At 57.4% G+C, this 56275-nt stretch carries 52 protein-coding genes and 11 pseudogenes (2 of these 63 running past the window's edge); 35 read left to right on the plus strand and 28 right to left on the minus strand.

Going from position 1 to position 56275, the window contains the following annotated elements:
• From LDL32_RS08660 to LDL32_RS08675, 4 genes and pseudogenes are all read left to right on the plus strand, one after another.
• Positions 1-511, plus strand: a pseudogene (locus LDL32_RS08660) (IS630 family transposase); it begins 589 nt to the left of the window's first position.
• Between the two features lie 53 nt (positions 512-564).
• Positions 565-1715: pseudogene (locus tag LDL32_RS08665) on the plus strand (IS1182 family transposase); the annotation flags it as partial.
• A 71-nt stretch (positions 1716-1786) separates the two neighbouring features.
• Positions 1787-2874 (plus strand): IS3 family transposase gene (locus LDL32_RS08670; RefSeq protein ID WP_233066054.1). Its coding sequence is split into 2 segments (ribosomal slippage): positions 1787-2048 and positions 2048-2874, totalling 1089 coding nucleotides; the frame shifts between segments, so codons are not numbered across the junction.
• A gap of 678 nt (positions 2875-3552) precedes the next feature.
• Positions 3553-3849 (plus strand): hypothetical protein, encoded by a 297-nt coding sequence (locus tag LDL32_RS08675; protein ID WP_233066056.1) that lies wholly within the window; start codon positions 3553-3555, stop codon positions 3847-3849.
• A 168-nt stretch (positions 3850-4017) separates the two neighbouring features.
• Here LDL32_RS08675 and LDL32_RS08680 read toward each other — a convergent pair.
• The 3 genes from LDL32_RS08680 to LDL32_RS08690 all read right to left on the minus strand — a co-directional run bounded on the left by LDL32_RS08680 (position 4018) and on the right by LDL32_RS08690 (position 5826).
• A protein-coding gene (locus tag LDL32_RS08680; RefSeq protein WP_198133929.1) for an IS630 family transposase occupies positions 4018-5075 on the minus strand; the annotation gives its coding sequence in 2 pieces (ribosomal slippage) (positions 4018-4583 and positions 4583-5075; 1059 coding nt in all).
• Between the two features lie 122 nt (positions 5076-5197).
• On the minus strand, positions 5198-5584 hold the full coding sequence (locus tag LDL32_RS08685) for a type II toxin-antitoxin system VapC family toxin (protein WP_019092504.1): 387 nt from the start codon (positions 5582-5584) through the stop codon (positions 5198-5200).
• The gene (locus tag LDL32_RS08690; RefSeq protein WP_019092505.1) at positions 5581-5826 is read right to left on the minus strand and encodes a type II toxin-antitoxin system Phd/YefM family antitoxin; all 246 of its coding nucleotides are present in this window, start codon (positions 5824-5826) and stop codon (positions 5581-5583) included. The genes LDL32_RS08685 and LDL32_RS08690 overlap by 4 nt, the downstream gene beginning before the upstream one ends.
• A gap of 288 nt (positions 5827-6114) precedes the next feature.
• Between LDL32_RS08690 and LDL32_RS08695 the strand changes: the two genes are divergently transcribed.
• Positions 6115-6270, plus strand: a complete 156-nt coding sequence (locus tag LDL32_RS08695) for a hypothetical protein (RefSeq protein ID WP_202898839.1) — start codon at positions 6115-6117, stop codon at positions 6268-6270.
• 294 nt (positions 6271-6564) lie between these two features.
• On the opposite strand, the gene LDL32_RS08700 is transcribed toward LDL32_RS08695, so the two are convergent.
• The 5 genes from LDL32_RS08700 to LDL32_RS08720 all read right to left on the minus strand — a co-directional run bounded on the left by LDL32_RS08700 (position 6565) and on the right by LDL32_RS08720 (position 9079).
• On the minus strand, positions 6565-6960 hold the full coding sequence (locus tag LDL32_RS08700; protein ID WP_019092507.1) for a type II toxin-antitoxin system death-on-curing family toxin: 396 nt from the start codon (positions 6958-6960) through the stop codon (positions 6565-6567).
• On the minus strand, positions 6957-7184 hold the full coding sequence (locus LDL32_RS08705) for an AbrB/MazE/SpoVT family DNA-binding domain-containing protein (RefSeq protein ID WP_026019902.1): 228 nt from the start codon (positions 7182-7184) through the stop codon (positions 6957-6959). The genes LDL32_RS08700 and LDL32_RS08705 overlap by 4 nt, the downstream gene beginning before the upstream one ends.
• A 101-nt stretch (positions 7185-7285) precedes the next feature.
• On the minus strand, positions 7286-7693 hold the full coding sequence (locus LDL32_RS08710) for a DUF2442 domain-containing protein (protein WP_026019903.1): 408 nt from the start codon (positions 7691-7693) through the stop codon (positions 7286-7288).
• On the minus strand, positions 7683-7883 hold the full coding sequence (locus LDL32_RS08715) for a DUF4160 domain-containing protein (protein WP_039792506.1): 201 nt from the start codon (positions 7881-7883) through the stop codon (positions 7683-7685). The genes LDL32_RS08710 and LDL32_RS08715 overlap by 11 nt, the downstream gene beginning before the upstream one ends.
• Positions 7884-8746: 863 nt before the next feature.
• Positions 8747-9079, minus strand: coding sequence for a replication initiator protein A (locus LDL32_RS08720; protein WP_200906135.1), 333 nt, complete (start codon positions 9077-9079; stop codon positions 8747-8749).
• 59 nt (positions 9080-9138) lie between these two features.
• Here LDL32_RS08720 and LDL32_RS08725 point away from each other — a divergent pair.
• Positions 9139-9935, plus strand: a protein-coding gene (locus tag LDL32_RS08725; RefSeq protein ID WP_082779839.1) for an IS5 family transposase whose coding sequence is annotated in 2 segments (ribosomal slippage) — positions 9139-9478 and positions 9478-9935 — 798 coding nt in all. Because the reading frame shifts where the segments join, the coding sequence is not laid out codon by codon here.
• Positions 9936-9997: 62 nt separating this feature from the next.
• Here the strand turns inward: LDL32_RS08725 and LDL32_RS08730 are convergent.
• Positions 9998-11341 carry an IS1182 family transposase gene (locus LDL32_RS08730; protein ID WP_233063728.1) on the minus strand — a complete coding sequence of 448 codons (1344 nt, stop codon included), beginning with the start codon at positions 11339-11341 and terminating at the stop codon, positions 9998-10000.
• A 95-nt stretch (positions 11342-11436) separates the two neighbouring features.
• On the opposite strand from LDL32_RS08730, the gene LDL32_RS08735 reads away from it, so the two are divergent.
• Positions 11437-12232, plus strand: a protein-coding gene (locus tag LDL32_RS08735) for an IS5 family transposase (protein WP_200906134.1) whose coding sequence is annotated in 2 segments (ribosomal slippage) — positions 11437-11777 and positions 11776-12232 — 798 coding nt in all. Because the reading frame shifts where the segments join, the coding sequence is not laid out codon by codon here.
• Between the two features lie 79 nt (positions 12233-12311).
• A complete protein-coding gene (locus LDL32_RS08740; protein ID WP_233066058.1) occupies positions 12312-13751 on the plus strand; it encodes a DUF6880 family protein in 1440 nt (479 codons plus the stop codon).
• A 225-nt stretch (positions 13752-13976) separates the two neighbouring features.
• On the opposite strand, the pseudogene LDL32_RS08745 reads toward LDL32_RS08740, so the two are convergent.
• Together LDL32_RS08745 and LDL32_RS08750 are read right to left on the minus strand one after the other, a co-directional pair.
• Positions 13977-14105 (minus strand): annotated as a pseudogene (locus LDL32_RS08745) (resolvase); the annotation flags it as partial.
• Positions 14106-14345 carry a hypothetical protein gene (locus tag LDL32_RS08750; RefSeq protein WP_034933542.1) on the minus strand — a complete coding sequence of 80 codons (240 nt, stop codon included), beginning with the start codon at positions 14343-14345 and terminating at the stop codon, positions 14106-14108.
• A 424-nt stretch (positions 14346-14769) separates the two neighbouring features.
• On the opposite strand from LDL32_RS08750, the gene LDL32_RS08755 reads away from it, so the two are divergent.
• Both LDL32_RS08755 and LDL32_RS08760 read left to right on the plus strand, forming a co-directional pair.
• Positions 14770-15369 carry a helix-turn-helix domain-containing protein gene (locus LDL32_RS08755; protein ID WP_233066060.1) on the plus strand — a complete coding sequence of 200 codons (600 nt, stop codon included), beginning with the start codon at positions 14770-14772 and terminating at the stop codon, positions 15367-15369.
• Positions 15359-16603 (plus strand): type II toxin-antitoxin system HipA family toxin, encoded by a 1245-nt coding sequence (locus LDL32_RS08760; RefSeq protein ID WP_370636672.1) that lies wholly within the window; start codon positions 15359-15361, stop codon positions 16601-16603. Before LDL32_RS08755 ends, LDL32_RS08760 begins: the two co-directional genes overlap by 11 nt.
• Positions 16604-16756: 153 nt before the next feature.
• On the opposite strand, the pseudogene LDL32_RS08765 reads toward LDL32_RS08760, so the two are convergent.
• From LDL32_RS08765 to LDL32_RS08780, 4 genes and pseudogenes are all read right to left on the minus strand, one after another.
• A pseudogene (locus LDL32_RS08765) lies at positions 16757-18106 on the minus strand (OB-fold nucleic acid binding domain-containing protein); the annotation flags it as partial.
• A 335-nt stretch (positions 18107-18441) separates the two neighbouring features.
• Positions 18442-21375 (minus strand): IS110 family transposase, encoded by a 2934-nt coding sequence (locus tag LDL32_RS08770; protein WP_233066064.1) that lies wholly within the window; start codon positions 21373-21375, stop codon positions 18442-18444.
• Positions 21372-22910 (minus strand): DNA polymerase Y family protein, encoded by a 1539-nt coding sequence (locus LDL32_RS08775; protein WP_255673798.1) that lies wholly within the window; start codon positions 22908-22910, stop codon positions 21372-21374. Before LDL32_RS08775 ends, LDL32_RS08770 begins: the two co-directional genes overlap by 4 nt.
• Positions 22810-23586 carry an ImuA family protein gene (locus LDL32_RS08780; RefSeq protein ID WP_159264396.1) on the minus strand — a complete coding sequence of 259 codons (777 nt, stop codon included), beginning with the start codon at positions 23584-23586 and terminating at the stop codon, positions 22810-22812. The genes LDL32_RS08775 and LDL32_RS08780 overlap by 101 nt, the downstream gene beginning before the upstream one ends.
• Before the next feature lie 264 nt (positions 23587-23850).
• Between LDL32_RS08780 and LDL32_RS08785 the strand changes: the two genes are divergently transcribed.
• Positions 23851-24501 (plus strand): SOS response-associated peptidase, encoded by a 651-nt coding sequence (locus LDL32_RS08785; RefSeq protein WP_010517848.1) that lies wholly within the window; start codon positions 23851-23853, stop codon positions 24499-24501.
• Between the two features lie 102 nt (positions 24502-24603).
• On the opposite strand, the gene LDL32_RS08790 is transcribed toward LDL32_RS08785, so the two are convergent.
• On the minus strand, positions 24604-26448 hold the full coding sequence (locus LDL32_RS08790) for a hemagglutinin repeat-containing protein (RefSeq protein WP_370636673.1): 1845 nt from the start codon (positions 26446-26448) through the stop codon (positions 24604-24606).
• A 131-nt stretch (positions 26449-26579) separates the two neighbouring features.
• Here LDL32_RS08790 and LDL32_RS08800 point away from each other — a divergent pair, with 131 nt between their 5' ends.
• The 3 genes from LDL32_RS08800 (at position 26580) to LDL32_RS08810 (ending at position 28904) form a co-directional block, all read left to right on the plus strand.
• Entirely contained in the window at positions 26580-27104 is a 525-nt protein-coding gene (locus LDL32_RS08800; RefSeq protein WP_255673799.1) for a very short patch repair endonuclease, read from the plus strand.
• 30 nt (positions 27105-27134) lie between these two features.
• Positions 27135-27971, plus strand: coding sequence for an IS5 family transposase (locus tag LDL32_RS08805; RefSeq protein ID WP_233064459.1), 837 nt, complete (start codon positions 27135-27137; stop codon positions 27969-27971).
• Between the two features lie 96 nt (positions 27972-28067).
• Positions 28068-28904, plus strand: coding sequence for an IS5 family transposase (locus LDL32_RS08810; protein ID WP_233065100.1), 837 nt, complete (start codon positions 28068-28070; stop codon positions 28902-28904).
• 32 nt (positions 28905-28936) lie between these two features.
• Here LDL32_RS08810 and LDL32_RS08815 read toward each other — a convergent pair.
• Positions 28937-29077 (minus strand): annotated as a pseudogene (locus LDL32_RS08815) (IS5/IS1182 family transposase); the annotation flags it as partial.
• Between the two features lie 55 nt (positions 29078-29132).
• Between LDL32_RS08815 and tnpA the strand changes: the two are divergent.
• From tnpA to tnpC, 9 genes and pseudogenes are all read left to right on the plus strand, one after another.
• Positions 29133-29621, plus strand: coding sequence for an IS66-like element accessory protein TnpA (gene tnpA, locus LDL32_RS08820; RefSeq protein WP_233066068.1), 489 nt, complete (start codon positions 29133-29135; stop codon positions 29619-29621).
• A complete protein-coding gene (gene tnpB / locus LDL32_RS08825) occupies positions 29618-29809 on the plus strand; it encodes an IS66 family insertion sequence element accessory protein TnpB (RefSeq protein WP_083824534.1) in 192 nt (63 codons plus the stop codon). Before tnpA ends, tnpB (LDL32_RS08825) begins: the two co-directional genes overlap by 4 nt.
• Positions 29810-29830: 21 nt before the next feature.
• On the plus strand, positions 29831-30997 hold the full coding sequence (locus tag LDL32_RS08830) for an IS110 family transposase (protein ID WP_051672012.1): 1167 nt from the start codon (positions 29831-29833) through the stop codon (positions 30995-30997).
• Positions 30998-31323: 326 nt separating this feature from the next.
• Positions 31324-31512 (plus strand): IS66 family insertion sequence element accessory protein TnpB, encoded by a 189-nt coding sequence (gene tnpB, locus LDL32_RS18040; protein ID WP_202795790.1) that lies wholly within the window; start codon positions 31324-31326, stop codon positions 31510-31512.
• 65 nt (positions 31513-31577) lie between these two features.
• Entirely contained in the window at positions 31578-32093 is a 516-nt protein-coding gene (locus LDL32_RS08835) for an IS66 family transposase zinc-finger binding domain-containing protein (protein ID WP_233066016.1), read from the plus strand.
• A 22-nt stretch (positions 32094-32115) separates the two neighbouring features.
• Entirely contained in the window at positions 32116-32373 is a 258-nt protein-coding gene (locus LDL32_RS08840) for a hypothetical protein (RefSeq protein WP_233066070.1), read from the plus strand.
• A 45-nt stretch (positions 32374-32418) separates the two neighbouring features.
• Positions 32419-33485 (plus strand): IS630 family transposase gene (locus LDL32_RS08845; RefSeq protein ID WP_233064331.1). Its coding sequence is split into 2 segments (ribosomal slippage): positions 32419-32905 and positions 32905-33485, totalling 1068 coding nucleotides; the frame shifts between segments, so codons are not numbered across the junction.
• 26 nt (positions 33486-33511) lie between these two features.
• A complete protein-coding gene (locus LDL32_RS08850; protein WP_370636674.1) occupies positions 33512-34312 on the plus strand; it encodes an IS110 family transposase in 801 nt (266 codons plus the stop codon).
• A 330-nt stretch (positions 34313-34642) separates the two neighbouring features.
• Positions 34643-35782 (plus strand): annotated as a pseudogene (tnpC, locus tag LDL32_RS08855) (IS66 family transposase); the annotation flags it as partial.
• Positions 35783-35811: 29 nt separating this feature from the next.
• Here tnpC and LDL32_RS08860 read toward each other — a convergent pair.
• From LDL32_RS08860 to LDL32_RS08880, 5 genes and pseudogenes are all read right to left on the minus strand, one after another.
• Positions 35812-36171, minus strand: a pseudogene (locus LDL32_RS08860) (IS5-like element ISGdi3 family transposase); the annotation flags it as partial.
• A gap of 128 nt (positions 36172-36299) precedes the next feature.
• Positions 36300-36902, minus strand: a pseudogene (locus LDL32_RS08865) (DUF3363 domain-containing protein); the annotation flags it as partial.
• Positions 36903-36914: 12 nt separating this feature from the next.
• Positions 36915-37577, minus strand: a pseudogene (locus LDL32_RS18045) (lytic transglycosylase domain-containing protein); the annotation flags it as partial.
• Entirely contained in the window at positions 37574-37915 is a 342-nt protein-coding gene (locus tag LDL32_RS08875) for a DUF736 domain-containing protein (protein WP_010518252.1), read from the minus strand. The pseudogene LDL32_RS18045 and the gene LDL32_RS08875, both read right to left, overlap by 4 nt.
• An 82-nt stretch (positions 37916-37997) precedes the next feature.
• Positions 37998-38390, minus strand: a pseudogene (locus LDL32_RS08880) (DNA methyltransferase); the annotation flags it as partial.
• Positions 38391-38675: 285 nt separating this feature from the next.
• Here LDL32_RS08880 and LDL32_RS08885 point away from each other — a divergent pair.
• The 3 genes and pseudogenes from LDL32_RS08885 to LDL32_RS08895 form a co-directional block, all read left to right on the plus strand.
• A complete protein-coding gene (locus LDL32_RS08885) occupies positions 38676-38969 on the plus strand; it encodes a DUF2285 domain-containing protein (protein WP_233066072.1) in 294 nt (97 codons plus the stop codon).
• A 399-nt stretch (positions 38970-39368) separates the two neighbouring features.
• Positions 39369-40456, plus strand: a protein-coding gene (locus tag LDL32_RS08890; protein WP_233068792.1) for an IS3 family transposase whose coding sequence is annotated in 2 segments (ribosomal slippage) — positions 39369-39630 and positions 39630-40456 — 1089 coding nt in all. Because the reading frame shifts where the segments join, the coding sequence is not laid out codon by codon here.
• Between the two features lie 44 nt (positions 40457-40500).
• A pseudogene (locus LDL32_RS08895) lies at positions 40501-40884 on the plus strand (IS5 family transposase); the annotation flags it as partial.
• A 13-nt stretch (positions 40885-40897) separates the two neighbouring features.
• On the opposite strand, the gene LDL32_RS08900 reads toward LDL32_RS08895, so the two are convergent.
• Entirely contained in the window at positions 40898-41995 is a 1098-nt protein-coding gene (locus tag LDL32_RS08900; RefSeq protein WP_010518273.1) for an IS630 family transposase, read from the minus strand.
• Positions 41996-42292: 297 nt separating this feature from the next.
• On the opposite strand from LDL32_RS08900, the gene LDL32_RS08905 reads away from it, so the two are divergent.
• The 4 genes from LDL32_RS08905 to LDL32_RS08920 all read left to right on the plus strand — a co-directional run bounded on the left by LDL32_RS08905 (position 42293) and on the right by LDL32_RS08920 (position 48003).
• Positions 42293-43747, plus strand: a complete 1455-nt coding sequence (locus tag LDL32_RS08905) for a SulP family inorganic anion transporter (RefSeq protein ID WP_010516787.1) — start codon at positions 42293-42295, stop codon at positions 43745-43747.
• A gap of 687 nt (positions 43748-44434) precedes the next feature.
• Entirely contained in the window at positions 44435-45661 is a 1227-nt protein-coding gene (locus tag LDL32_RS08910; RefSeq protein ID WP_233066074.1) for a TonB-dependent receptor, read from the plus strand.
• A 7-nt stretch (positions 45662-45668) separates the two neighbouring features.
• Positions 45669-46703, plus strand: a complete 1035-nt coding sequence (locus LDL32_RS08915; RefSeq protein ID WP_233068793.1) for a TonB-dependent receptor — start codon at positions 45669-45671, stop codon at positions 46701-46703.
• 4 nt (positions 46704-46707) lie between these two features.
• The gene (locus LDL32_RS08920) at positions 46708-48003 is read left to right on the plus strand and encodes an MFS transporter (RefSeq protein WP_010516780.1); all 1296 of its coding nucleotides are present in this window, start codon (positions 46708-46710) and stop codon (positions 48001-48003) included.
• On the opposite strand, the gene LDL32_RS08925 is transcribed toward LDL32_RS08920, so the two are convergent.
• Complete coding sequence (locus tag LDL32_RS08925) at positions 47978-49066, minus strand: Gfo/Idh/MocA family protein (protein ID WP_010516778.1); 1089 nt, start codon at positions 49064-49066, stop codon at positions 47978-47980. The two genes, LDL32_RS08920 and LDL32_RS08925, sit on opposite strands and share 26 nt — an antisense overlap.
• A 108-nt stretch (positions 49067-49174) precedes the next feature.
• Between LDL32_RS08925 and LDL32_RS08930 the strand changes: the two genes are divergently transcribed.
• Positions 49175-50263, plus strand: a complete 1089-nt coding sequence (locus LDL32_RS08930) for an LLM class flavin-dependent oxidoreductase (RefSeq protein ID WP_010516776.1) — start codon at positions 49175-49177, stop codon at positions 50261-50263.
• A gap of 43 nt (positions 50264-50306) precedes the next feature.
• A complete protein-coding gene (gene mgrA, locus LDL32_RS08935; protein WP_130732869.1) occupies positions 50307-51329 on the plus strand; it encodes an L-glyceraldehyde 3-phosphate reductase in 1023 nt (340 codons plus the stop codon).
• 75 nt (positions 51330-51404) lie between these two features.
• On the opposite strand, the gene LDL32_RS08940 is transcribed toward mgrA, so the two are convergent.
• Positions 51405-51836: a LysR substrate-binding domain-containing protein gene (locus tag LDL32_RS08940; protein ID WP_010516772.1), complete on the minus strand. Its 432-nt coding sequence runs from the start codon at positions 51834-51836 to the stop codon at positions 51405-51407.
• 41 nt (positions 51837-51877) lie between these two features.
• Positions 51878-52965, minus strand: a protein-coding gene (locus LDL32_RS08945; protein ID WP_085948214.1) for an IS3 family transposase whose coding sequence is annotated in 2 segments (ribosomal slippage) — positions 51878-52704 and positions 52704-52965 — 1089 coding nt in all. Because the reading frame shifts where the segments join, the coding sequence is not laid out codon by codon here.
• 77 nt (positions 52966-53042) lie between these two features.
• Here LDL32_RS08945 and LDL32_RS08950 point away from each other — a divergent pair.
• The 3 genes from LDL32_RS08950 (at position 53043) to LDL32_RS08960 (ending at position 54895) form a co-directional block, all read left to right on the plus strand.
• Positions 53043-53447, plus strand: coding sequence for a type ISP restriction/modification enzyme (locus LDL32_RS08950; RefSeq protein ID WP_233066076.1), 405 nt, complete (start codon positions 53043-53045; stop codon positions 53445-53447).
• Positions 53448-53557: 110 nt separating this feature from the next.
• A complete protein-coding gene (locus tag LDL32_RS08955; protein WP_233066078.1) occupies positions 53558-54280 on the plus strand; it encodes a hypothetical protein in 723 nt (240 codons plus the stop codon).
• Positions 54281-54895 carry an RES family NAD+ phosphorylase gene (locus LDL32_RS08960; protein ID WP_233066080.1) on the plus strand — a complete coding sequence of 205 codons (615 nt, stop codon included), beginning with the start codon at positions 54281-54283 and terminating at the stop codon, positions 54893-54895.
• A gap of 288 nt (positions 54896-55183) precedes the next feature.
• On the opposite strand, the gene LDL32_RS08965 is transcribed toward LDL32_RS08960, so the two are convergent.
• Together LDL32_RS08965 and LDL32_RS08970 are read right to left on the minus strand one after the other, a co-directional pair.
• A complete protein-coding gene (locus LDL32_RS08965; RefSeq protein ID WP_233066082.1) occupies positions 55184-55957 on the minus strand; it encodes a ScpA family protein in 774 nt (257 codons plus the stop codon).
• Positions 55947-56275, minus strand: the end of a protein-coding gene (locus LDL32_RS08970) for a transposase (protein ID WP_233066084.1). The gene runs 1009 nt beyond the window's last position; 329 of the gene's 1338 nt are visible here — the last part of the coding sequence; its start codon lies beyond the right edge, outside the window; it ends in the stop codon at positions 55947-55949. The genes LDL32_RS08965 and LDL32_RS08970 overlap by 11 nt, the downstream gene beginning before the upstream one ends.

Raw genomic sequence — 56275 nt, forward strand, 5'->3', positions numbered from 1 at the left:
GGTCGAGCGGCGGACACATGACTATACCCGCCACGGTACGACCTCACTGTTCGCAGCTCTCGACATTGCCACCGGCACCATCATTGGAAAGTGTTATCCGAAGCACCGATCCACGGAATTCCGCAAATTCCTTGACCAGATCGAAACCAATGTGCCGACTGACCTCGATATCCATCTGGTGATGGATAACTATGCCACCCACAAGACGAAGCTGATCCGTGACTGGTTGGCCAGGCGCCCGCGCTGGCACGTTCATTTTACGCCGACCGGGGCCTCATGGATCAATCAGGTGGAGCGGTTTTTCGCTCTCGTCACTGAAAAGCAGATCAGGCGCGGCATTCACCGTTCGACCGAAGCCCTGGAGGCCGACATCAGGGCTTTCATCGCCGTCCATAACGAACAGCCCAAGCCCTTCAAATGGACCAGATCCGCCGACGACATCCTGCAGGCCGTCAAGCGATTCTGCCTCCGTACTACCAAAATCAGCGAAACTTCAGAATCAGGACACTAGCAGCCTGTCGGGTTGGGTTACCCTGTGAAGGGGTGAGGTTGTAAGGTGGTGAGATGAGCAGCTTCATCCCGTTTGACTGGTCTCAGCCGTATCTTCTGCCTCCTGATCTGAAGTCGTGGCTTCCTGCTGACGATATGGCGCATTTCATTGTCGCAGCCGTTGAGCGGGTTCCGATGAGTGCGTTCTGCGTGCCAGTGCGCACGGGTGGCAAGGCACAGTACCATCCGCGTCTGATGTTGGCCCTTCTGATCTTCAGCTATGCGAACGGGTTGTTTTCCTCACGCCGGATCGAGCGGGCGACATATCGCGACATCGGGGTACGCTTCGTGGCGGCGAACCTGCATCCGGATCATGATACGATTGCGACCTTCCGCCGGACGAACCGGACAGCCATTGAAGCTGCATTTGCGCAGGTCCTGCTTCTGGCGCGCGAGACGGGTCTGCTGCGTCTGGGTGTAGTATCGATCGACGGCACGAAAATTGATGCCGACGCTTCGAAATACCGTTCCCTGCGCTACGACCGGATCAGGGCGCTGCGCGAACAGCTGGCGGTGGATATCGCGAAACTGATGGACCAGGCGGAGCACGCAGATGCCACAGACAGCGATCCGCAGGCATTGCCGGAAGCGCTTGCCCGACGGGAAACACTGAAAGCGAAGCTGGACGAAGCCTGCGCCCGGCTGGAAGCAGAGCGGCGCGATCGGCATACGAGAAAAAGAAGGCGGTGTATGACGCAAAAACAGGGCGTCGCGGCCGGGCGCCCAAACCGCCCGATGATGAACCACCACCCGACCGGCAGATCAGTCTGACCGATCCCGACAGCCGCCTCATGCGGCGCTCGGACGCCCATGAATTCCGGCAGGCTTACAATGCCCAGGCCGTGGTCTGCGCCGAAGGCAGTCAGTTGATCGTGACAACCGACGTTGTCGCCACGTCAGCGGATGCGCCGTCCTTTGCCAGCACCGTGCTGTCGATGGAACACACGATCGGTCTCCCAAAGACAGTGCTCGCCGACACCGGTTACGCCAGCGGGCAGGCGGTCCGGGACCTGCGGAAAAAAGGCATTGATCCGCTGGTCGCCATCGGACGTCCCTGTGCCCGCAGGCCATATGATTTCCGGCCACCTCCTGAAAACACGGAGCCACGCCGGATAACCGAACCCTGGCGGCTTGCCATGAAGGACAGGCTGGAAACAACAGAAGCCGGGTAATCCCCCCATAAAAAGAGTGACTTTTGAATGAGAATTTTCTCAGCGTAAGAATTGAGGAGATTCTGATGAAGAGTGATCGCTTTACTGACGCACAGATCATGGGTGTGATCCGCCAGGCTGAGGGCGGTGTTTCGGTTCCTGACCTGTGCCGGGAGCATGGGATCAGCAACGCCACGTTTTACCGGTGGCGCGCGAAATATGGCGGCATGGATGCTTCGATGATCAGTCAGATGAAGGCTCTGGAAGAGGAGAACCGTCGGCTGAAGCGCATGTATGCGGATTTGAGCATGCAGACGGATATCCTGAAGGAAGCCCTTGGAAAAAAATGAAGCGGCCAGCCCAGCGCCGGGAACTGGCCGCACAGGCTGTGGCGCATCATGGGGTCAGCATTGCGCTGGCCTGTCGGATTTTTGGGATATCCGAGACCTGCTTTCGCTATCGTCCGCGACTGGCAGCGGAGAACGACAGGATTTCCGCTCTTCTGGTGGGACTGACCCAGGCTCACAGGAGATGGGGATTTGGTCTGTGTTTCCTGTATCTGCGCACTGTGCAGGGACAGCTCTGGAATCATAAGCGGGTTTATCGGATCTATCGGGAACTGGAGTTCAACCTGCGGATTAAACCCCGCAGGCGTCTGGTTCGCGAAAAGCCTGAAAAGCTGTCGGTTCCGGCCCTTCCCAACAGGGTCTGGTCCATGGATTTTATGGCGGACAGGCTGATGGATGGACGTGCTTTTCGGCTCCTGAACATTCTGGATGACTTCAATCGTGAAGGACTGGCGATCGAGGTTGATTTTTCCCTGCCAGCCTGTCGGGTTGTCCGCTGTCTGGAACAGGTTATGGAGTGGCGTGGCAGGCCAGAAGCCATCCGAATGGATAATGGCCCTGAATATGTCAGTCATACGTTGGTTTCATGGGCCGAAAAACAGGGGATTACCCTGATCTATACGCAACCGGGTAATCCGCAGCAGAACGCCTATATTGAACGCTACAACAGAACTGTCCGGCAGGAATGGCTGGAGCAGTATTTGTTTGAAAGCATTCAGGACGTGCAGGAGGTCGCAACACAATGGCTCTGGACATATAACCATGACAGACCCAACATGGGGAACAGCGGGCTAACCCCCGCCCAGAAACTAAAAACAGCTGCCTGAATTCTCATTCAATGCCCCACTAAAAATGGGGGGATTACCAATGAGCACATGTCACTGTTCCTCTTTGGGAGAACCATTCTGCGGCACATGCTGCTGTGCCAGATCTGAAATATCAAAAGCACCTATACCACTCTCTCAAACATCTCCCATCTGAGAAAAACCGAAACGGCCAGACCGTCCCAAAATACATCCACACAACCGTTTTCAAGATCACCGTTCACAGTTCTGTCCTGCGGGTGTTTCTGGGTCTTCACCTTTTCCTCATTCCATATTTTTTCGTCACATGTGGTGGTTTTCTGGTGGTTTCTTGGTTGTTTTTTGGTGGCATCTCCCTTCAGGAAAATATGTGGTGATTTTTTGGTGTTTTTCTGGTTGTTTTTTGGTGGTTTTCGCTTTTTGCGGGTTTACTCGCTCACGCTCGCTAAGAGAGGACGCTGTTTTCTGCATAAATGGGTGTGGGAAAGGTCTTTTTTCTGCTCTGTTCTGACGGATTTTGCTCCTTAATCTGGCTATACACATAACGCAGTTCTCCGAACTGCGTAACTCATTGAAAACAAAATACTTTGTGCAGCCTATACATTTTATGTGTCGGACGCGCGTCCGACATTTAATTGATTTTTTGGCTGTTTTCTGTAACTATATGTCCGACAAAATGATGTACATTGAACTGGAGCCGTTATGCGCGAGCGTAAATACACGGTGAGATTTACCGAAGACGAAGCAGAGTGGCTCCAGGAGGTTGCTCTTGATGGCAACGTGTCTGGCTATATTCGGGACGCTGTTTTGAGACAGTCCAAAAGTGACCGCAAACTGGTCAACATGAACGATCAGCTGGTGTATCTCGGTCAAAATATGAGGGTGGTGACTGATCTGCTGAATGACCTTGACCGTAAGGTTTCTGGCAAACCCACAATGCCGGAAACAACCAGCTCTGAGGAGGATGGTGGCATCCCAGACGAGCTGATGGGTATATAGTGCTGGAAATCCTACTACTGACACGCGCGAATTCAGATAGGCAGGATATCCGTATGGCACAGGGATCGGTTGAATATGCCGGATTGCCAGTGTGGGAAGGCAAGAAGCGCTCCCTAAAAACCGGATAATCTGAACTTCATCTCAACACATAATACCAACCGTTGATTGCTATAACCCATGAGCCCAATTGCGCAGTCCGATTGACATGATGCGCCATGGTTGATTGACGAGCTGGTTCCAGGCATGGCAGGCGATATCAACGATATCGTCATAGGTTCTGAAGATCCTGTTTGAGAGCCATGTATTGCGCAGGAACTGCCAGAGATTTTCCACCGGGTTCAGTTCAGGAGCCCGGGGAGGCAGCGGGAGAATGGTGATATTGTAGGGAACATCCAGCTTCTGACTGGTATGCCATGCGGCCTGATCCACAATGAGGACGGCGTGAGCGCCCTGCGCGACCGTGCGTGAAATCTCCGCGAGATGGAGCTGCATGCCGTGCAGGTTGCAGACAGGGAGCACGAGGCCTGCGGCCGCTCCCTTTTCAGGACAGATGGCCCCGAAAATCCACGCGGATCTGGTGCGCAGGTCAGCAACGGCCCGGGGCCGGGTGCCCCGTTTCGCCCACCGTCGGGTCAGCTTCGTTTTCTGGCCGATCCGCGCCTCGTCAGACCACCAGATTTCGATATCTTTTCCGGGATGTCTGGACCTGATCGCCGCCATGACACCGGGGAACTCTTTTTAAAAATGTCCTGGGCTTCTGTATCCTGGCGATAGTGCCGTGGCCGGGCTGTCAGCAGGCGGAACCCCTCGCGGCGTATGATCTGACCCAGACGCGTTTCCGACAGGCTGACGCCATAGGTCTCATGCAGCCACCCGCAGAGATCACACAGTCGCCAGCGGACAACACCATGCACCGCAGGGATGGGTCTTTCTTCGAGCCGGGTTTTCAGGGCAGACAGCATCTCCTGTGTCAGGCGGGCTTTCTGTCCCCCGCCATGACGATCCACAAGGCCATCCGGGCCATCCGCATTGAAACGCAGCACCCAGTCACGGATACTCTGACGGTCTGTCCCCGCAAGCAGGGCCGCCTCGCCGCGCGAGGCGCCATCATAAATCGCCGCAAGCGCCAACAGGCGACGCGACTGACCCGCATGCCGGCTTCTGCGCGCAAGGCGTCGCAACTCCGAACTATCATGATCGTCACGCAGGGATAGAGGGCTGCCCATCCAGAATGCCTCCTTCAGAGAATGGTCTGCATCCTATGAATCACATTTTTAAACCGATGGGTACCCCGTGAGTCAGGCCAAACAATGGTTGGTATAAGGGGCGCGGCGCGTACGAATATCGTTCAAACAGCTTCGATAGGACCCGGATAAGCCTGCACGAGAGGATCATGGGTCAGCAGAAGCAGCCCTTCCACCATCGCCTGAGCCACAAGAATGCGATCAAAAGGATCCCGATGCACATCTGGCAGTTGTCCTACTGCCAGAGCATGCTGGCTGGTGATCGGTAACTCCTCATAGCCATTTTCGATCAGGCCGCGCCGCAACAGATAGGGATCAACCTGGAAGTCTGCACGTACCAGTCCCACCTTGATGGTGACTTCCCATAAACTGGCAGCACTGAAAACCAGAATATTATTCTGATCGTCAATCAGGGTTCTCGCACGCTCTGACAGTTTGTCAGGCTCTCCTGCGGCCCAGAGAAGCAGATGGGTATCCAGAAGCAGCTTCATGCCGAGCCATCGAACAGAGAAATGATGTCCTCCTGTCCCATGCGATCAAAATCCTCTGGCACCCGGATTTTTCCCGTCAAAAAACCCAGACGCCGTTGCTGTTGTTCTTCAGGAGCCGTAATCGGGCTGACCCGCACCATCGGCCGACCGGCTTTGGCAATGATGAAGCTTTCCCCTTTCATGGCCGCATCGATCAACCGGGACAAATGGGTCTTGGCTTCATGAATGTTGACTGTGCGCATAAGAGAAGCCTCCTCATCTTCTACAACAAGACTTAGTCATATGAGTCTAGTCTATCAAGGACTAAGTCTTCTCTCTTCAGAAAATCTGATGGCGCATTTGATGACAATATTCCGACTGGCGATACCGTGATACGTCACGTAAACGCGAAAACAATGGAGAGTGATGAATATCGACAGTTCTGGCGACAGCGTGGCTGCGATACTAAGCGGAAGCGGCATAGCCCGCCGAAGGCATCTGGCGGGAAGGTACGTAAATCGCCCCTCATTCTATTTTCTGGAGTTCTTATCGTGGAAAAAGAAGCAAAATCCCTGTCTGGTAAACCATCAAATCCACATAGCGACACAATGGATGAACTTCTTGCCGTCTCGGATTATTCCAAGCCTCAACCTTTAGACGAACGAGAGTGGATTGACGCTCCTGCTATAGGGCGGGAACTGGTTTAAGTATTTCTTTCTGAGAAAATGATCTACCAACGAACAAACCCCGCCAGAAAGACGGGGTTTGTCTCGACCCTTTAGCACTCTCTCAGAAAGGTAAAGGACATCCTGCTTAGGATCTCTTTCATCACAGTGCAAAGCTAAAAAAGGCCAGACGCTTCAGGTTTGCGCTGTGATCGGGACCAAGGAAAAACCAGCATTTCCGTATAGGTTTTCATGATGAACCGATACCCGTTGTAGCCGTTCATCCAACGTCGATTCCTGCGAGTAACCTCGTTATTATTGTGTTTCTGGTCGCAGTTATACCCTGTCGGATACGACATTGGCGGCCAGGAACGCCGCATAGCCCAGTTCGTCCATCTGACCTGCTGCCAGTGCAAGGACGGCATTCGCCGCATCTTCCTGAGTTGCAGTAAAACGATAGCCGTTCAGTTCCAGAAACAGCACACCGAGCACAAAGCCCGTACGCTTGTTTCCATCGATGAAGGGATGGTTTTTTACGATACCCGCCGTATAGACGGCCGCAAGAAATACTGGATCCAGCGGATCCGCATAGGCCGCATGCTGCTGTGGCCGGGCAAGAGCAGATTTCAGAAGACCTGCGTCACGCACTCCGGAAGCGCCGCCATGCGCCGCTAACAGCCGGTCATGCAGGATCAGGGCATCCCGTTCGTCTATCCAGACGAAGTCTGTCATTGGGCCAGAACATGCAGCGTATCACGGTAACGCCGCATAATATCCTCAGCCTTCGCCATTTTTGTTTCGAAGTCGGGATCATAGGGCACGAGCCGATATCCGCCGTCTGGTGCTTCGGTCAGATACAGGGGCGCGCCGTCCTGGGTGTTCAGCCGTGAGATCACTTCCTTGGGCAGTACTACCCCGAGTGAGTTTCCGAATTTTCGCACTTTCAGTTCGACCATGACAGCCCCCCTTTATGTTATTATTATTGTAATAACTTTTTGCGGTTTCAGCAACCACCATGCTCACCGGCCTGTCTGCTCATAGTGGTAAGCAGTCTTTCTTACGCGACGTTCCTTGGCCGACCGCCTTTAGCACCATTCCGGCGTGCTGCCGCTGCCTTTTCCTGGCTGGCGGACGATCCGCCCACGCGTCCCATCTGTGCTGCCATCCAGCTTCGGGAACCGTAGATACCGTGGATCAGACCTTCGACCAGAACATCGGCGTCGAGACGGGGCCAGTGAAGGCCATTACCCAGCGGAGTGATCTCGATATCGGCCAGATCATTCAGGGAAGCGTCCTGCAAATCTTGTATCAGACTCACAGGCACGCTCATCTCAACACCGTTGGAGAGCGTGACGTGAAGAGCGCGGCGAGCACGGATAAACCGTGCGGAGACCGCATGAGGAATTGTCGCTCTATGAAGCGCGTCTGCTTCACGAGCGGCCTGATAGTTCATGTCATTCGCCATGTATCTTCTCCCATGCTTCAGCCAACATCTCAGCGTGGTCCTGCACGATGACAAGGGCTTCCTGTATGACCTTATCTTTCATGCCACCTGCTCGTATCAGTCGGGCTTTCCTGCCAATTTCAATCACCGCTTCTCCATCCGCGCTTATGACGTGAACGTGCATTGGTACATGATCTGCCGTATAAATCACGACACGAAATCCATTGATGCGTAGAAGCGTCGGCGTAATGCACCATATCCCTAACGCTTGGGTTTTTCAATCAGAACCATCCCGCTGAAAGTCAGGAGGAGGATATCTGGACGGACGAACAGGAAATGGCCAGCCTATCAATCCCCGGCAAGGCCCGCAGAGCGCCCTGGGAGGCCGCACAAAGCGCAATTCCCGTTACTGCCCACCAAACCAGCCACCACACACGGGAACGCCTGTACGGTCATCCTGTGGCGTCTGACGGGTATGCTGCAACACGTGAGCTGCTGAATGATCGCCTGAATACCGGTGCGTCTTGAGCAGATTACGGTCTTGCCCGGTTCTTCTGGTGTTGCAGGCGTTGGGCGAGCGCGGAGCGGGAGCCCCGTAGGGCGCCGAAGGCGCCGACGCGGGAGAGGAGGGTGCTGGTGGAGAGACGATGCGGGAATGCATCGTCAGATTATGATTTTGCGCCGTAGGCATGTCCGTTTAGCGCAGCCCTGGAAGGGCGAGCAGGGGGATGCCGGGTGGGAGATCGCGCGAAGCGCGATCGGGGCGGCCGTAGGCCGCGAGCCGGCGGGGGCGTAGCCCCCAAGAGGCGGTGCCTTTTTTGTTAAGAATTTTGTTAAAATATATAGTTAAGAGAGTTAAGCACTAAAAAACCTATGAAAAAACGATTGATAACAGTCTGTTACGGTTATGGGTGGTGGGTGAAACCACGTGTTTGGGTGGGTGAAACCACGACAGTTGACCATACTTATCCACAGGAAAACGCAGCATTCCCTATAGCTTGAGTGGTTTCGAGTCGTAGTAACTCTCATTTTGACTACAGAGAGAACTCATTGGGTGGGTGAAACCACGATAGTTTAACGAGGCCGCCCTCGTGACAAACGATCCATCAACCCATCCACCTCTTCAGCACGCCGACGATCTGCTTCTACGCGCTCTCTTTCTTTTTCGAGCTTCCTATGCAGCTCAGTCGCTGCCTCAATACCTCGCAACTGAAACATCACTGCCGGTGTACCTTCAACAGTCTGAGTCAACGACATAGTGTAATCAGGAAGTTGGTCTGCTTCGATGATCTTCCGCAGCATACGATTAAATTCTTTAGGCTGCGCATCGCTACCTGTTTTTTCATGCAGCACCTCGACACGGCATATCCACCCACCTCTCTGCTGACCAGCATGTTTACGTGCGATCCGATAGAGGGCCCGCTCTAGGGCCTGTTAGATCTTGAATTTCTTCCCATATTGTAGGGATGGAAGAAGGAGACAGAACAGGCACCTTTACGGACGAGACATGGGCGATCTGGGAACCTCTGATTGAGGAGGTTCGCCCGAGGGGCAAGACGCCGCCACATGATCTGCGGCGGACGATAGCAGCGATTTTCTGGCGTCATGAGAATGGCGCGAAATGGCGGAGTATCCCCGCTGAACTGGGTCCGTGGTGGCGGGCTGCGCAGCTTTTCATCCGCTGGGCGAAGCTCGGCGTATGGGAGCGGCTGCTCGCACTGGTTCAGGAACAACAGGGAGTGGCATTCGGAATGACTTTTCTGGATGGCACAAACATCAGGGCTCACCACAAAGCGGCGGGAGCCCAAAAAAAGGGGCCTCTTTCGAAGAGCGAGACCATCGTGAAGCACTTGGCCGCTCTCGCGGCGGCTATGGCACAAAAGTCTGCGTGATCGCTGATGGACATGGAAAAGCCTTCGGTTTTGCGCTGGCCCCTGGACAGGCTCATGAACTGCCTCTGGCACCAGCCATGCTCGACAGCCTTCCCGCCACTCCCCTGTGGGTAGTAGCGGACAAGGGCTACGCGTCGAACGCCATGCGTGAACGGATATGGGACATGGGAGCACGGCCAGCCATTCCCGCGAAACGACGCGATGGCCCGGTCGCCTGCCCCAAATGGGCCTATCGGTGTCGGCATCTCGTTGAGAACCTCTGGGCTCGCCTCAAGGAGTGGCGCGCTGTCGCAACCAGATATGAAAAAACAGCAACGTCGTTCCTCGCGGTCATCCACATCGCTGCCGCAGCAGACTGGATCAAGCCCTAACAGGCCCTAGCAGCCTGTCGGGTTGGGCATTTTGCGGCTGATAACGCCGAGGCTGACCCGGCTTATGCTGCCTGAAGCCGTGCCATTCTTTTGCAGTTGTATGCGAGAGCGACGAGGGTCCATTCAGTCGTGACTTTTGCAAGGCCACGCAGACTGAATCTTCTGAAGCCCATGATGCTTTTGATAATTCCAAAGACCGGTTCAACGGTCTGTTTTCGTAGTCTGTAAATATTTCCGGCTTTTGTGGTTTCCAGTTTTTTCTTCATGGCAAGCCGCCAGGGTTCGGTGATCCGGCGCGGTTCCCTGTCTTCAGGAGGTGGCCGGAAGTCATAAGGCCTGCGGGCGCAGGGCCGTCCGATGGCGACCAGCGGATCGATGCCTTTTTTCCGCAGGTCCCGGACCGCCTGCCCGCTGGCGTAACCGGTGTCGGCGAGCACTGTCTTTGGGAGACCGATCGTGTGTTCCATCGACAGCACGGTGCTGGCAAAGGATGGCGCGTCCGCTGACGTGGCGACAACGTCGGTTGTCACGATCAGCTGACTGCCTTCGGCGCAGACCACGGCCTGGGCATTGTAAGCCTGCCGGAACTCGTGGGCGTCCGAACGCCGCATGAGGCGGCTGTCGGGATCGGTCAGACTGATCTGCCGGTCGGGTGGCGGTTCATCATCCGGCGGTTTCGGCGCCCTGCCACGACGCCCTGTTTTCGCATCATAAGCGGCTTTCTTCTTCTCGTATGCCGGTCGCGCCGCCTCGGCCTGCGCTTTCGCATCTGCTTCCAGCCGGGCGCAGGCTTCGTCCAGCTTCGCTTTCAGTGTTTCCCGTCGGGCAAGCTCTTCTGGCAGGGCCTGCGGATCTCTGTCTGTGGCATCTGCGTGCTCCGCCTGGTCCATCAGTTTCGCGATATCCACCGCCAGCTGTTCGCGCAGTGCCCTGATCCGGTCGTAGCGCAGGGAACGGTATTTCGAAGCGTCGGCATCAATTTTCGTGCCGTCAATCGATACGACACCCAGACGCAGCAGACCCGTCTCGCGCGCCAGAAGCAGGACCTGCGCAAATGCAGCTTCAATGGCTGTCCGGTTCGTCCGGCGGAAGGTCGCAATCGTATCATGATCCGGATGCAGGTTCGCCGCCACGAAGCGTACCCCGATGTCGCGATATGTCGCCCGCTCGATCCGGCGTGAGGAAAACAACCCGTTCGCATAGCTGAAGATCAGAAGGGCCAGCATCAGGCGCGGATGATACTGCGCCTTGCCTCCCGTGCGCACTGGCACGCAGAACGCACTCATCGGAACCCGCTCAACAGCTGCGACAATGAAATGCGCCATATCGTCAGCCGGAAGCCACGACGTCAGATCAGGCGGCAGAAGATACGGCTGGGATCGGTCAAACGGGATGAAGCGGCTCATCGCGACACTCTACAGCCTTACCCCTTCACAGGGTACCCCAACCCGACAGGCTGCTAGGGCCTGTTAGATCTTGAATTTCTTCCCATATTGTAGGGATGGAAGAAGGAGACAGAACAGGCGCCTTTACGGACGAGACATGGGCGATCTGGGAACCTCTGGTTGAGGCGGTTCGCCCAAGGGGCAAGACGCCACCCCATGATCTGCGGCGTACGATAGCAGCAATTTTCTGGCGCCATGAGAATGGCGCGAAATGGCGGAGCATCCCCGCTGAACTGGGTCCATGGTGGCGGGCGGCGCAGCTTTTCATCCGCTGGTCGAAACTCGGCGTATGGGAACGCTTGCTCGAACTGGTTCAGGAACAACAGGGAGTGGCGTTCGGAATGACTTTTCTGGATGGTACGAACATCAGGGCTCACCACAAGGCGGCGGGAGCCCAAAAAAGGGGCCTCTTTCGAAGAACGGGACCATCGTGAAGCACTTGGCCGCTCTCGCGGCGGCTATGGCACGAAAGTCTGCGTGATCGCTGACGGACATGGAAAAGCCTTCGGTTTTGCGCTGGCCCCCGGACAGGCTCATGAACTGCCCCAGGCACCAGCCATGCTCGACAACCTCCCCTCCATTCCCCTGTGGGTAGTGGCGGACAAGGGCTACGCGTCTAACGCCTTTCGTGAACGGATATGGGACATGGGAGCCCGGCCCGCCATTCCTGCGAAACGACGCGATGGGTCGGTCGCCTGCCCAGAATGGGCCTATCGGTGTCGACATTTTGTCGAGAACCTCTGGGCTCGCCTCAAGGAGTGGGGTGCTGTCGCAACCAGATACGAAAAAACAGCAACGTCGTTCCTCGCGGTCATCCACATCGCTGCCGCAGCAGACTGGATCAAGCCCTAACAGGCCCTAGCTTTTTTCCTCTTTTTCCTGACAACGGCTTTTGATTGCGTCCCCTGTGTCGCTGTCATAATCTGCATTCATGGTCCGCACTCCTTCTACAAAACCTGCCACCCGCAAATCCGCCGCATCCGCGAAAGTTGGCACGACCGTCACGAAAGACAATCTGAAAGCCCTTGGTGCGGATCGGCTTGCAGACCTTCTGGTCGAACTGTCGGAACAGGATGCCGTGCTCACCCGGAAGCTGCGCATGGCGCTGACAGCCACTCATGCGAAAGACAAACTCGGCAAGGAGATCGAAAAGAGGCTGCGAACGATCCAGCGTTCCCGTGGATTCCTGCCCTGGGACCGGATCAAACCCCTTACGACCGAGCTCGATGCCTTACGGCAATCCATTCTCAACGATGTTGCAACGACGGATGTCGGGCAGGCCATTTCCGCCATGCGTCTTCTCGTGGAACTTGCTCCTTCCGTCTATGAGCGCTCTGATGACAGTTCCGGTTACCTGTCAGATGTGTTTCGCGAAGCGGCCTCCGATCTTGGCTCCCTCTGGGGACGACAGGCTGGTCGGGATCCGGCTGTCACTGTCAGGGATATGCTCACACTTCTCGATAACGACGGGTATGGCACCTGTGACCATCTGCTTGTCTCGTGCGGTGAAGCACTGGGGAAGCCGGGCGCGGCCATACTCAGAAGCACGCTGCTTGCACGACTGCACGACCTTCCCGCCTCAAATGAGAAGGGAGACTATCGTACCGACTTTGCGCGCATGCAGACCCTCGGTCATCTGAAGGATCTGGCCGATGCAATAGGTGACGTCGATGCCTATATCGAAGCAGTCAACCTGAGTGAACGTCAGTCCTCTTCTATCGGCGATGTTGCACGTCGCCTGCTGGACAAGGAGCGTGCCCGTGAGGCGCTCGAATGGCTCGACCGGGAGACTGAGGAGACGCCCCGGTTCCGCTGGGAAAATGACGATCTTCGGATCGAAGCGTGCGAAACCGTGGGCGATCGCGACACAGCCCAGTCCCTGCGATGGAAAATCTTTCAGGAACGCCTTAGCCTGCCGCACTGGCAAGCATATCAACGCCATCTCAGCGATTACGACGCGATTGATGCTGAAGAACAGGCACTCAATCACATCCGTAATTTCCCGGTCAGGGGCGTAGCCCTTTCCACTCTTCTTAAATGGCCAGCGCTCGACGCTGCTGCCCGTCTCGTGCGGGAGCATACGGCAGAACTGGACGGGCGTGATTACGGAACACTACGTCCGGCTGCGGATCGTCTGTCTGAATCGTATCCCAATGAGGCGACCCTTCTTTACCGCCTGCTGGTCGAGGCCGTGCTGAATAAGGCGCTTTCCCGCTATTATTCCTATGCGGCGAAGGATCTCGCCTCCTGTCGGCTGCTTGCACAAATGCTGACAGCGACAAACGGCATGGAAACCCATGAAGCCTTTATGACCCGCTTGAAAGCGCAGCATAAGCGCAAGCTGGGTTTCTGGTCGCTGATCGGTGAATAATTAAAGACAGCGATAGGGGCAGCAGAATGTCTGTCAGGTTGTGAAACGTCATTGGCGTAATCAAGGAGTTCGTCGACCTGCTTCATGATGTTCACGATCAGCCGGTTTGATGTGATCAGCATTACGGAACGCATGATGGTTTCCTTCACTGACATTCAACTCCTCAGCATCCTCTCAGGACCACAGGGAGCCGTCCACGCCATCAGTTCTCAGTGAAAATCAACACCGATAGGTCTGCACGACGGGCCAGCCTTCACGGACGGCCATTTCATCGCGCAGGCGCAACTGGTCCTCGATGGAGGCCGCACTCTGGTTGTCGGACGAATGGTGGGCATAAAGAGCTACGCGGGTCATTCACTCTCCCCTTTCCGGCCTGTCCTTCCCGTCCGGGCGATGGCCGGGAAGAGGGCAATTGTCGTTGGCCGCCCGCCCCAATTTCCGACGGGCGAACTCTTCGCGGGCGATCTGGCGGCCCATTGCGCTCGCCAGGGCAAACATCAGTTCATCGCACCGCGCTTTCGCGGCAGGATCGACCGGCCCGTTATCGTTGGCCGGGACGATACCGCCGAGTTTGCGTTTCGTATCTTTTACCATGCCGCCACTTCCCATTTCCGCAAAAAAACAGGGTATGAGGCATCGAAACACTCACGGTCGGAACATCACAAATCCCGTGTTCGGGCGTTTACGTATGTCATAGCGGTAATCGGCGGGACTGGCGTAAGTCTCAAACGCCCCCGCTTCGCGTTCAATTCGGAGAAATTGCGGATCTTCACCGCACGATCGGGGAATCGAGCGACGATTTCCAGTTCGCCCCCAAATGCCGGCATGACATCAATCGGGTATAGCTTATAAGCCCACAAAACTGTCCGAACGGACGGGGCCACCTCAAAATATACATAAAATTATTATTTGATATCGAAATATATATATATATATATATCAATCTTGAAAGGTACCCAAAATTCTGATATATAAAACTGCATCATATATGTGAATTGATGCAGAAAAGAACATTGATATGAGCTGCGACATAACAGGCATAGCAGAGCGATTGCAAGCGGCGCGCAAAACCAAGGGGTTAAGCCAACGCGAGTTGAGCGAGTTGGCTGGGGTGCCTCAAGCGCAGATTTCCCGGATCGAAGCAGGAGCTGTCGACCTACGCCTCTCAAGCTTGGCCGCGCTCGCTCATGCCCTTGATCTGGAGCTTGCTCTTGTTCCACGCAAGGCTGTGGCCGTCGTGCGTTCCCTAAGCCGCGATGCGATCAGCTCCAACCGCAAAGACGTCGTTGCAATCCAAAAGGAGATGCAGCGAATCAGTGAGACAATGCGCGGCATCCAAATGAGCATGCCAGACCTCGAAGGACTTCAGCGACTTCAGAAGTCTATCTCCGACTTGCACCGGTTCCGAGTATCGATGCTCGACCTCGAGGAAATGAAAAAACTGCGTCACATAATTGAGCAGATCGGTCGTCCAGGAAAAGAGATGGTCTCACTCAATGAAAGCCTCAAAATAATGCGAACGATCCGCAACAAGGCTTCACATGATCCGCTACCCGATAGCGGAGATACCCTATCACGTCCGGCCTACTCTCTTGATGAGGAGGACGATGATGCCTGATGTTTCCTTCCTGACCGTCAAACTCCATGGCAAACCGATCGGGACACTCACGCATCTTGGCGATGAACGATCAATCTTTACGTTCAATGACGCCTATATTGGTAACGCAGATAGAGAAACGCTCGGTTTGTCCTTCAAAGACCAGTATGGAGAGTTGCGGAACGACTTCAGGCCGATCAAGGTGAAGCTCATGCCGTTCTTCTCGAACCTGCTTCCTGAAGGTCGTCTCCGCAGCTATCTGGCAGAAAAGGCGGGCGTCAATGAGACGCGTGAGTTCTTCCTGATCCAAGCCCTCGGCCGCGACCTGCCCGGGGCTGTGACGGTCGAGGTCGCTGAAGATGAAGCACGGCCTTTGTTTGATGATCTCGATGATCAAGTCGAGGTTAAGGGCTCAAACACCCATGAAAACGCGCTCCGGTTTTCGCTTGCTGGGGTTCAGTTGAAATTTTCAGCCGTCATCGACGCTGCCGGTGGCCTGACCATTCCAGCAAGTGGGATCGGGGGCGGTTGGATCGTCAAGCTTCCCTCAAGAGAGTATCATGGCGTCCCTGAAAACGAATTCTCGATGATGACGCTTGCTCGCATGGCTGGCATCAATGTCCCACCTATCGGCTTGGTAGATATTAGCGGTATCAAAAACTTGCCGGACGGCATCGACCAGCTTGGAGACAAGGCTTTTATCATCGAGCGCTTTGATCGTCGCGAAGATGGCACATCCATCCATATCGAGGACTTTGCTCAGGTCTATGGGGTCTATTCCGAAGATAAGTACAAAAAAGCAAGCAACCGCAGCATCGCGTCGGTGATCGCGGCTGAGTCCGATCATAACGATGTTGCCGAGTTCATCCGTCGCCTGACTTTCAATACCCTCATCGGCAACGGGGATATGCATCTGAAAAATTGGTCACTCATCTACCCCGACCAGCGGACCGCCAAGCTCTCTCCTGCCTATGACTTCGTATCGACGATTCCCTACATTCCGGGCGATCAGTCGGCCTTGAATTTCAGTCGTACGCGACGGTTTGATCAATTCACGAAAGAGGAACTTCTTCACCTCGCCGGCAAGGCCGCGCTGCCGAGAAAGCTGGTCCTCGACACGGCACGTGAAACTGTCGGTCTCTTCATGGATCGATGGTCATCCGAGAAGGCGCATCTTCCGATGTCCCGTCATATAGTCAAGGTCATCGATAACCATCTAAAGACTCTGCCTATCATAGGCGAGGCGACCAGCTAAGAAACGAAGCAGAATGAATATTGCCGCTGGATCCGGAGATAAGACTTTCAAGCAATGATGTCCGCTTTGCGAAACACAGTCCAGCACTCCGCATGACCAATGTGTAGGCGTAAGCGAACATCGCGAAGATGAATTATCCTCCTGACACAACATTCAATGAAAATTCCGGGCCTTCACAAGGATATTTTCGACAGACCTATCCTGATCAAGGTTGGAGAGAGCCTGCAGCGACCGATTCCCCACATCGGCCAGCAGGTGGGAGAGATCCACAATCTCACGCGCCACCAGATGCACCACCTCCCCTTCCTTCTGCAACCGTCCGACAACCCCCAGCATCTGGCCTGAGAGGACCACACGATGAAAGCGCTCGAACATATCGGGCCAGATAATCACGTTGATCGCCGCCGTCTCATCCTCCAGCGTCATGAACACCACGCCCTCGGCCGAACCGGGCCGCTGACGGACCAGCACCAATCCTGCCACCGACAGGCTGCTCCTGTCCCGGGCCTCCAGGGCCTGCCGGCACGTCACCATCCCGCGTTCGCTAAGATCATCGCGCAGGAAAGCCACGGGATGATCCCGCAGGGTCAGGCCAGTGCGGTTGTAGTCGCGCGCGACCTCAGCCCCGTCCCGCATGGGCTGGAGCAGCACCTCAGGTTCTTCCGCCTCACGCATGACGGCGGCCGCGGCAAACAGCGGCAGAGGTTCGTCACGTAGTGCTTTGATCGCCCACAGCGCCTCGCGCCGGGCCAGACCCAGCCCCGGCCGGAAAGCGTCCGCCTCGGCCAGATGGGTCAGGGCCACCCCCTTCACCCCTGCCCTACGCCACAAATCGTCGACCGAGGCAAAGGGGCGGTTGCCCCGCACCGCCACGATGCGGGCGGCATCCTCATTGGCCAGCCCTTTCACCAGGTTCATACCCAGACGGACGGCAAACAGCCCGTCATCCCGCTCCGGGCCTTCAAGCGTGCTGTCCCAGCGCGAGGCGTTGATGCAGATCGGTCGGATCTCGACCCCGTGCTCGCGCGCATCGCGCACAAGCTGGGCCGGGGCGTAGAATCCCATGGGCTGGCTGTTCAGGAGGGCTGCCAGAAACACATCCGGATTGGCGCATTTCATCCAGGATGACGAATAGGCAAGGATGGCAAATGAGGCGGCATGGCTTTCGGGAAAGCCGTAACTGCCAAACCCCTCCAGTTGCTGGAAAATGCGCTCGGCAAAGGTCTCGGGATAACCGCGCGCCGTCATGCCCTCGATCAGGCGCGTGCGGAAGCGCGAGACCGTGCCGGTGTTCTTGAAGGTGGCTATGGCGCGGCGCAGCTGGTCGGCCTCGGAGGCCGAAAACCCGGCGCAGACCATGGCCACCTGCATCACCTGTTCCTGGAATAGCGGAATGCCCAGCGTCTTCCTGAGCACCTTTTCGAGTTCCGGCGTCGGGTAGACTTCCTTTTCCTGCCCGGCCCGCCGGCGCAGATAGGGATGCACCATGTCGCCCTTATGTGGACGGCCTTTACGATGCAAGAGGTCACATTGATTGCATTGTCGTATCTTTCTTCTGCGTATTTTCGCTCCAGCGAAATGCACTGATACTGTCATGATGTGGAGATCCGGTCAGATGCGCCCTTATGTCCGGCCTGTTTATGCGAAATCCTTCGCTGGCCATCATGGGTGTTCGCTTGCGTGTCAGGCACCAATCTGGATCTCGTGCTCAATGGCACATGGGGACATTCGGTATTGCCTGAACTGCTTCTGATTACAGTCTTTCCCATCACGCGGTCAGTGCATACTGCCGGATCTACCGGAGCTTATTCCGGTATCCATCATCCTGGTGGTACATGTCAGACTATAGCGACACTGCGACCGGCCGGACGATAGATCTCTTTGCGCGACAACAAAACCCAGATGATCCGGGCCAGCTTGTTGGCTAACGCCACGGTTGCCAGACGGCCCGGGCGACGTTCCAGAAGCTTGCAAAGCCATACTCCCGCAGCGCTATCCCATTTCTGTGCGCGGTAAAGCATGGATGTTGCGCCCAGAACGAGCATCTTTCTTATTTCCCGGTTGCCCGTTTTGGTAATTCTGCCCAATCGGGTTTTTCCGCCCGATGAATGCTGGCGCGGTACGAGACCAAGCCAGGCTGCGAAGTGCCGGGCCGTATCGAAAGCCCCAATATCGGTAACAGACGCGACAATCAGGGAGGCGGTTACCGGACCAATGCCCGGGATGGTCAAAAGACGGCGAGCATCTTCATCCTGTTTGGCATGTGTCCGGATACCTCCTTCCAGGTTTTCTATGCTTTCGTTCAGTCGACCATACTGTTCAAAGAGCAGCATGGTTGTCTGTTTCAGGGCATCAGGCAGATTGGATGAGGTTTCGATTTTCGCCAGAAGTTCGGGGAGACGGGCATTTCCAAGGGGAACAATCAAACCGAATTCCGCTGCAAGTGCACGCAACGCATTCACCAGCATCGTTTGCTGTTTGACCAGAAGGGTACGAGTTGAGTGCAGCGATAACAGGCTTTGCTGCTCCCGATTTTTAATCGGGACGAAGCGCGTGTCGGGATGGATCGCGGCAAGACAAATCGCGGCGGCATCAACAGCATCGTTTTTCTTGCCACGTTTGACAAATGGTTTGACCATTTCAGGGGGAATGAGTTTTACCTCATGACCGGTGTCACGGATGACACGAGCCCAGTGATGCGACGTGCTACAGGCTTCGAGTACGACCAGGCAGCGCTCCAGCTTTTCAAAGAATGAGATAACTTCACTCCGCCCGAGTTTCTTCTTGAGCAGACATTTTCCGCTTGCGTCCGTGCCATGCACTTGAAAAACAGACTTGGCGATATCCAGGCCGATTATGGTAACTTTCATCCGGGCGGTCTCCTCTGAATGGTCTTCCGACCTCATCATGGCACATTGATGTCGCATGGAGGCCGTCCACCCCATCTGGATGGGGCCGGGCCGGACGATGGCCACCTCGATCACCAGATCATAGAACACCCGGGGCCTGAGCCGCGGCAGCATGGACATCTGCGCGCGGCTCTCGATCTGGAACACCCCGATCGTGTCCGCCTTCCGGATCATGGCATAGGTGCGCGGATCCTCGGCCGGGATGGTCTGCAGCGTGTAATGCTGCCCCTTGTGTTCGGCCAGAAGGTCCAGCCCCTTCTTCATGCAGGTCAGCATGCCAAGGGCCAGCACATCCACCTTCATGAATTTCAGGACGTCGATATCGTCCTTGTCCCATTCGATGATCTGGCGAGCGTCCATGGCCGCCGGTTCGATCGGCACCAGTTCGTCCAGCCGGTCATGGGTCAGGACAAACCCGCCGGGATGCTGCGACAGGTGGCGCGGCACGCCGATCAGGCACCGGGCCAGATCCAGCGTCAGCCGGATCCGCCGGTCGGACAGGTCGATCCCCGTTTCATCCAGCGCGTCCTCATCCAGCTTGCGCCCCCAGCCCCAGATCTGCCCGGACAGGGTGCGGATCAGGTCTTCGGGCAGGCCCATGACCTTGCCGACATCGCGCAGCGCCCCCTTCGCACGGTAGCGCGTGACCACGGCCGTAAGGGCGGCGTGGTTGCGGCCATAATGACCATAAATCCACTGGATCACCTGCTCCCGGCGCGCATGCTCGAAATCCACGTCGATATCGGGCGGCTCGCGGCGCTCTTCGGAGACGAACCGCTCGAAGAGCAGCGACGTCCGTGCCGGATCGATGGCGGTAATGCCCAGCACGTAGCAGACAGCGGAATTGGCCGCCGATCCTCGCCCCTGGCACAGGATGCCCTGCGAGCGGGCGTAACGGACGATGCTGTGGACGGTCAGGAAATACGGCGCGTAATCCATGCGCCCGATCAGGGCAAGTTCATGGTCGAGGGTTTTTCTGACCTCGGGCGGAATGCCTTCGGGATAGGCCGTTGCCGTCCCTTCCCAGGTCAGGGATTCCAGCGCCTGCTGCGGCGTCAGGCCGGGGATGGAGACCTCGTCGGGATACTGGTAGGCCAGGTCATCAAGGCTGAAGCGACAACGGGTCACGATCTCATGGGTCCGGTCGATCGCTTCGGGATAGCGGCTGAACAGCCGGGCCATTTCTGCAGGCGGCTTGAGGTAGCGGTCCGCATGGCGCTCACGCGCGAACCCGGCTTCGTCGATGGTGGTGTGGTTGCGGATGCAGGTCACCACATCCTGCAGGATGCGCCGGTCATGGGTGTGGAACAGCACGTCATTGGTCACGACCGCTGGCACACGCGCCTGCCGGGCGAGGTTCGCCAGTTCATACAGCCGCATCTGGTCATTGGGCCGGCGCCGCAGGGTCAGCGCCATATAGGCCCGGTCGGCAAAGGCGTCCTGCAGCTTGCGCAGATGCAGGGCGCAGGCATCATCCGCCGTGTCCGGGAGCAGGATCACAAGGAGCCCTTCGCCCCATGCCACCAGATCCTCCCAGAGCAGATGGCATTTCCCCTTCCCCGCCCGGGCCTTGCCAAGGGTGAGCAGCCGGCACAGGCAACCATAGGCGGCTCGGTCCGTCGGATAGACCAGCACGGGCGCGAAATCGGCAAGGTCCAGACGGCAGCCCACGACCAGGCGGATGCCGGTCTCTTTGGCAGCGACATGGGCCTGCACCATGCCCGCCAGGGAATTGCGGTCGCAGATGCCCAGCGCTTCAATGCCAAGGGTCTTCGCCTGCTCGAACAGTTCAATCGGTGAGGACGCGCCGCGCAGGAACGAGAAATAACTCGTCACCTGCAGTTCGACGTACTGCACGCTCATTCAAAGAGACCGTGCAGGAACCAGCCCTGCGAACCGGTCTCGCCATGTTCGCCATCCCCGGTCCGGTAAACCCAGAATGTCTCGCCGCTGGTATCTTCCACCCGGAAATAGTCCCGCACGGTGGTCAGTTCGGCATCCCCTTTCCACCATTCGCCAAACACGCGCTCAGGGCCATCGGCGCATCTGATCCGGCGGCGGATGCCGCGCCAGATGAAGAAGACCGGCGGATGGTCGGGCAACATCGCCATGGTCTGGATCGGCTCGGGACGGGGCAGCAGGCGCGTGGGGCGCGGCCAGTGATCCGGCCACTCCTTTCCGTCCTCGGGTGCGAGTGCGGGCACGCGGCAGACGGCCCGCTCTGGCACATCGCTTTCCACCGGGGCGAAGCGATACAGGGCCTGCGTGCCGACGCGGTTGGCCAGGGTATCGATCAGGTCGGAGACGTCGGCCTCTTCTTCCTCGATCAGGGCGGAGACACCCTGGCGGTGCAGGATCGGCTCGGCCAGCGACGCGGTCAGCACCATGCGCTCGATCCCGAAGCCCGGATCGATGGTCTCGATCCTGTCACAGAGCAGACGGGTCAGGCGTCTGACATCCCGCACCGGCAGGGCCGTGGCCACGCGCAGGGCCTCGGTTCGGCTGTCCACCCGGTGCAGCAGCAGGTCGAGGCGGCGCACGCCCTGCTCGCGTTCCTCCAACCCGGCGCACAGGGGCGGCACGAGTTTGGTGATGTAGCGGGCAATGGTCTCGGCTGCGCTGATCGGTTCGGCAAAGTTCCGGCTGACCTGCACCGGCGCCTGCAGCCGGACCGGGACAATGGCTTCCGCCTGCCGCCCGAAAGCCTGGTCCAGCCTGCGGGCGACATCCAGGCCGAAGCGCAGGGCCAGCGGTGCGCGCGGCATACCGGCCAGCGGGCCGATGCGTGACACGCCCAGCCCATGGAGGCCATCAATGATATCCTCTGGCAGGCGCAGGGCCTCGATGGGCAGGTCGACAATCGCTGCCGCCGTCTCACCGGGCGGCACGAGGGTGATACGTCCCCGGCCATAGCGCGCCAGCGCATGGGCGGCACCCCATGTATCGGCAATCGCGGCCCGGGCCGTCATTCCGGACTTCTTCAGGCGGGTGACCATGTTCTCCAGCATGACGGCCTCGCCCCCATGCAGGTGATCGGCACCGGTCGTATCCAGCACGATGCCGTCGGGTGGATCGGGGGCCACGATGGGAGCGATGCGGTGCTGGAACCACAGCGCTAGCCGCTCCAGCCCTGCCCGGTCACCGTCCGGGTCGGCATCCATGATGAGCAGATCGGGATGGAGCGCCTGCGCTTTCGCAACAGGCATGCCGGGACGCAGGCCCAGCCTGCGGGCGGCGAGATCGACCGATAGCACGACCCGTCGCCGCCCTTCCCGTCCGACGAGCGCCAGCGGGCGGTCAGGCGCGGGCGCGTCGGTTCCCAGCCGCTTCCTGAGCCGGTCTGTCGGCCAGAGCGGCAGGTAGAGCGAGACGACACGGTGCCAGTCTCCCTTTGGCATCACAGGCCTCCACTTCAAAATCGGCGCATTCGCCCGCGCGGGCACGGATCAGTTCCAGCAGCCAGCGGGACCGGCCGACGCCGGGCACTGGCAGCGGCACGGATGGGAGGACGGATACCCGCCACCGGGTGACCGAAGCGGTGGGCTGGCCGAAATCCGCCGCATCCGTCTGCCGCCGCCAGCGCCGTATGGCGATGCCCAGTGCGCCGGATGTCTCGGCCGCCAGCTGCAGGCGACGTGACGCGGTCATGGACAGGCGGGCCACCTCGGCGACGACTGCGCCCAGCCCCTGATGGCGCAATGCCTCCTCGAAACAGGCCAGCACATCGACGTCCGAACTGGCTGCGACATAGATGGTCCGTCGCGCCGACAGGCCGACCTGCTGCAGTGCGGGGGCATACAGGTCCTGACGGGTGGCGATCCACAGTACCTTGCCCCTTGTCCGCGCTGCGATTCCGGCGGAAAACAGGCCGGATGCCGCTGCATTCAGGGCGTCATGGCCGCCGCCTGCCACTTCATGCAGCGCGCCCAGCGCCAGTCCGCCGTCTGGCAGGCGACCGTCAATCTCGGGCACCCCGAAGGGCAGCACGCCCCGCCTGCGCCGGCCCTGGCCTTCGAGGCGGCTGACCTGTGCTCTCAGCGCCTCCAGCGCGGGACGTGGTTGAGATGCGGGCATGGGGTCGGACAGTCCATTCGGGTGTTTCTGGCATGGAATCAGTGATTGTGTTCGTTATTTGTTCTGGTACGGTGACGAATGTCAACCCATCCTGGAAAAGCGACTGTGATCCGGACGCGGGTACAGGCCTGTCGGCCGATCGTGGCTTGATGAAAACTGTCTGGATTGCAGGGGTTTATCAGGAACAGTCCAGCCGTCTTCGTCCTGAAGGGTGGGTACCGTCTGGCAGGACACCCATATCCGGACTCGCGAAAGGACGGCGTGATGTGCAACCTCTATGCGATGACCAGCAGCCAGCAGGCGATCCGGGAGGCGGCCCGGGTCATGACCGACCGCACCGGCAATCTCCGGCCCCTGCCCGAGATCTGGCCCAACACCCTGGCGCCCATCGTGCGGAACACGCCGGATGGGCGGGAACTGGTCATGGCGCGCTGGGGCATGCCCACGCCGCCGGGCTACCTGAAAGGGCACAGGGTTGATCGGGGTGTGACCAATATCCGCAATCCCATCTCGACCTGGTGGAAACGATGGGAAGGTGTGGCGCATCGCTGCCTGGTGCCGCTCACGGCTTTTTCCGAACCGGAGCGCCTGCCGGATGGGACCAGCAGGCCCGTCTGGTTTGCCCGCAGCGATGGAGAGCCGCTGGCTTTCTTTGCCGGAATCTGGTGTCAGTGGACGTCGGTACGGAAACTGGCGGATGGCGAGACGACGGATGACCTGTTCGGCTTCCTGACCACCACCGCCAATCGGGAAGTCGGCGCCATTCATCCGAAAGCCATGCCGGTCATCCTGACCCGTTTGGAAGAACTGGATCTGTGGATGAAGGGGCCTTTGGACGATGCGCTACAACTGCAACGTCCCCTGCCCGACGATGCCCTAACGGTCGCGAATGCTTCTGTGGGACGTAATTATTAAATGTCGCCTTTTGCGCCAGACGCCTGGCTGTGACCCCGAACGACCGTGCTGTCGATCATGTGCTGCCAGTCATCGATTATACCAACCGTTGATTGCTATAACCTATGAGCCCGTCGTCTTCGCCGTGGCGTCGGCATGGTTGGCGATGTCATTGGCCACCAGCGTGCCCGTGGACAGCTGGTTGAGCGCGGCCGCCGCCGTGCTTTCGATCACCCCCCCGTTCAGGGTCGTCGTGCCGCTCGCCGTGACATCAAGACCGCCACTGCCCGCATACAGCCCGGACTGCGTCGCCTCGGTCGAGGCATAGCTGTCCTTGACGGTCGTGTGACTGAAACTCGCGCTGCCCCCGATGTCACCCGCGCCCCAGACCGGCACCGAGAAGCTGGCGTCCACACCCGTGGTCTTCGAATTATAGTTCGACGTATCCTGCGCCGTGGTGATGGTCAGGTCTTTCGTCGCGACATCAATCGATTTGCCGCTGATTTCCGCCCCGTTCAGGGTCGTCGTGCCAGTCGCGTTGGCAATGGTGACGGTGTCCGTACCGCTGACCGTGCTGTCCACCGCCGTGCTGGACGCGGCATTGGTGTTGGTCTTCGAGGCGCCCAATTCGCCCTCGATGCTGACCCCGGCCCCTTTCGTGCCGATACTGGCCGAGGCCCCCACGCTCGCCTCGATCGATTTCGAGCTGGCGACCTCGTGCGTCGTGTCATACCCCGCCTGCAGCGTCACCTGCCCCGGCGCGGTCAGGGTCACGTCCTGGCCCGAAAGCTGGGACGCCGTCGCCACGATATTGCCCGACTGGCTGTCGGTCGGCACGCCGCCTGTCGCGGTCACGGCCAGCGTGTTGCCCGCCGCCGCCGTCGAACCCTGCACCGTGCCCGTCGTCAGCGTCGTGCTCGACTTCTCGAGGTCAAAGCCGATATTCGACTGCACCGCAATCAGGTCGATATTGCCCTTGGCGGTGTCGCCTTTCTCGAACAGGCTGGAAACGGACTTGACCTGTCTTGACGCCTCCAGACCGACCTGGGCGCCCATGCCCGCCGCCGCTGCACCGTCCACTCCGGCGAGACGCCCGCTATCCTTGCCACTCGCCTGGGAGGCGGACAGGGCGATATCCACCATCTGTCCCACGACCGAGTTCGGGTTTAGCCCCGTGGTATCGCCGATGAACAGCGACTTGTGCGTCTGGGTCTGGGTGGCGACATCCTCAAGCGCATTGAATGACACCGACGATCCCGTGACCGTCGCATCCTTCGCAGCCCCGAGATCGGATCCGTTGATCGTGACCGGCCCGTTCGCCGTGATGCTCAGATTGCCGCCGGTCGATGCGATCTCGCTGGGGGTCCAGCTGGTCTGGGAATAGGTGTCGGTATCGGTCGTCTTGCCAAAGCCGATCCTGGCCGAAGCCCCGCTGGTGCCAAGGAACAGCCCGGACGATTTCTGTTCATAGAAGGCGTTGGCCGTATCCTTCAGGGCGTTTTCGGTGAACGTTCCACCCGCCTGAAGCGTGACATTGCCGCCGCCTGCGACAGTGCCCGCCACGGACATGTCCCTGCCCGAGACCATGGTGACATTGTCATTGGCCGCTACCGTGCTGCCGACCTGGTCGGTGGAACTCTCGCTCGAGGTCGTGGTGGTCCTGTTCAGGAAGCCGTGCTCGACGGTGCGGGTATAGGAGGACTGGCTGTCGGTGACCGCGTTGAGGTTCACGTTGCCCGTCGCCATCAGCGTGGCCGACTTCCCGGCCGCGACCGTGGCGCCCGCCAGGGTGAGGTCGCCGCCGAGGGCGGCCGCCGTCAGGGTCCCGCCCGTGCTGACCGACGCCCCGAAATTCTCCGTCTCGGCCGCGCGGTGGCTGTAATCATGCTGCTCGATGTCCTGCGACGCGCTCGCCGCAACCGAACCCAGCGTGATCCCCTGCCCTGCCACAAGCGTGGTATCGCCCACCCGCGGCCACTTTCCCAGTGACGAGGCCGCAGCAAAATTGATTTACCTGGCGCTCAATGCCACCTCATCAGAGTGGAAGCGCTCAGTGAGCGAATGGTATGCTGTCAGATGCCAGCTCGCCATCATGTTCGATGATCGTTTCCCAATGGCCTGAAAAAGTGCCACCGCACAAAATTCTACACAGTCTCCCGGAACGAAGCGCCCAAATGGCCTTGGTAAAGGGGAAGAATACGAAACCCGAGCTTCGCGTCCGCCGCGCTTTGCACGCGGCGGGCTTTCGATATCGTCTCCATGACAAATCCCTTCCGGGACATCCGGATATTGTTTTTCGTTCTCGGAAAACGGTGATCTTCGTCCACGGATGCTTCTGGCACCGCCATTCAGATCCAAATTGCAAGCTCGCCCGGCTACCCAAATCGCGGTTAGAATTTTGGGAGCCCAAACTTGACGCAAACGCCGCTCGCGACCGACGCAACAAGGCTCTTCTGGAGGATGCAGGCTGGAAAGTTATAACAATATGGGAGTGTCAGACGACACCCTCAACAATACAATCGACGATCGTAAATACGAAGAAACAATTAGAATATATCACTTCGAATAACGACGCCTCTAAGAGCCCGATCCGAAAGTTTTTGAACAATACCAGCCTGTTGTGATTCATCCGTCTTTGCGAAGAGATGGAGTGAATGGTGACATGGACTGGTATTGCCCGGCGCGAGTATAGCCGGGAAGGCTTGCGATATCCATCGGACATGACGGACGGGGAGTGGACTTTGATCATGCCATTTGTGCCCCCTGCGAAACGGGGCGGTCGTCCGCGCACGACGGATATGCGCGAGGTGGTCAACGCGATGCTCTACATAGCCTCGGCCGGGTGCGCGTGGCGTCTGCTGCCGAAATGCTTTCCGCCGGTCTCGACCGTCAGGCGCTATTTTTACGCCTGGCGTGATGCCGGAGTATTCGAGGCCATGAATACGGTGCTGGTCATGAGCCTGCGCGAGATCGAGGGGCGTGACGCCTCTCCGAGCGCAGGCGTGATTGACAGCCAGTCGGTGAAAACCACGGAAAGTGGCGGGATTTCAGGCTATGACGCGGGGAAAAAGGTCAAGGGCCGCAAGCGCCATATCGTGACGGATACCTGCGGCTTCCTGATCTTTCTCCTCGTTCATGCCGCCGACATCCAGGACCGTGATGGGGCCGTTGATGTCCTGGCAGCGATACGCAGGCGCTTTCCCTGGCTGCGCCACATCTTTGCTGATGGCGGTTATGCTGGCGACAAATTGCGAAACGCGCTCGCCGCCATGGGAAAATGGACCCTCGAAATCATCAGGCGGTCCGATACGACGAAGGGCTTTCAGATCCTGCCGCGTCGCTGGGTGGTGGAACGGACATTCGCATGGCTGGGACGGTGCAGGCGGCTCGCCAAAGATTGGGAACAATCCATTGCTTCCTCAACCGCATGGACATTGATCGCCTCGATCCGAATGCTCACACGACGGACAGCAAGGCATTGTCAGGGTTGAAAAACTTTCGGATCGGGCTCTAAGAGCCCGATCCGAAAGTTTTTGAACAATACCAGCCTGTTGTGATTCATCCGTCTTTGCGAAGAGATGGAGTGAATGGTGACATGGACTGGTATTGCCCGACGTGAACATAGCCGGGAAGGAATGCGATATCCATCGGATACGACGGACGAGGAGTGGGCTCTGATCATGCCATTTATACCCCCGGCGAAACGGGGTGGTCGCCCCCGCACGACGGATATGCGCGAGGTGGTCAACGCGATGCTCTACATAGCCTCGGCCGGGTGTGCGTGGCGTTTGCTGCCGAAATGCTTTCCGCCGGTCTCAACCGTCAGGCGCTATTTTTACGCCTGGCGTGATGCCGGATTGTTCGAAGTCATGAATACGGTCCTGGTCATGAGCCTGCGCGAGATTGAGGGGCGTGAAGCCTCTCCAAGCGCGGGCGTGATTGATAGCCAGTCGGTAAAAACCACGGAAAGCGGCGGGCTTTCGGGCTATGACGCGGGTAAGAAGGTCAAGGGCCGCAAGCGCCATATCGTGACGGACACCTGCGGCTTCCTGATCTTTCTCCTCGTTCATGCCGCCGACATCCAGGACCGTGATGGGGCGGTTGATGTTCTGGCGGCAATACGCAGGCGCTTTCCCTGGCTGCGCCACATCTTTGCTGATGGCGGCTATGCTGGCAACAAATTGCGATCCGCGCTCGCCTCCATGGGAAAATGGACGGTCGAAATCATCAGGCGGTCCGATACGGCGAAGGGCTTTCAGATCCTGCCGCGCCGCTGGGTGGTTGAACGGACATTCGCCTGGCTGGGACGGTGCAGGCGGCTCGCCAAAGATTGGGAAAAGTCCATTGCTTCCTCAACCGCATGGACATTGATCGCCTCGATCCGCATGCTCACACGACGGACAGCAAGGCATTGTCAAGCTTGAAAAACTTTCGGATCGGGCTCTAAGAGCCTGAATCAGAAAGCGGTTTGATTGATTTTTCGCAGAACTCTGCGGATATGGGCAATCATCAACCACGCATGGGATGACGAGATTGTTGCCTCGACATCCTTCGTGAGGCGACGGCAGCGTCCGAGCCATGCAAAGCTACGCTGTAAGCTCCCGGCGACTGACGCCTTGCTGAATACTTCTGGTCTGGTTCAGCTATGAAGCATGAGCGATTTAAGAGATAGGGACGCGGTACTACCTGCGAGTGTCGCAGGTAGTACCGCAGAGAGGCTCCAAAGGAGCGGTAGAGAGACAGGCGAGCGGGACAGGCTGGCGGACGCCTCGCGGATCGAGATCGTTTCGGATCGCCGCCGCTGGCACGCCCCTGAATTTCGCGCGCGAGTGGTCATCGCGTCCTACGAGAGCCGACGCCCCATAAGGGAGGTGGCTGCACAGTATGGGATCCATCCAAGTCTGGTGTTTCGCTGGCGGCGAGAGGCTCGGGCCAAAGCGCAGGCCAAAGGCGGGACATCGTTCATACCTGTCATGGTGGCCCCGGTCCCCGAGCCGCCGCCATTGGAGCGTCGGAGAGCACAGGGAACGCTGTCCGGCCAAGCCGTCAGCCTGGTCTTTCCGGACGGTGTGCGGCTGGAGTTCGACATAGGGCTGTCCGCTGATCGTCTGCGTGAGATTGTGGGCGCACTACGATCATGATCCCGCTTCCTTCCACGCTGAGGATATGGCTGGCGGCCGGTGTAACCGATATGCGCCTGGGGATGCCCGGGCTGGCGTTGAAAGTCCAGGAAGCACTGGGTCGTGACCCTTTCGCGGGTGACGTCTATGCCTTCAGATTCCATGAGGAGTGGATAGCGAGCCGCGCCGTGTCAGAGTGTGCTTGCTGAAACTCTCTGGAGGGCAGAACCATGCTCGAGGCATCTGATCATCCCACGACCCCGGTCGCTATCCGCGTTGATCTTGGCGCGATCTTCGTTTCACTGGAACTTGGAAAATCGAGTTGGCTGGTCACATCGCTCTCACCCGGAAGCGAGAAGATGTCGCGCCACTCGGTTCAAGGTGGCGATATTGCGGGCCTGTTCGGCTGTTTCACTAGTCTTCGTGACAAGGCCCGCGCTCGGGAAGGAAGACTTTTTCCGCTTGTGGTGATTCAGGAAGCCGGATTGGATGGATTCTGGATCGATAGAGCCTTGAAGCAGGAGGACTGGATCGAGAGCCATGTCGTCGATGCGGCGTCGATCGCAGTTCCCCGCAAGCACCGGCGTGCAAAGACGGATCGTATCGACGGGGAGATGCTGGTCCGTACGCTGCTGGCGTTCAAACGCGGAGAGGCACGGGTCTGCTCAATGGTCCGCCCTCCATCACGGGAAGAGGAAGACCGCCGACGTCTCAGTCGGGAGCGTAAGGTTCTGGTGGGCGAGCGCACGCGGCATATCAACCGCGTCCAGGGCCTGCTGCTGAGCCAGGGCATTCGAGGTTACCGGCCGCTGCGACGGGATCGGCGTGCCTGTCTCGACGAGTTGCGAACGGGCGATGGTCATCCCTTGCCGAAGCATCTCAAGGCGCAGATCGGACGAGAACTGGACCGCATCGAACTTCTCATGGAACAGATTAAAATGGTTGAGAGCGAACGGGACGAATTGGCAAAAGTGAATGACAACAATCAATGTTCGCCAGTTGTCCTGTTGCAGGGTCTCAGAGGGATTGGCGCCGAGTTTGCCACCGTTCTGACGCAGGAAGGACTGTTCCGGCATTTCGACAACAGGCGGCAGGTCGCGGCTTATGCCGGTCTGGCGCCTTCGCCGTGGAAAAGCGGATCGATCGACCGTGAACAAGGCGTCTCGAAATCCGGTAATCCGCGCCTGCGCACGGCCATGATCCAGCTTGCCTGGCTGTGGCTCCGCTACCAGCCTGACACCGCGCTGGCGCAGTGGTTCCATGAACACGTGGGCGCAAGAAGTAACCGGAGCCGCAAAACGGCGATCGTTGCCCTGGCCCGCAAGCTTCTTGTTGCGCTCTGGAAATATGTCACGAGTGGTGTCGTTATCGATGGCGCGCATCCGGCGTCCCGCTGATGGAAACACCACAGACATAAACCCCATCCCCAGGACCTGATCAGTCCTGTGGATCCAGGTGAACGGACCGATCGGCCCCATGGCTTGCAATGCCGACCTTTCAGAATGGTCCCGTTCTCCTGAGCCTTTGCCCCGAATGCGGGATAGTGGTGCTGCCGCGCGCGAGCGGCGACCGGATGTGAGGTTCTACAGGTGCGGCATCGCGCCGGTAGTCGTTAAACAGGCTCAGACCATGGATCCAAAACACGGAGAAGAAAAAATGATCTCGCAGTGAAAGTGGCCATTGACGTGAAACTCCTCATGTGAGGGGCCGACGCGGCGACCTGGTGAAACTGATCTGGCACGATGGGATCGGCCTTTCCTTATATGCGAAGCGGATCGAGCGCGGGCATTTCCTGTGGCCTTCGGCAAAGGACGGAGCGATCCATCTCTCCCCGTCACAATTGACTTGTCTGCTGGAGGGTGTGGACTGGCGCAATCCGCAGAAAACATGGAGACCTGAACTGGCGGGATAATAAAAACTGCGCCAGGTCAGCATATACTGGTACCCTTTTGAGCGCCCATGTGATCAACTGCCTTCATGACGGGAGATACGGACGACATCATCGCCTTGCGCGCAGCACTTGCCGCTGCCGAGGCGCGTGCCCAGGTCGCCGAACTCCGGGCCACTGATGCAGAATCGCGCGCGGCCAGCGCCGAAGCGCAGATTGCCCATCTCAAACATCTTATCGCGCGGATGCGCCAGGACCGTTTCGGCGCCTCGTCGGAGCGGGGGCGCCGCCTGCTGGCCCAGCTCGAACTCGAACTGGAAGAGCTGGAGACGACACTCGCCGAGGACGCGCCCGAAAATGCGGCGGATCCCGCCGTCCGCGCGACAGCACCCAGGAGCAACCGGGGGCGCCAGCCCCTGCGTGCCGATCTGCCGCGCGAGCGGGTCGTCATCCCCGCACCGACACAGTGTCCGTGCTGTGGCAGCGATCGTCTGAGCAAACTGGGGGAGAGCGTCACCGAGACGCTGGAGGTGATCCCGCGCCAGTTCAAGATGGGGTGGACGGCCCCCATGCGGCATCAATGTGCCATGCTGGGGTCGGAATGACCATTCAGAGGAGACCGCCCGGATGAAAATTACCATGATCGGCCTGGATATCGCCAAGTCCGTTTTTCAGGCGCACGGCACAGATGCAAACGGAAAATGTCTTCTCAAGCGAAAGCTCGGGCGCAGCGAGGTTGCCTCATTCTTCGGGAAACTCGAGCGGTGTCAGGTCGTGCTCGAAGCTTGCGGCACATCGCATCATTGGGCGCGCGTCATCCGCGATGCGGGTCATGACGTGAAACTTATACCAAGGGCTATTGTCTCTGACTCATCTGTGAAGTGACGCGAAGGGCCTGTTCTGATTCTGTTGTGAGAGGGAGGATCGGGAATGGCTGGTGCGATTGCTTTACGGACGGATTATACGGCTTCTGCGTTACGACGTCTGGCTTCTCGTACGCGGGATGCGAATGTTGCACGGCGCCTTTTGTCTCTGGCTGCGGTGCGCGATGGTGCCAGCCGTGGCGAAGCGGCGCGGATCGGCGGCATGGACCGGCAAACCCTGCGGGACTGGGTGCACCGGTTCAATGCTACGGGGCCGGATGGTTTGCGGGACCAATGGCGCAACGGGTCGGTCTGCCGCCTGACAGCGGACCAACTGGCAGAATTATCGGCGCTGGTCACGACAGGGCCTGACCGTGCCCGGGACGGTGTGGTGCGCTGGCGTCGGGTCGATCTTCAGCGGGTCATCGAAGAGCGTTTTGGCGTCTCCTATCACGAACGCCATGTCTCCACCCTGCTGAAGCGGCTTGGGTTCAGCCACGTCAGCGCGCGTCCGCGTCACCCCGGACAGGATCCATCCGTCATGGACGCGTTTAAAAAAACTTCCCCACGATCCTGAGCGCCCACACCGGACATCTGCCCAAGGGCAGGCGGATTGAACTCTGGTTTCAGGACGAGGCCCGCATCGGGCAGAAGAACGGCCTTGTCCGACAATGGGCGCGGCGTGGCACCCGACCACGCCAGCCGGCCGACCAGCGCTACGAGAATGCCTGGCTGTTCGGGGCGATCTGCCCGGCACTTGGCAAGGCGGCAGGCCTGGTGCTGCCGTTTACCGGCACGGCCAGCATGCAACTGCATATCGAGGAAATCTCACGCTGCGTCGCACGCGGCGCCCATGCCGTCGTCCTGCTCGATCGTGCCGGCTGGCATACGACACCCAAACTCAGACTGCCGCGCAACGTCAGCCTGGTCTTCCTGCCGTCCCGCGCGCCCGAACTGAACCCGGTCGAGAATATCTGGCAGTTCCTCCGCGCCAACTGGCTGTCCAACACCGTGTTCAGTGGCATCGAACACATCATCGAAGCCGCATGCACCGCATGGAACAACCTCACCGCCCTGCCACAGACCATCCGATCCATCGGTCTCAGAAACTGGGCTCATATAGGTCAAAGGTGATAGCCCTTGGTATTATTCCGCCGGACATGGTCAAGCCGTTCGTCAAACGTGGCAAGAAAAACGACGCTGTTGACGCCGCAGCCATCTGTCTTGCGGCACTCCATCCCGACACGCGCTTCGTCCCGATCAAAAACGAAGAACAGCAAAGTCTGCTCTCGTTACACTCAACGCGCACACTATTGGTCAAACAGCAGACGATGCTGGTCAATGCGTTGCGCGCGCTCGCAGCGGAATTCGGCTTGATCGTGCCGTTGGGAAACAGTCGCCTGCCCGATCTTCTGGCGAAAATCGAGACATCACCCGGTTTGCCCGACGTCATGAAGCAGACCGTCATTTTGCTCTTCGAACAATATGGAAAGTTGAGTGAAAGCATCGGATGCCTGGAAAGGCGAATCCAGGCGCACGCCAGGCAGGACGAAGATGCCCGTCGTCTTTTGACAATACCCGGCATCGGCCCGATGACCGCGTCCTTGATCGTGGCATCTGTCACGGATATCGACACTTTCGAAAGTGCGCGGCACTTCGCGGCCTGGCTTGGACTTGTGCCGCGCCAGCACTCGTCCGGCGGAAAGGTCCGGCTGGGCAGGATTACGAAAACGGGCAACCGGGAAATAAGGAAGCTGCTCGTTCTGGGGGCGACATCCATGTCCTTCCGCGCGCAGAAATGGACAGGCGCCGCAGGGGCATGGCTTTGCAAGCTTCTGGAGCGTCGCCCAACACGTCTTGCAACCGTCGCACTTGCCAACAAACTGGCCCGGATCGTCTGGGCTCTGCTGTCGCGCAAAGAGATCTATCGTCCGGCCGGCCGCAATGTCGCTGTAATCTGACATGCGCTGCCAAGACGATGGATGCCGGGGTTCGCCCCGGTAGATCCGGCAGAATGCACTGACCAGCGTGATGGGAAGACTGTAATTCAGGAACAGTTCAGGCGATACCGTTGTATGACATGTGCCATCGAGCACGTTTTCAAGATTGGTGCCTGACACGCAAGCGCACACCCATAATGGCCAGCGAAGAACGTCGCACAAATAGGCCGGACATAAGGGCGCACCTGACCGGATCCCCGCATCCTGCGAGCAGCGATGCATTCCACCGAGAAAACAAGATTTAGGGAAACGCAGAGAGATAACAAATGTGATCCATTGCATCGAACCGGCCGTCCACATAAGGTCATACAGACGGTGCGGGAGAAGTTCACCTGCCGGGACTGCGAGAGCATCACCCAGCCACCCGCCCCCTTCCATCCGATCGCGCGCGGACGCGCCGGCCCATGGCTGCTGTCGACCATCCTGTGCGACAAGTTCCTGCAGCATCTGCCTCTGAACCGCCAGAGCGATGCCTTTGCCCGCGAAGGGATCGATCTCGACACATCAACGCTGGCTGACTGGGTGGGAGCCTGCACCGCGACGCTGGCCCCCCTGACTACGCTGATCCGGGCGCATGTGCTGGCGGCACAACGCCTGCACGCGGACGACACCACCGTGCCGGTTCTGGCGAAAGGCCGGACAGTCACCGGACGATTGTGGAATTATGTGCGGGACGATCACCCCTTTGGAGGCACAGCGCCCCCAGCCGTCTGGTTCCGTTATTCCCGGGACCGCAAGGGCGAACATCCCACGGATCATCTCACCGGCTGGACCGGCATTGTGCAGTCAGACGCCTATGCGGGTTACAATACTCTGGCGAAACCGGGACGCCAACCCGCGCCGGTTGTCTCCGCCGGATGCTGGGCGCATGGACGCAGGGGACTGTTCAAAATCGCCGAGAGGGACAAGGCGCCCCTCGCCATAGAGGCAGTAGGCAGGATCGACGCCATATTCCAGGCCGAGCGCACCATCAACGGTACGCCCCCGGAACATCGGCTGGCAGTCCGTCAAACAGACATAGCCCCTCTGGTCGACGATCTGTTCGATTGGATGCGGGAGTGTTGCCGGCGCATGTCGACAAAAAATCCCGTTGCCCACGCCATGAACTATTTTCTCAGACGTGCCGATACATTCACACGATTCCTCACTGACGGCCGGATCTGCCTCTCAAACAATGCAGCAGAACGCGCCCTGCGCGGCATCGCCCTGGGCAGGAAAGCCTGGTTGTTCGCCGGGTCCGATCGTGGCGGAGAGCGCGCCGCCGCCATGTATTCCCTGATCGTCACCGCGCGCCTGAACGATGTCGATCCCCATGCATGGCTCGCTGATGTCCTGGCACGGATCAATGACATTCCCAATCCACGCCTCCATGAACTCCTGCCCTGGCACTGGAAAGCCCACCAGCAGGTCCACAATACCATCGCCGCCTGAATACGCCCGCGTCTCTCGCCGGATGATTACTGGCTGTCGATAATGCCCACTGAAGGCGTGGCGTCTCGCCCGTCCTGCTCACGCGACAGGATCACGAGAATATGGTTCATGGCTTCCCATCTTCCCTCGCGGATCCAACGGTAGAAATAGCCCTGTACGGTCGTGAAGGCCGGAAAGTGCCGGGGCAACTGCCGCCATTGGCAGCCGGTCGTGACGATATAGAGGATCGCCTCCATGACCCGGCGCAAATCCGTACGTCGTGGTCTGCCCAGCCGTTTCTTCTCGGGCATCAGCGGCGCAATCAGCGCCCACTCCGCATCGCGCAGGTCGCTTGCATATTCCAGGTCGTCCCTTTGATACTGCGCTCGGGTGATTTCAGTCCAGGCCATCTTGATCTCATCAGGTTATCGCAAACCCATGAATCATAACTCGCTGAAATCACTCAACTCATTTTCGGTCAGACACTAAGACGCCCTCGGTTTGAAGTAATAGGCCGCCAACATACATCTCATCCCAGTCAAAGACCCCACCCGCGTTTCCGCGCGAACGACCAGTCGATCCCCCCGTCACTGCGCACGATGCCCGACACCTCCCGCCCACGCTGTTTTTCCAGAGACGGCGACCATGGCACCAGTTCGAAGCCCAGCCCGTCATCGATCATGGCAAACCGCCCCGACGCCAGGTTGAAACGCTGACGATAGGTGCCGGCAACGGGATCACCCTCACTGCTCCGCCGGAATGGCATCCCCGACTTCATGGCGAGGCTCCGGCCCAACGTGTCCAGTTCCCGCTGGCGCAGCGTGGCGATCAGGTTTCGCGCATAACGGATACCCCCGCCGTCGCGGCTGGCCAGCCCCTGCTCCACCAAATGATCCATCCGCTTTTCCACGGCCTCTTTGACATTGGCGCCGAACCCGGTGGACGCGAGGGAAAGAGGCTCCCGCGCGATGGCCTGCCGGTCGAGCCAGGTGGCACCCTCCGCCGCCACCTGCCGCTCCAGCGTGACGTCCGAGCGCACGGCCAGAGCGACACGGTCACGTCCCTGTTTGTCGGTGAAACGTCGCAGTTCGACGATGGAACCGACCGGCCCATCGCCTGCGGCTTCAAGGTGCGGCACCCTCTGCGTCGAACCCATTCCCGGCGCGCTACGGACATGACCTGCGAAGAGCGTGGCCGGAGTGAAAATCGCCTGCCCGGATCGGCTTAAAAAAATACCTTGAGAGGACGATGGAAACGTACTTTCGCTGCCGGAAATGAAGAGCGAAGCGGAGGTCCAGTTGTGCGCCGGTGCGATGGAAAACGGGACGGAAAAATGTACGCTGAACGATGGGTCATCGATCAGCCGGGCGACAGACGCGACGTAGGAAACCGTCTTGGCTGGCAATGGCCGACCAGTCGCCAGATGGTCGTCGTAACGACCGGGACCTGCGTTATAGGCGGCGAGAAATCCCGCATCGCCGTAGCGGTCATGCAGCCATCGCAGATAGGCTGCTCCGGCCGCGATGTTGTCATGCGGATCGAAGGGATCGCCCCCCAGATTCAGCGCACGCCGGACATCCTTCCATGTGCCGGGCATGAGCTGCATCAGACCCACCGCACCGGCACCCGAAACCGCGTGGGGATCGCCAGCGCTTTCAGCTTGCAGGACCGCCCGCACCCACGTCGCCGGGATCGCGTTTTGCCCCGCCGCCTGCCGCACGAGATCGTCAAAATCCTGCGCTTGGACAATGGTCGGCGAGAGTGGCAGCGCGAGCACGGCCAGCATGCCGGCTGACATGAAGAACCGGGCGCTCATTCCCGGCCTCCTGGGCGTTTTGCAGGTCGGTTCCACACCAGTTGCCATTCACGCCCACCGCGCCCGGCCTGGAACAACGTGGCGCGGATTGGCTGCATGAAACTGGGATCATCCAGCACGATGGAAATATACTCGCCAGCACGCTCTCCGGTGCGTTTCCATCCCGCACCCAGTTCTGGTCCGGACTCTCCATCACCGAGATGGATGCGATAATCCGGCGCATGTTCCGCGCCATTGTTTTCCGTCGGCACGAAGGTCAGTTCGGCGTCCAGCGACAGGGTGCGCACCCGACCGGCGAAACCATCAGCGGTGCGCGTAAAAAATCCGATCTGGCTCATGGAAAAAATCCTTTCAGACAGAGTGGGAGTGACTGAGAATTCAATGGTCGGGTGCCCATCACTGGATGGGTGGTTCACCCGGTTTGGCCAGCAGGTAGGCGCTTTCGTGTTCATACCGGAAAAACCGGGAAGAGGATGAATAGGACTTGCGAAAGACGATATGCCCGACCATGCGGAACCCCGCCGCCTTCCAGGCATCGGCGAAGAGATCAATCCGGTTCCAGCCATAGAACGAAACAGCAAACCCGCCCCATTTCAGGACACGGTGCATCTGGTTGAAGGCTGGCCGGAGCCAGCGCGCATTGTCGTCGTTGCGAACCTTCCGCCCGTCCCTGCCCTGATAGTTCACCAGATAAGGCGGGTCTGTCAGGATGAAATCCACCGCATTGCGTGGGAGTGCGCGCATAAGCTGCACACTGTCGCCGTTAAGGATGGTATTGCGGAAATCGGTCTCCTTGGTGGTGTTGCCGGTCATGGTCTTTGCCCTTTGTTCCGCGAGGAACAGCCCCCGCTGTTCCTCTGCCTCGCGGCGAGCAGCGGGGGTGCAAACGGAGTGACGACTTCGCGGGGAACCGGCTGCACGGAGCGCAGCGAAGGAAGCTGGGCGGAAAACGTTACGAAGTGCGCCGTGGGCAGCGCCCCAAGTTTTTTCTCTTCTTTTTCATCACATTTCGAACTTTCCACATCGCAACGTCGAATCTTGATGCAATACGGCAAGGATTCAGGATATTCTGAAGACCCGGCCGCAAGGAGGCTTGTTATGTTTCCGCGTCCCGAGATAAATCCCGCGTTCCAAGATCTGGCCCCCACGGAGCCATTCCTGACGCCATATGATTTCAAGATGCTGGTCGTCTATCTTCGCCTGCTCGATGCGGCCGAAGACGAAGCAAACTGGAAAGAGGTCGCCCGGATCGTGCTGCGTCGTGATCCAGATGCCGATCCCGCCAGAACAAGGCGATGCCGGGAATCCCATCTCGCACGAGCAGAGTGGATGAGCCATACGGGCCATCGCCTACTACTGGCCACGGGAGCCGAGTGGCCGAGATACCATTGACAGCCCGGAGAATTGGGCTTGCCCTCGTGTGCATACGTCCAAGAAAGGGTTAGGATTTTCCAGGCGGGTTGACCGTAAGCCTCAAGACGTAAGTTCTGGTGAAATCGTCTTTCTTAAACATCGAGCAGTGCTGCCATAGCTTCGGCCCGCACGTAGGAAAAGCAGTCGCCGCCCAATGCCCATGCCAAATCGGATATGCGCATCCCGAGCAAAACCTACCTGCTTTGGTGCTACCAGTTCGCCCCTGATACTTGCGACATGGAGGAACTCATCCAGCTAGGTTTCCGCTTGGGCGGGACTGACCTGTTTCGGACCCTTCGGCACGTACCGGTAATCCCCCCATAAAAAGAGTGACTTTTGAATGAGAATTTTCTCAGCGTAAGAATTGAGGAGATTCTGATGAAGAGTGATCGCTTTACTGACGCACAGATCATGGGTGTGATCCGCCAGGCTGAGGGCGGTGTCCCGGTTCCTGACCTGTGTCGGGAGCATGGGATCAGCAACGCCACGTTTTACCGGTGGCGCGCGAAATATGGCGGTATGGATGCTTCGATGATCAGTCAGATGAAGGCTCTGGAAGAGGAGAACCGTCGGCTGAAGCGCATGTATGCGGATCTGAGCATGCAGACGGATATCCTGAAGGAAGCCCTTGGAAAAAAATGAAGCGGCCAGCCCAGCGCCGGGAACCGGCCGCACAGGCTGTGGCGCATCATGGGGTCAGCATTGCGCTGGCCTGTCGGATTTTTGGGATATCCGAGACCTGCTTTCGCTATCGTCCGCGACTGGCAGCGGAGAACGACAGGATTGCCGATCTTCTGGTGGGACTGACCCAGGCTCACAGGAGATGGGGATTTGGTCTGTGTTTCCTGTATCTGCGCAATGTGCAGGGACATGTCTGGAATCATAAGCGGGTTTATCGGATCTATCGGGAACTGGAACTCAACCTGCGGATTAAACCCCGCAAGCGTCTTGTTCGCGAAAAGCCTGAAAAGCTGTCGGTTCCGGCCCTTCCCAACACGGTCTGGTCCATGGATTTTATGGCGGACAGGCTTTTGGATGGGCGCGCTTTTCGGCTCCTGAACATTCTGGATGACTTCAATCGTGAAGGACTGGCGATCGAGGTTGATTTTTCCCTGCCGGCCTGTCGGGTTGTCCGCTGTCTGGAACAGGTTATGGAGTGGCGTGGCAGGCCAGAAGCTATCCGAATGGATAATGGCCCTGAATATGTCAGTCATACGTTGGTTTCATGGGCCGGAAAACAGGGGATTACCCTGATCTATACGCAACCGGGTAATCCGCAGCAGAACGCCTATATTGAACGTTACAATAGAACTGTCCGGCAGGAATGGCTGGAGCAGTATTTGTTTGAAAGCATTCAGGACGTGCAGGAGGTCGCAACACAATGGCTCTGGACATATAACCATGACAGACCCAACATGGGGAACAGCGGGCTAACCCCCGCCCAGAAACTAAAAACAGCTGCCTGAATTCTCATTCAATGCCCCACTAAAAATGGGGGGATTACCGATTAACCACCAAGATCCACATGCTGGCCGACGCCCTGGGTCGACCGTTACGGTTCATTATCACCGGCGGTCAGGTTCATGACGCCACCCAGGCATCTGCATTGCTCGAAGGCCAGACTGCGGGCGCGGTAATCGCCGATAAGGCTTATGACAGCAATGGGTTCCGCGAACAGATTGCTGTCATGAACGCAGAGGCTATCATTCCGTCAAAACGGAACCGCAAGGTGTTCATCCCGCACGACCAGGCTCTTTACAAAGACCGAAACCGTATCGAGCGATGCTTCAATCGCCTCAAACATTTTCGTCGTTTCGCAACGCGCTACGATCGCAGAACCATCCATTTCACAGGCTTCATTCATCTCGCAGCAGCCATGATCTGGGTCGCTTGAATGTCGATTAGCCCTAGTCACCTGAATCTGAAGTTCGGTTCATTGTCTTGTGACAAAAGCGCTTCACCGAGGCGAGGATCTGGTCGGCTGATTTGACCCACCGATACGGCTTGGGATTTTCGTTATGTGCGTCGATAAAAGTTGTGATGTCGGCTTCGAGTTCAGTTGTTGACCGATGCACGCCGCGTTGGAGTTGCTTGCGCGTCAGTTCGGCGAACCAGCGCTCTACCTGATTGATCCAGGAAGCCGAGGTGGGTGTGAAGTGAACATGCCAATGCGGGCGGCGTGCGAGCCATGTCTTGATCGTGGTCGTTTTATGCGTGGCGTAGTTGTCCATCACGAGATGAACATCCAGGCCAGCAGGGATCTCAGCGTCGATACATTTCAGGAAGTCCAGAAATTCCGTGGTACGATGACGTTTGTAGCATTTGCCGATCACCGCACCTGTTGCGATGTCGAGGGCTGCAAACAGCGACGTCGTGCCGTTCCGGAGATAGGTATGGGTACGTCGTTCCGGCACGCCCGGTGCCATAGGCAGGACTGGCTGTTCGCGGTCCAGCGCCTGGATCTGGGATTTCTCGTCGACGCACAGCACGATCGCACGGTTCGGTGGCGACATGTAAAGACCGACAATATCCCGAACCTTGTCGACAAATAGCGGGTCCGTCGACAGTTTGAAGGTTTCGGCCCGATGCGGCTGCAGACCGAAGGCGCTCCAGATCCGGCGGATGGTCGTATGCGACAGGCCGATCTCGGCAGCCATGGAACGGATCGACCAGTGCGTCGCGTCTTTGGGCGTTGTGTTCAGCGTGCGCTCGATGACCTGCGTAACCTGCGCGTCCGACACCGTGCGGGGCCGGCCGGCACGATATTCGTCGGTCAGGCCTTCAATGCCATCTTCGACAAACCGCCGCCGCCATTTGCCGACGGTGTGCTCATGTACCCCCAGGCGTGCAGCGACTTCCTTGCTCTGCAAGCCTTCGGCGCAGAGCAGAACCATCCGGCAGCGATCCGACAATGACCGCGGCGCCTTGTGACGCCGGACCTGCCCTTCAAGAAACGTCCGCGCCTGCGGACGCAGTACTACCTGACCTGCCTGTCGTCCCGCCATCGTTCTGCTCCCGTCAGTGCGACAGGAATATCATATAATGATGCTTATTTCAGTTCCAGGTGACTAGTCAGTCCTCCCAAGACGATAATGCCGCAGCAGCAGTCAACGTTGTGTTGGCTGGTCTGTCTTCTCGGGTTGTCCTCATGTGGGTGTTTCACAAGAGGTTCCCGACCATAAGGTGGGTTGCATCGCCCTCACGACCTGACTACCCTGCAAGCACCATTGCCGCGTCGGGCCACAATACGACGACACCTTATTGAGCGTGCTTACTACCTAGAGAGGTTTCGAAAAAACGCCATGAACTTTGCGACTTATCGGTCGCAGTGGGCTTATAACCCGCTGCGCGAGGTGCTGGCCGGAATGGTCGGCACCTTCGCCCTCATTCCCGAGGTCATTGCTTTCTCCTACGTTGCCGGCGTCTCTCCCGCCGTCTCCCTTTTCGCGTCATTTGTCATTAGCGTCGCCATTTCCATCACCGGTGGCCGCCCGGGAATGATCTCAGGGGCGGCGGGTTCCGTGGCCCTCGTAGCTGCGGCCCTCGTGCATAGCTACGGGCTTCAATACCTTCTCGTCGCGACATTACTGGCGGGCGGACTACAGATCATTTTCGGTGCGCTTGGCTTTCAGGTCATTATGCGCTTCGTATCGGCTGAGGTCCGCACCGGCTTTGTGAATGCTCTCGCGATCCTGATCTTTTCGGCACAGTTACCACAAATGCTTCATGTGACGTGGCACACGTATGCACTGATTGCCCTTGGGCTTGCTATCATCTATCTCATGCCACGGATATCAAACCTGATACCGTCGCCCCTGATCTGTATCGTAGTTCTGACAGGCATCACGATGTGGTATCCAATGCCGGTGCACACTGTCTCTGATCTGGGCACGCTGCCGACAGGCCTTCCTGCTTTTACGATCCCCCACGTACCATTCAATCTGGCCACACTGAAAATTGTGTTTCCCTATGCCCTTGCGATGGCATCTGTGGGTCTCCTTGAATCTCTCATGACAGCAGGTGTCGTGGATGATGAGACCGACACGCACGGTGATCCCAGAATGGAATGCGTAGGTCTTGGTGTTTCGAATGTGTTTGTAGGACTGTTCGGCGGCATCGCCGGGTGCGGTATGGTAGGCCAGACAGTCGGCAATCTTCGGTACGGCGGTCAAGGACGTCTGTCGACCTTTACTGCCGGCGCTTTCCTGCTGTTTCTGATGGTCATGCTGCATACTTATGTCGCCCGCATTCCAATGGCTGCTCTTGTCGCCATTATGTGCATGGTCTCAATCAGCACATTCTCGTGGTCGTCCCTGCGTGATCTTGCGCGTTTTCCAAAGCTCTCAAGCCTCGTCATGGTCGTAACCGTTGCCGTGACTGTCGCATCCTCGGATCTGGCTCTAGGTGTGCTTGTCGGTGTTCTGCTCAGTGGTGTGTTCTTTGCCTGGTCTGTGACGCATTTGATGCACGTCAAAAAGATCAGAGAAGAGGGTACGGATATCTACGAGGTTGAGGGACAGGTTTTCTTTGCTTCGTCTGACCTTCTTCACGATCAGATCGACTTCAGGACCAATGCGCGCCGGGTCGTCATCAGGCTGAACAACGCCCATTTCTGGGACGTGACCTCGGTGGCTATGATTGAGAAGATCGTATCCAAACTCAAGGCTCGCGACATTGAAGTTGAAATCGAGGGCTTGCATGCGCTCCGGCATGGCATCGTCATGCGGTTGACCAGTGAAAAGCTCCTGACCACCTGATAAACTTCTAGCATTACTTTGGCAGAATGCGTTGCGGGGTCTGGAGTAGAAGGTTCCGCTACTTCTGCGATGACGTCTTCAATCCGTTGTTCAAGTTCGCTGGCCCGGAAGGCATCACTCTCCTCCAACTCGTTGGTATAGAGATCATGCGCGCGCTGACGTTTTCATTCGTGTCTACGTCAAGAACATATGAGAAATACGTGAAATAGGCGGCCATCGGGACAACCTCTGCGTAAAGAATAAGCCCCGAACACGTCAGGGCTTTCGCTAGAGACATGACAGAAATTACGCTTCTGGTCTCAGACACGCTCCATGATCTGCCGGGTCTTACCTTCCTGGTCGAAGCGCATTGCCCTGATTGCTCTTGGTTCGGACGAACGACGCGATGCCCTGAACGAAGTCAAACACGCTTTCCGGCGGGTTCAGGGCAACGCACTGGACGTTTCCGGCAAGTGAGTCGTCCTCGGCCTGGGTCGTCGTCTGTGCTTGATGAAGCAGACACTCGTGGAATTGATAAAATCACGCTAACAACTATCATATGATGTGCAATATTCTATTGACTGCGTTTTTATGAGCATATAAATATTTCACCTGAAACAACAGGCATTAAAAGTGACATATCTATCCGACAGTTTAGATTCATGCGTTCGCCGCCATACTCAGCACTCATGCCAATTCTTACTGGCGATGAGCGTCGTATGTTTTAGCCTATCGACTACTCAGGTTTTTGCAGCAGAAAATGAGGCCTCCATAAAGCCTCTTTCTTCTTCAGATAAAAGCCTAAATCCAGAAAAATCAGCAGTTTCCAGAGGCGATGAGCAGATTACAGTCACTGTCCGACGTCGCAGCGAACCCCTGCAGAAGGTGCCTGTTGCTACCTCCGTTTTCACATCCAAAGAAGCCGCACGGAACAATGTGCATGATCTTCAGGGTATCTTCCAGTTCATTCCGTCGGCAAATTTTCGAACCAGCGCATCTTCGAAAGATAGAACTGTTTTCGTTCGTGGAATAGGTACTATTTCCACATCTCCGGGCGTAGAACCTTCCGTCTCGACCGTGGTGGATGGTGTTGTTCTGGCGCGGTCGGGGCAGGCAACTGCGGACCTTCTCGATCTTGACCACATTGAGGTTCTGCGCGGTCCACAAGGTACATTGTTCGGCAAGAATGCTTCAGCCGGTGCAGTTAACATTGTCACCTCAGCACCGACAGAAGCCTTTCATGCTCATGCAGATGCGTCTTACTTTTCGGGAGATGAATACCGCCTGAGCGCAGGAGCATCAGGAACACTTGTTCCGTCAAAACTGACGGCTAATGCCTCTTTCCTGGTCGGCGGTTATACCGGCAACGTCCGTAACCTCCGCACCAGCGAAACTGTCAACGGCTATCAGCATCGTGGTGCCAGAACCAAGTTTGCGTGGACACCAGACGGTCAGACACGCGTCACACTAGGTCTGGATTACATGTACTCCAACGATGCTGTGCCTAATGGGGTATTTTCTTCTACCTCCCACGTTACCTACCCAACCGGGATTGTGACTGGAAATTCGGCTCTCGCTCAGGCTCTGACATCAGAAGGCATTCACCCTTCTTCCAATAATACGCGTGTCAGCAACAATACCCTCAGCAAATCAATTGATCATAACGGCGGCGCGTCCATCACACTTGATCGGAAATTTGGCGGTTATACCCTGACCTCCATTTCTGCGTATCGACGCTGGCAAAACACACAGGATCAGGATTACGACCAACTCTCGCAGGCCTATGCTTCCCTTCCACAGTTGGCAGATCATGGGTGGCTTGATTTCTGGCAGGCTTCGCAGGAGGTTCGTATTGCCTCCCCGAAAGGCCATTTTTTCGATTACGTAGCAGGCCTGTATTATCTTCCTTCATACGTCCGATTCAGAGACGTATGATCGCTCACTGCAACCTTATGGTGAGCCGGCATCTTCCGGTCATGCGCATTTCGGGACAACAGGAAACAACTACGCAGCCTTCGCAGAGGGCAACCTTAATTTCACAAAGAATTTTCGGGCTATCCTCGGTCTTCGCCTTCTGAGAGACGACCTCGATTATCGCTTCGCACGAACATCAACGTCCGCAGCAGCTGTCACCGGCATACGCCCTGATTATGCGTCCAAAGGTTCCACAGCTCATAACGGATATGTCGACCGGCTCGGCCTGCAATATGACATCAGTCGTGACATTCATGCCTATTTTACTTATTCCCACGGCTATAAGGGGCCAGCCTACAATGTGTTCTTCAATATGCAGAACACCGATGCAAAAGCTTTACGTCCAGAACAGAACAACAGCTTCGAACTCGGCCTGAAATCACAATTCCTGCATCGCCGGATCACCGCCAATTTTGCAGCTTTTATTGAGGACTTTTCAAACTATCAGGCCAATTTCCTCGACACTGTTTCCGGGGCCACCGTTACCCGCCTTATCAACGCCGGAACAGTCTCAAGCAAGGGTGTGGAAGGCGACATCACTGCACGCCCCTTCCGTTATCTGACTGTCGGTGGCAATTTCGCCTATACTTACGCGACGGTTGATCATTTCAACTGCCCCGCAGGTGCACCGCTGTCCTGCAATGTGAACGGCCAGCCTCTGCCTTTCGCGCCACGGTGGAAATTTGTTCTGAACGCGGACTACACCCGGCCATTAAATGATCGTTTCACGCTCTCGCTTGACAGCGATTATACATGGCAGAGTCGCACCCAGTATTCTCTGACGGAAACACCCGACACCATTCAGAAGGCTTATGGAATCTGGAATTTGAGTACCACCATTGAGGACACAAAACACCATCTCCGCCTCACTCTGGTCATGCGCAACGCGATCAACACACATTACTCATCTTATATGAGTTATGGGAGCCTTGGCGGCGTCACAAATTGGCTCCCACGGGATTACGGTCGTTATGGTGGCTTCACCCTACACAAGGATTTCTGAGCCGATGAATATACGGCTCTCCAGTGCAGAAAAGGCCGATAAAAAGACGGAAACAGCCACCTTGAAAAGACAGTCCATTCTGATGCCGTCTCTCCTGTTCATGATCGGTATCATCGCCTACGCAGATCGCCAGATCATTGCTTTGCTCAAGCCGGAACTCGATCGCACTTTCGGCTGGACAGCCACCGACTACGCGTCAATCTCTTCCTGGTCTCAGGCCGCAATTGCGATCAGTCTTCTGACCAGCGGCTGGCTTGTCGATCGCCTGGGGTTAAAAAAGACCCTTGGTGCAGGGCTGACAGGGTGGAGCATCGCCACCATCCTCCACGCTGCCGTCCGGACCATACCCGGCTTTGTGGCTGTTCGGGTGGCCTTGGGGTTCTTCGAAGGTGTCGGAACCCCCGCCAGCATGAAAGCTATCAGAACTACGTTCGCTCGCGATGCTCAGGGCCGCATCATCGGCCTGCTCAACGCAGCACCCAACCTCGCAGCAATGGCGACCCCACTGATGGTGGCCTTTCTGTTTCCCCTGGTAGGATGGCGGGGCACCATTGTCACAGTTGGCGCGTCAGGTCTGGTCTGTGCTGTTTTGTGGTTCCGTTTTGCCCTGCCAGGACAATTCGAAACGACCACTGCGCCAGACCATGATACAGCGCACTCCGGACTGCCCGTCTGGCGTTCTGTCACAGGCTTCGCTTTGGGAAAATTACTGACCGACCCGGTCTGGTGGTTTCTGCTGTTCTGGTTGCCAGACCTGCTCCACCGACGCTTTGAACTAGGTCCGTCGTCCATGGGCTTTCCGCTGGCCATCGCATATGGAATGGCCGGCATAGGCTCCATTCTCGGCGGTTACGCACCTTTTTTGCTGATGCGCGCCGGACTGACACACGAAACATCCCGACGAGTCATCATGGCTCTTGCAGCACTCTGCGTGCTGCCACTTCCTCTCCTTCTAACGACATCAAGCCTCACTTTCGGTGTTATCATATGCGGGCTAACACTTGCCGCACATCAGGCGTTCGCCACCAACCTGTTCGGCTTCATTACGGAGTGGGCGCCTGCCCGCATCACAGGTCGCGCAACCGGAGTTGGAGCTTTCGCCGGAAACATCAGCGGGGCGCTTATGCTTCATCTTGTGGGACGTTTCGCTGCCCCAAGCCATTCATTGCTTCCGGTTTTCAGTTATTGCGCAGTTGCCTACATTCTAGGGTGGTTGTCTCTGGCCCTCTTTGCTCCAGTCCGGCAGTTGTTATCCAAACCAAAAACTTCGGAACTTAACCTTCCAGTTCCGACAACCTGACCACCCTCTTTTCCCGAGCACTGATCTCAGCCGCAGTGCCAATCTTTACAGCCAGAAGACCATCCTCAGCAGTTACCTGAACTGGCGCACGTCCTGCGGCGGCCTCCAGAAAGGCAAGTAGCTGATAGTAGGTAGCACCATGGTGGTGGCCCGCGGCCAACACATCCTCGCGCACTTCAATCACCTCACGCGTGACGGCTTTCGGCTCACCGACAGGAACGCGCGGTGACAAAATCTTGATGCCGGAAGGGATACCGACTTCCAGTTTTGCCCGATCACCAATTGCAACAAGTTGCTCCTGCTCCTCGGCTCCTTCTGCAAACATGCACAAATCCAGCATGGCTCGCACGCCGTTATCGAAATCGACGATCGTATAACTATTGTCGATAATGTCAGGCACCTGCCCGTCATAGTTTTCGTCCAGATGATTGACGTCCGCAGCCCCGGAACAAAAAACCCTGACAGGGCTGGCTTGAACAATGCACGTCATCAGGTCAAAGAAATGACAGCATTTCTCAACCATTGTCCCGCCTGTGTTATGGTTGAAGCGATTCCAGTCGCCCACTTTCCTCAGAAACGGGAAACGATGCTCATGCAGCGCCAACCGACGCAAGATGCCGGTTTTTCCCTCATGGACATCCGAAATGAACCGTGAGACGGGAGGCATGAACCGATACTCCATACCAACCCAGAAAATCCCTTTGCGACCTTTTGTCCGCGCCACGATATCTGTCGCATCGGGGATGGTTGTGCAGAGTGGTTTCTCACACAGAATATGGAGATCTGTCTCAAGCAGTGGTAAAATTACGTCGTGATGCGTATAATTCGGGGACGCCACAATCACCGCGTCAGCTTCAGTCGTTGCCAGCATGGACGGTACATCAGCATAAGCCGGAATATCAGCTGCTTTTTCACCAAAACTGTTCCGCAGGCTTTCTCTGGCCCATGTGATGGAACACGGTTCAGGGTCAACAAGCGCAACGACGCGCGCTCCGGGTACAAGGGCCAGATTACGGATATGTTCCTGAGCCATGAGCCCGGTACCAACGAGGATGAAGCGCATTATCCCACACTTAATTGTTGTTACGATCATGATACACGATATACAGCATTATCAAAAAGTGGTAAATTGTCATATAACATTATTTTTAGTGAATAAGGATTTCCTTGAATGCAGGCCACCCCGGACCCAAACCCATCGAGTGAAGTGAGTTGGTTTTCCGCCCTGTGTGATGATGACTACGAGTTTCTCGGCGTTCCAGACGCAGCACTCCAATCCTCATGGGAGCATTGCCGAAATATCGTGCTCGGCGCTGAGAAAGGAGGCTTTGACCGCATCCTGCTTCCGTCTGGATATAGTCTTGGATTGGACACGATCGCTTTCGCCGGTGGCATGGCCCCCATACTGCGACGCCTGAAACTTCTGACAGCCATTCGCTGCGGAGAAGTTTGGCCGCCTCAGCAAGCAAGACAAATCGCCACTCTCGACCAGATGGCTGAAGGTCGGCTTGACATCAATATCATCTCGTCTGATCTGCCTGGAGAAACGCTGGAAAGTGCGCCACGCTACAGACGTACGCTCGAATACATGCACATTCTACGAGCGCTCTTGAACGGTCAGTCCGTCAACGCTGACGGAGAGTTCTACAAATTCTCGGTCGCTCCGCCTCGCCTGCAAGGCTATGGCGGGAAGTCACCTCTGTTCTATTTTGGCGGCCTCTCCGATGCGGCGCGTGAGACAGCGGCGGCAGCAGCGGATGTGTATCTGATGTGGCCTGATACACTAGAAGGGGTTCGAAACGTTGTCACTGACATGCGCGCCCGTGCGGCACGGCACGGGCGTAAGCTGAAATTCGGCTACCGTGTCCATATCATCGTCCGGGATACCGAAGCCGAAGCCCGCACAGCAGCGACCCGACTTGTTTCCCACCTGGATACTTCTACCGGAGCCAGCATCCGAAACCGCTCGTTGGATGCCATCACTGCTGGCGTTCTCCGTCAAGGCGAGCTTCGGGATCGTGCCGATAGCGAAGGTTATGTGGAAGACATTCTATGGACAGGCGTTGGCCGAGCACGCTCCGGGTGTGGCGCAGCCCTGGTAGGCACCCCTGACCAGATTCTTGCCAAGCTACGCGTCTATCAGGATCTAGGGATGGAAGCCTTCATTCTGTCAGGATACCCACATCAGAGTGAATGCGACCTCTTCGCCAGGCACGTCTTGCCACATCTAAACCATGCTCCATTATCCCGGTTCGACTGAAACCAGCATAACGCATCCCGACACGGGTAAAAAGGAAAGCCCCATGACCTGGACACCAGATCCCTCCCGTTATGAAACAGCGACCTTCCGTCGCTGTGGCCGATCTGGCCTTGACCTGCCGCCCATTTCCCTTGGTCTTTGGCACAACTTTGGGGGTGTCGACGTATTTGAGACGGGGCGCGCCGTGATCAGGCGCGCTTTTGATCGCGGCGTTACTCACTTCGATCTGGCCAACAACTATGGACCGCCGTATGGCTCTGCCGAGGAGAATTTTGGCACGATCCTGAAAAAGGATTTTGCGGCTCACCGTGATGAAATGATCATTTCATCAAAAGCTGGGTGGGATATGTGGCCCGGTCCTTACGGAAATGGTGGATCACGCAAATACCTGCTGGCTTCGCTCGACCAAAGCCTTCAAAGAATGGAGCTTGATTACGTCGATATTTTCTACTCGCATCGCCCGACACCGGATGTGCCGCTGGAAGAAACGATGGGGGCTCTGGTGCAGATGCATCGGCAGGGTAAGGCGCTCTATGTCGGTATTTCGTCCTATGGACCGGAGCGAACAAAACAGGCAGCGGCCATTCTGAAATCTGAAGGTGTGCCGCTACTCATTCACCAACCATCTTATTCCATGCTCAACCGCTGGGTTGAAGTCGAGCTCCTTGATACACTTGAGAAACTTGGTGTGGGTTGTATCGCCTTTTCTCCTTTGGCGCAGGGACTTTTGACGAATAAGTACCTCAATGGCACCCCCGAGAATTCACGCGCAGCGGTAGGCGATTCTTTTGCCAAGACAATGCTCTCGGAAGAAAATATCGCGCACGTCCGTTCTTTGAATAATATCGCCCAAAAACGCGGGCAGTCTCTCGCGCAAATGGCCATTGCCTGGATTCTGCGTGACGCCCGAGTGACATCGGCACTCATTGGTGCGCGTAATGTCCAGCAATTGGACGACTCACTGGATGCCCTAAAAAATCTGTCCTTTAGCTCCGAAGAGCTAAAGCTGATCGACCAATATGCCCGCGAAGGGCATATCGACCTATGGCGCAATCTTTCTGAATGAATCTTGCTTTTCCTGACAGGGCCCTACGTTCGTAGGGTTCGGTACCACAAACCCATTGAGAGGGAATACTTGTATTTAGCCGGAAGAATAGCGGAGCTTCTCGACCAGAAGAGATAAAGCTGGTGCATGCTTCCGGCTCGGATAATACAAGTGATAGCCTGGAAACGTTGGGCACCAGTCTTCCAGAACTCGCACCAACCTCTTTGACTTGATATACGGCAGCACTGTGTCCTCAGGAAGATAGGCAATCCCCAGCCCATCAAGCGCGGATTTCACCCGCAGGGCCAGATTGTTGAATACAAGTTGGCCTTCAACCCGCACATTCACGTCCTGCCCGTCCTTTTCCAGATCCCACGGAAAAATACCCCCGTAAGTCGGCAGCCGGACATTAATGCAATTATGCTCCATCAGGTCGTGAGGTGATTGTGGCAAAGGGTGTTGCTTGAAGTATTTTGGGGATGCAACAACAGCCATCCGCATATCCGGGCCAATCCGCACCGCGATCATATGGTAATCCCCCCATTTTTAGTGGGGCATTGAATGAGAATTCAGGCAGCTGTTTTTAGTTTCTGGGCGGGGGTTAGCCCGCTGTTCCCCATGTTGGGTCTGTCATGGTTATATGTCCAGAGCCATTGTGTTGCGACCTCCTGCACGTCCTGAATGCTTTCAAACAAATACTGCTCCAGCCATTCCTGCCGGACAGTTCTGTTGTAGCGTTCAATATAGGCGTTCTGCTGCGGATTACCCGGTTGCGTATAGATCAGGGTAATCCCCTGTTTTTCGGCCCATGAAACCAACGTATGACTGACATATTCAGGGCCATTATCCATTCGGATAGCTTCTGGTCTGCCACGCCACTCCATAACCTGTTCCAGATAGCGGACAACCCGACAGGCTGGCAGGGAAAAATCAACCTCAATCGCCAGTCCTTCACGATTGAAGTCATCCAGAATGTTCAGGAGCCGAAAAGCACGTCCATCCAAAAGTCTGTCCGCCATGAAGTCCATAGACCAGACCGTGTTGGGAAGGGCTGGAACCGACAGCTTTTCTGGCTTTTCGCGAACCAGACGCCTGCGGGGTTTAATCCGCAGGTTGAGTTCCAGTTCCCGATAGATCCGATAAACCCGCTTATGATTCCAGAGCTGTCCCTGCACATTGCGCAGATACAGGAAACACAGACCAAATCCCCATCTCCTGTGAGCCTGGGTCAGTCCCACAAGAAGATCGGCAATCCTGTCGTTCTCCGCTGCCAGTCGCGGACGATAGCGAAAGCAGGTCTCGGATATCCCAAAAATCCGACAGGCCAGCGCAATGCTGACCCCATGATGCGCCACAGCCTGTGCGGCCAGTTCCCGGCGCTGGGCTGGCCGCTTCATTTTTTTCCAAGGGCTTCCTTCAGGATATCCGTCTGCATGCTCAAATCCGCATACATGCGCTTCAGCCGACGGTTCTCCTCTTCCAGAGCCTTCATCTGACTGATCATCGAAGCATCCATGCCGCCATATTTCGCGCGCCACCGGTAAAACGTGGCGTTGCTGATCCCATGCTCCCGGCACAGGTCAGGAACCGAAACACCGCCCTCAGCCTGGCGGATCACACCCATGATCTGTGCGTCAGTAAAGCGATCACTCTTCATCAGAATCTCCTCAATTCTTACGCTGAGAAAATTCTCATTCAAAAGCCACTCTTTTTATGGGGGGATTACCGGGCGAAATGCACGTAAATTTTGATAGCCAGCCCATCTATGAAGGCGTGGAGATTGACTACGGCAAAGGATCACTGTCACCTGACAACTATCGGGTGACACAGATGAAATACGGCAAGGGCAAGAACAAAACCATCCTGCATTACAATGACCGCATCACTATCACAGGTATCCCTCTGGAAGCCTACGACTACGTGGTGAACGGCAAGCCTGCCCTCGACTGGGTCGTAGAACGTCAATGCGTGAAGACCGACAAGGCCAGCGGTATCGTCAATGATGCCAATAACTGGGCCATCGAAACCATGAACGACCCCCGCTATCCGCTGGACCTGTTCCTGCGTGTCATCACGATCAGCCTGGAAACCATGAAGATTGTGAAGAACCTTCCAGCCCTGGAAATTCTGGACAACTGACAGGCTGCTAACAGGTCATGAAAGCATGACGTTAAACGCCATACCTTTACGAACTTATCGGACTTGACAGATTTATCGAAAATGAGGAGGATAACGGCAGGAGATACGCCATGCCCCGAGCAACTGCATCCTCTTTCACCACAAAATCGCGCCGTCTTGCGGCGAAAACGCGTAGCGGCGCTGTGGTTCTCAGCGCACGCGGCGTGCAACCCGTTTCCATTCCTGTCGGACGCACTGCGCTGACATCTGTCGCCAGACAGGTGGGAACAGCACGCTCTGTAATCGAAAATCTCGGCCACGCGCTGGCGGAGACCCGGAAAACAGGACGTGGCGTCCGCTTTTCAGTCGAAGTCACGCCCGAAGGTACAGTCCGGATTGTGCATCCTCCAGAGAATCAGGACATTGCAGGCACACAGGCGGCGGAGCGCACGTCCGGTAGCGGTCTGGCGCGCGCGAAGGCGCGTGGCGAGGCGCTGGCCGCCAGCATTCTTGCCCATGAGGATATGGTGACGGCGGAAGAACTGGCGCGGCGCATGGGAACAACCCGTGTCACGGTGAATGCCCGTCGGCACGCTCGCCAACTGATCGGCCTCGAAGGCCCGACACGCGGTTATCGTTACCCGGCCTGGCAACTCGATCGCGACGGTCGTCCGTTCGCTATCATCCCGAACCTGTTTACCGCGCTTGGCGACAGTCCGTGGACCATTTACCGGTTCCTCACCCAAAAGCACCCTGAACTCGAAGGACGGACTGCAATCGCGGCCTTGGAGAAAGGAGAAGATAAACGCGTCCTCTCGGTCGCGGCCAGTATCGCCGAGGGCACCTTCGCGTAAATGTCGTCCGCAAGCCTACCCCCCAGCAACTTCGACCAAGCTGACCTCGTTGTGACAACAGTACCAGCCGGTACCCGTTATGGGCGCGTCCTGTTGCGGCGGTTTTCGGACACTCTGGGTTTCGGCAAGAACGAGAGCCGGTTCAGCGATCCTAGGGATCTGCCACCACCTGAGCGGTTTGGGGTTCTTTATGTCGGCAGCACCCTGAAGGTTTGTTTCGTGGAAGCCATCCTGCGCGACAGTCGTGATGGCGTAATCGGAGAGCTTCTGCTCGCCGAGCAGGAAATCACCGACCGTGATTATGCGGAGATCGTGGTGGTCACTGATTTGCGGGTTGTCGATCTGCGGAGCGACAATCCCTTAAGGATGGGCATTCCCAGTGATGTAGTCGGCGGATCGGACCAGCGTCCCGCGCGCCAATGGTCACTCGCACTCCATAACCATCCTGCCAAACCTGACGGTATTCTCTATCCCTCCCGATTGAACGAGGAAATCAATCTGGCAATCTTCGAACGTGCCATTCCAAAACTATCGGAAGCTGCCAGGATGAATCTTAATGGAATCTTCGCACTCGAAGATATTCTCGATCTCTTTCAGGTGGCCATCAGAGAGTGAGTAGTCGGAAGCAACGGTCATTGAAGAACTGCCACGACACGCGCAGCTTGAGGCGGCGGTACAGTTCGGCCAGCAACATATTGTCAACGCGGCACCATTGCCCCAGATGCGGACCTCTTTGAGGTCATAGGATGCAACGAAAGCCAGGAAATTCTCTAGAACAGGGAAAAGGCTTCCGCTACGTTGCAGAGCGGCATATCGCTGCGCTTGTGCTGCCTTCGGCTGCCGTGCACACCATTCCATCGTGGCGTTGTCCCGCTCATTCCAAAGAGTCTGCAATCGCTAACATCATGCCATGGGAAACACGACCGTATCGATCGATGCGTCTCCCTGCCGCACCAATTCCAGCCCAGCCACAAATGTCGCAGCTACAGCCGCTCGACGAGCGATTAATCCCTCAGGCTCAGCAAACGGCGTCGCAGGAACACAGTCCCATATGCTTCGGAAAGCTCCGTTTCTCATTTTCGCTCGGATAAAGGCCAATGCATCGGTCACACGCCAGTAGGCAGGCACATCAATCCGATAGATCGGAACCGAGAACTCAATCTGCGCCAGTTCCCGCTCCAGTACACTGAGACAGGCTTCCATCAGACTGAAATACGTCCCCTGCCGTACAGAATCACTACGATCCACGTCTGTTCCGCCCCGCGTAAAAACCGACACGCCAAGCTGTGGCTTCGCTTCCAGCCAGTCTGCCGCTGCGCGCATCTGCAACAGCCCTTCAATCTGGCCGACGGTCCGGCGCGCTTCATTTTCGGCAAGCTGTTTTTCTGCCTGGGTGGCAAACAGCAGCCGCGAGCGCAGGAAGACCAGCCGGGCGATCCAGATCACCCAGTCCGCACGCTGCATGAGCGGCGTCGTGCAGGCCAACCGCTCCGCCTCAGCGACAAACTGGGCCGCCAGATCTGCAATGGACAGCACGCCCAGATCCAGACGCTGGCGTTCCGCCAGATCCAGCAGCAGGTCCAGCGGCCCGTCAAACCCCTCGACATGGAACTCGGGCACCGCCGGGCGCGGCCGCCGGCGCGGCGGATCACCCCAGTCTTCCTCGTCAGGCAGCATTGGCGGTCTTCTCGGCATCAGCCCGCGCGTATTGCGGCCGGATGTCGAACACCAGCTCTGGCCAGTCCGTCCGCACCCGCTCCAGCGCCTGCCATGGCGTCCATTCCGCCGACCAGAAGCGGTAGACCAGCCGGGCGCTGCGGCGGACGCGCTGGTCGCGCGGGGCTTCGACCTCCACCCGACGCAACGGCAGCAGCGTGCCCCAATGCGCTCGCAGCCAAGCCGCCGCCGCGCGGGAGTCCGACCCGGCTTCCAGAAGGGGACCGGGAACAGGCACCAGCCGGTGCAGGTCAAAGGCACAGGCGGGCGTGCCCGCCG

The organism is Komagataeibacter sp. FNDCF1, from assembly GCF_021295335.1.
In the GTDB taxonomy this organism is placed as follows: Bacteria; Pseudomonadota; Alphaproteobacteria; order Acetobacterales; family Acetobacteraceae; genus Komagataeibacter.

What these genes read in the sequence shown, in the direction of transcription:
- LDL32_RS08675 (WP_233066056.1), top strand. Translation starts at nt 3,553, where the DNA reads ATGCGCGAGCGTAAATACACGGTGAGATTTACCGAAGACGAAGCAGAG.
- LDL32_RS08685 (WP_019092504.1), bottom strand. Translation starts at nt 5,584, where the DNA reads ATGAAGCTGCTTCTGGATACCCATCTGCTTCTCTGGGCCGCAGGAGAG.
- LDL32_RS08690 (WP_019092505.1), bottom strand. Translation starts at nt 5,826, where the DNA reads ATGCGCACAGTCAACATTCATGAAGCCAAGACCCATTTGTCCCGGTTG.
- LDL32_RS08700 (WP_019092507.1), bottom strand. Translation starts at nt 6,960, where the DNA reads ATGACAGACTTCGTCTGGATAGACGAACGGGATGCCCTGATCCTGCAT.
- LDL32_RS08705 (WP_026019902.1), bottom strand. Translation starts at nt 7,184, where the DNA reads ATGGTCGAACTGAAAGTGCGAAAATTCGGAAACTCACTCGGGGTAGTA.
- LDL32_RS08710 (WP_026019903.1), bottom strand. Translation starts at nt 7,693, where the DNA reads ATGGCGAATGACATGAACTATCAGGCCGCTCGTGAAGCAGACGCGCTT.
- LDL32_RS08730 (WP_233063728.1), bottom strand. Translation starts at nt 11,341, where the DNA reads ATGAGCCGCTTCATCCCGTTTGACCGATCCCAGCCGTATCTTCTGCCG.
- LDL32_RS08740 (WP_233066058.1), top strand. Translation starts at nt 12,312, where the DNA reads ATGGTCCGCACTCCTTCTACAAAACCTGCCACCCGCAAATCCGCCGCA.
- LDL32_RS08750 (WP_034933542.1), bottom strand. Translation starts at nt 14,345, where the DNA reads ATGGTAAAAGATACGAAACGCAAACTCGGCGGTATCGTCCCGGCCAAC.
- LDL32_RS08755 (WP_233066060.1), top strand. Translation starts at nt 14,770, where the DNA reads ATGAGCTGCGACATAACAGGCATAGCAGAGCGATTGCAAGCGGCGCGC.
- LDL32_RS08760 (WP_370636672.1), top strand. Translation starts at nt 15,359, where the DNA reads ATGATGCCTGATGTTTCCTTCCTGACCGTCAAACTCCATGGCAAACCG.
- LDL32_RS08770 (WP_233066064.1), bottom strand. Translation starts at nt 21,375, where the DNA reads ATGAGCGTGCAGTACGTCGAACTGCAGGTGACGAGTTATTTCTCGTTC.
- LDL32_RS08775 (WP_255673798.1), bottom strand. Translation starts at nt 22,910, where the DNA reads ATGCCAAAGGGAGACTGGCACCGTGTCGTCTCGCTCTACCTGCCGCTC.
- LDL32_RS08780 (WP_159264396.1), bottom strand. Translation starts at nt 23,586, where the DNA reads ATGCCCGCATCTCAACCACGTCCCGCGCTGGAGGCGCTGAGAGCACAG.
- LDL32_RS08785 (WP_010517848.1), top strand. Translation starts at nt 23,851, where the DNA reads ATGTGCAACCTCTATGCGATGACCAGCAGCCAGCAGGCGATCCGGGAG.
- LDL32_RS08800 (WP_255673799.1), top strand. Translation starts at nt 26,580, where the DNA reads ATGATCGTTTCCCAATGGCCTGAAAAAGTGCCACCGCACAAAATTCTA.
- LDL32_RS08805 (WP_233064459.1), top strand. Translation starts at nt 27,135, where the DNA reads ATGGTGACATGGACTGGTATTGCCCGGCGCGAGTATAGCCGGGAAGGC.
- LDL32_RS08810 (WP_233065100.1), top strand. Translation starts at nt 28,068, where the DNA reads ATGGTGACATGGACTGGTATTGCCCGACGTGAACATAGCCGGGAAGGA.
- tnpA (WP_233066068.1), top strand. Translation starts at nt 29,133, where the DNA reads ATGAGCGATTTAAGAGATAGGGACGCGGTACTACCTGCGAGTGTCGCA.
- tnpB (WP_083824534.1), top strand. Translation starts at nt 29,618, where the DNA reads ATGATCCCGCTTCCTTCCACGCTGAGGATATGGCTGGCGGCCGGTGTA.
- LDL32_RS08830 (WP_051672012.1), top strand. Translation starts at nt 29,831, where the DNA reads ATGCTCGAGGCATCTGATCATCCCACGACCCCGGTCGCTATCCGCGTT.
- LDL32_RS08835 (WP_233066016.1), top strand. Translation starts at nt 31,578, where the DNA reads ATGACGGGAGATACGGACGACATCATCGCCTTGCGCGCAGCACTTGCC.
- LDL32_RS08840 (WP_233066070.1), top strand. Translation starts at nt 32,116, where the DNA reads ATGAAAATTACCATGATCGGCCTGGATATCGCCAAGTCCGTTTTTCAG.
- LDL32_RS08850 (WP_370636674.1), top strand. Translation starts at nt 33,512, where the DNA reads ATGGTCAAGCCGTTCGTCAAACGTGGCAAGAAAAACGACGCTGTTGAC.
- LDL32_RS08875 (WP_010518252.1), bottom strand. Translation starts at nt 37,915, where the DNA reads ATGAGCCAGATCGGATTTTTTACGCGCACCGCTGATGGTTTCGCCGGT.
- LDL32_RS08885 (WP_233066072.1), top strand. Translation starts at nt 38,676, where the DNA reads ATGTTTCCGCGTCCCGAGATAAATCCCGCGTTCCAAGATCTGGCCCCC.
- LDL32_RS08900 (WP_010518273.1), bottom strand. Translation starts at nt 41,995, where the DNA reads ATGGCGGGACGACAGGCAGGTCAGGTAGTACTGCGTCCGCAGGCGCGG.
- LDL32_RS08905 (WP_010516787.1), top strand. Translation starts at nt 42,293, where the DNA reads ATGAACTTTGCGACTTATCGGTCGCAGTGGGCTTATAACCCGCTGCGC.
- LDL32_RS08910 (WP_233066074.1), top strand. Translation starts at nt 44,435, where the DNA reads ATGAGCGTCGTATGTTTTAGCCTATCGACTACTCAGGTTTTTGCAGCA.
- LDL32_RS08920 (WP_010516780.1), top strand. Translation starts at nt 46,708, where the DNA reads ATGAATATACGGCTCTCCAGTGCAGAAAAGGCCGATAAAAAGACGGAA.
- LDL32_RS08925 (WP_010516778.1), bottom strand. Translation starts at nt 49,066, where the DNA reads ATGCGCTTCATCCTCGTTGGTACCGGGCTCATGGCTCAGGAACATATC.
- LDL32_RS08930 (WP_010516776.1), top strand. Translation starts at nt 49,175, where the DNA reads ATGCAGGCCACCCCGGACCCAAACCCATCGAGTGAAGTGAGTTGGTTT.
- mgrA (WP_130732869.1), top strand. Translation starts at nt 50,307, where the DNA reads ATGACCTGGACACCAGATCCCTCCCGTTATGAAACAGCGACCTTCCGT.
- LDL32_RS08940 (WP_010516772.1), bottom strand. Translation starts at nt 51,836, where the DNA reads ATGATCGCGGTGCGGATTGGCCCGGATATGCGGATGGCTGTTGTTGCA.
- LDL32_RS08950 (WP_233066076.1), top strand. Translation starts at nt 53,043, where the DNA reads ATGCACGTAAATTTTGATAGCCAGCCCATCTATGAAGGCGTGGAGATT.
- LDL32_RS08955 (WP_233066078.1), top strand. Translation starts at nt 53,558, where the DNA reads ATGCCCCGAGCAACTGCATCCTCTTTCACCACAAAATCGCGCCGTCTT.
- LDL32_RS08960 (WP_233066080.1), top strand. Translation starts at nt 54,281, where the DNA reads ATGTCGTCCGCAAGCCTACCCCCCAGCAACTTCGACCAAGCTGACCTC.
- LDL32_RS08965 (WP_233066082.1), bottom strand. Translation starts at nt 55,957, where the DNA reads ATGCTGCCTGACGAGGAAGACTGGGGTGATCCGCCGCGCCGGCGGCCG.